The sequence below is a fragment of the Enterococcus sp. GC34 genome (assembly GCF_040886645.1).
In the GTDB taxonomy this organism is placed as follows: domain Bacteria; phylum Bacillota; class Bacilli; order Lactobacillales; family Enterococcaceae; genus Enterococcus; species Enterococcus faecalis.
The window spans coordinates 1-57,671 of sequence record NZ_JBFOEF010000003.1; the positions used below are offsets into that span (position 1 = coordinate 1).

52 protein-coding genes, 1 tRNA gene and 1 other annotated feature (1 of these 54 running past the window's edge) are annotated in these 57,671 nt (G+C 36.0%); of the genes, 10 read left to right on the forward strand and 43 right to left on the reverse strand.

Going from position 1 to position 57,671, the window contains the following annotated elements; genetic code table 11:
- Nucleotides 1-1,845 (reverse strand): collagen binding domain-containing protein (locus AB3I72_RS03720; protein ID WP_368023589.1); only part of this gene is annotated, 1,845 nt, incomplete at its 3' end.
- The gene (locus AB3I72_RS03725; protein ID WP_061101115.1) at nucleotides 1,829-2,188 is read right to left on the reverse strand and encodes a hypothetical protein; all 360 of its coding nucleotides are present in this window, start codon (nucleotides 2,186-2,188) and stop codon (nucleotides 1,829-1,831) included. The genes AB3I72_RS03725 and AB3I72_RS03720, both read right to left, overlap by 17 nt.
- 97 nt (nucleotides 2,189-2,285) lie before the next feature.
- Between AB3I72_RS03725 and AB3I72_RS03730 the strand changes: the two genes are divergently transcribed.
- Nucleotides 2,286-2,618: a helix-turn-helix domain-containing protein gene (locus tag AB3I72_RS03730; protein WP_368023590.1), complete on the forward strand. Its 333-nt coding sequence runs from the start codon at nucleotides 2,286-2,288 to the stop codon at nucleotides 2,616-2,618.
- Between the two features lie 80 nt (nucleotides 2,619-2,698).
- On the opposite strand, the gene AB3I72_RS03735 is transcribed toward AB3I72_RS03730, so the two are convergent.
- The 7 genes from AB3I72_RS03735 to AB3I72_RS03765 all read right to left on the reverse strand — a co-directional run bounded on the left by AB3I72_RS03735 (nucleotide 2,699) and on the right by AB3I72_RS03765 (nucleotide 10,285).
- Nucleotides 2,699-3,199 carry an HD domain-containing protein gene (locus tag AB3I72_RS03735; RefSeq protein WP_002356666.1) on the reverse strand — a complete coding sequence of 167 codons (501 nt, stop codon included), beginning with the start codon at nucleotides 3,197-3,199 and terminating at the stop codon, nucleotides 2,699-2,701.
- A 155-nt stretch (nucleotides 3,200-3,354) separates the two neighbouring features.
- Complete coding sequence (gene argS / locus AB3I72_RS03740; protein ID WP_002367081.1) at nucleotides 3,355-5,046, reverse strand: arginine--tRNA ligase; 1,692 nt, start codon at nucleotides 5,044-5,046, stop codon at nucleotides 3,355-3,357.
- A 320-nt stretch (nucleotides 5,047-5,366) separates the two neighbouring features.
- Complete coding sequence (gene tsaD / locus AB3I72_RS03745) at nucleotides 5,367-6,413, reverse strand: tRNA (adenosine(37)-N6)-threonylcarbamoyltransferase complex transferase subunit TsaD (protein WP_002370457.1); 1,047 nt, start codon at nucleotides 6,411-6,413, stop codon at nucleotides 5,367-5,369.
- Nucleotides 6,410-6,874 (reverse strand): ribosomal protein S18-alanine N-acetyltransferase, encoded by a 465-nt coding sequence (gene rimI / locus AB3I72_RS03750; RefSeq protein WP_002359702.1) that lies wholly within the window; start codon nucleotides 6,872-6,874, stop codon nucleotides 6,410-6,412. Before rimI (AB3I72_RS03750) ends, tsaD begins: the two co-directional genes overlap by 4 nt.
- Before the next feature lie 7 nt (nucleotides 6,875-6,881).
- Complete coding sequence (rimI, locus tag AB3I72_RS03755; protein WP_195906484.1) at nucleotides 6,882-7,436, reverse strand: ribosomal protein S18-alanine N-acetyltransferase; 555 nt, start codon at nucleotides 7,434-7,436, stop codon at nucleotides 6,882-6,884.
- Entirely contained in the window at nucleotides 7,408-8,127 is a 720-nt protein-coding gene (gene tsaB / locus AB3I72_RS03760; RefSeq protein ID WP_002362637.1) for a tRNA (adenosine(37)-N6)-threonylcarbamoyltransferase complex dimerization subunit type 1 TsaB, read from the reverse strand. The genes rimI (AB3I72_RS03755) and tsaB overlap by 29 nt, the downstream gene beginning before the upstream one ends.
- 115 nt (nucleotides 8,128-8,242) lie before the next feature.
- Nucleotides 8,243-10,285, reverse strand: coding sequence for a penicillin-binding transpeptidase domain-containing protein (locus AB3I72_RS03765; protein WP_368023591.1), 2,043 nt, complete (start codon nucleotides 10,283-10,285; stop codon nucleotides 8,243-8,245).
- Nucleotides 10,286-10,492: 207 nt separating this feature from the next.
- Between AB3I72_RS03765 and AB3I72_RS03770 the strand changes: the two genes are divergently transcribed.
- The 5 genes from AB3I72_RS03770 (at nucleotide 10,493) to AB3I72_RS03790 (ending at nucleotide 15,871) form a co-directional block, all read left to right on the forward strand.
- On the forward strand, nucleotides 10,493-11,725 hold the full coding sequence (locus AB3I72_RS03770) for an SPFH domain-containing protein (protein ID WP_002356656.1): 1,233 nt from the start codon (nucleotides 10,493-10,495) through the stop codon (nucleotides 11,723-11,725).
- A gap of 103 nt (nucleotides 11,726-11,828) precedes the next feature.
- A complete protein-coding gene (locus AB3I72_RS03775) occupies nucleotides 11,829-12,974 on the forward strand; it encodes a TFIIB-type zinc ribbon-containing protein (RefSeq protein WP_368023592.1) in 1,146 nt (381 codons plus the stop codon).
- Nucleotides 12,971-13,780: a TPM domain-containing protein gene (locus tag AB3I72_RS03780; RefSeq protein ID WP_104659150.1), complete on the forward strand. Its 810-nt coding sequence runs from the start codon at nucleotides 12,971-12,973 to the stop codon at nucleotides 13,778-13,780. Before AB3I72_RS03775 ends, AB3I72_RS03780 begins: the two co-directional genes overlap by 4 nt.
- Before the next feature lie 195 nt (nucleotides 13,781-13,975).
- Entirely contained in the window at nucleotides 13,976-14,638 is a 663-nt protein-coding gene (locus AB3I72_RS03785) for an Ltp family lipoprotein (protein WP_002382705.1), read from the forward strand.
- Between the two features lie 120 nt (nucleotides 14,639-14,758).
- Nucleotides 14,759-15,871: an SHOCT domain-containing protein gene (locus AB3I72_RS03790; protein ID WP_061101109.1), complete on the forward strand. Its 1,113-nt coding sequence runs from the start codon at nucleotides 14,759-14,761 to the stop codon at nucleotides 15,869-15,871.
- 22 nt (nucleotides 15,872-15,893) lie between these two features.
- Here the strand turns inward: AB3I72_RS03790 and AB3I72_RS03795 are convergent, their stop codons facing one another.
- The 25 genes from AB3I72_RS03795 to AB3I72_RS03915 form a co-directional block, all read right to left on the reverse strand.
- Complete coding sequence (locus AB3I72_RS03795) at nucleotides 15,894-16,625, reverse strand: HAD family hydrolase (RefSeq protein WP_061101108.1); 732 nt, start codon at nucleotides 16,623-16,625, stop codon at nucleotides 15,894-15,896.
- Between the two features lie 145 nt (nucleotides 16,626-16,770).
- Nucleotides 16,771-16,998, reverse strand: coding sequence for a hypothetical protein (locus tag AB3I72_RS03800; RefSeq protein WP_002362220.1), 228 nt, complete (start codon nucleotides 16,996-16,998; stop codon nucleotides 16,771-16,773).
- 87 nt (nucleotides 16,999-17,085) lie between these two features.
- The gene (locus AB3I72_RS03805) at nucleotides 17,086-17,736 is read right to left on the reverse strand and encodes a diphthine--ammonia ligase (RefSeq protein ID WP_086280047.1); all 651 of its coding nucleotides are present in this window, start codon (nucleotides 17,734-17,736) and stop codon (nucleotides 17,086-17,088) included.
- 662 nt (nucleotides 17,737-18,398) lie between these two features.
- Nucleotides 18,399-19,211 carry an ABC transporter permease gene (locus AB3I72_RS03810; RefSeq protein ID WP_002362627.1) on the reverse strand — a complete coding sequence of 271 codons (813 nt, stop codon included), beginning with the start codon at nucleotides 19,209-19,211 and terminating at the stop codon, nucleotides 18,399-18,401.
- Nucleotides 19,211-20,596, reverse strand: coding sequence for an ATP-binding cassette domain-containing protein (locus AB3I72_RS03815; protein WP_179189452.1), 1,386 nt, complete (start codon nucleotides 20,594-20,596; stop codon nucleotides 19,211-19,213). Before AB3I72_RS03815 ends, AB3I72_RS03810 begins: the two co-directional genes overlap by 1 nt.
- Entirely contained in the window at nucleotides 20,580-21,719 is a 1,140-nt protein-coding gene (glf, locus tag AB3I72_RS03820; RefSeq protein WP_368023593.1) for a UDP-galactopyranose mutase, read from the reverse strand. The genes AB3I72_RS03815 and glf overlap by 17 nt, the downstream gene beginning before the upstream one ends.
- Before the next feature lie 58 nt (nucleotides 21,720-21,777).
- Entirely contained in the window at nucleotides 21,778-22,176 is a 399-nt protein-coding gene (cpsH, locus tag AB3I72_RS03825) for a lipoprotein CpsH (protein ID WP_061101105.1), read from the reverse strand.
- Nucleotides 22,177-22,193: 17 nt separating this feature from the next.
- Nucleotides 22,194-24,647 (reverse strand): UDP-N-acetylmuramate dehydrogenase, encoded by a 2,454-nt coding sequence (gene murB / locus AB3I72_RS03830; protein ID WP_104806403.1) that lies wholly within the window; start codon nucleotides 24,645-24,647, stop codon nucleotides 22,194-22,196.
- Between the two features lie 67 nt (nucleotides 24,648-24,714).
- Nucleotides 24,715-27,225, reverse strand: coding sequence for a glycosyltransferase (locus AB3I72_RS03835; protein ID WP_086280040.1), 2,511 nt, complete (start codon nucleotides 27,223-27,225; stop codon nucleotides 24,715-24,717).
- Between the two features lie 68 nt (nucleotides 27,226-27,293).
- Entirely contained in the window at nucleotides 27,294-28,760 is a 1,467-nt protein-coding gene (locus AB3I72_RS03840) for a glycosyltransferase family A protein (RefSeq protein WP_061101102.1), read from the reverse strand.
- A gap of 18 nt (nucleotides 28,761-28,778) precedes the next feature.
- A complete protein-coding gene (locus AB3I72_RS03845) occupies nucleotides 28,779-29,948 on the reverse strand; it encodes a CDP-glycerol glycerophosphotransferase family protein (RefSeq protein ID WP_104806405.1) in 1,170 nt (389 codons plus the stop codon).
- Nucleotides 29,949-30,420: 472 nt separating this feature from the next.
- The gene (locus AB3I72_RS03850) at nucleotides 30,421-31,221 is read right to left on the reverse strand and encodes a phosphatidate cytidylyltransferase (protein WP_002359680.1); all 801 of its coding nucleotides are present in this window, start codon (nucleotides 31,219-31,221) and stop codon (nucleotides 30,421-30,423) included.
- Nucleotides 31,218-32,033 (reverse strand): isoprenyl transferase, encoded by an 816-nt coding sequence (locus tag AB3I72_RS03855; RefSeq protein WP_002362225.1) that lies wholly within the window; start codon nucleotides 32,031-32,033, stop codon nucleotides 31,218-31,220. The genes AB3I72_RS03850 and AB3I72_RS03855 overlap by 4 nt, the downstream gene beginning before the upstream one ends.
- Before the next feature lie 347 nt (nucleotides 32,034-32,380).
- A complete protein-coding gene (locus AB3I72_RS03860; protein ID WP_016616121.1) occupies nucleotides 32,381-33,199 on the reverse strand; it encodes a MetQ/NlpA family ABC transporter substrate-binding protein in 819 nt (272 codons plus the stop codon).
- Nucleotides 33,200-33,213: 14 nt separating this feature from the next.
- Entirely contained in the window at nucleotides 33,214-33,900 is a 687-nt protein-coding gene (locus AB3I72_RS03865) for a methionine ABC transporter permease (RefSeq protein ID WP_002356640.1), read from the reverse strand.
- The gene (locus tag AB3I72_RS03870; protein ID WP_002356639.1) at nucleotides 33,893-34,930 is read right to left on the reverse strand and encodes a methionine ABC transporter ATP-binding protein; all 1,038 of its coding nucleotides are present in this window, start codon (nucleotides 34,928-34,930) and stop codon (nucleotides 33,893-33,895) included. The genes AB3I72_RS03865 and AB3I72_RS03870 overlap by 8 nt, the downstream gene beginning before the upstream one ends.
- A gap of 113 nt (nucleotides 34,931-35,043) precedes the next feature.
- Nucleotides 35,044-35,291: a binding site (T-box leader), on the reverse strand.
- A 53-nt stretch (nucleotides 35,292-35,344) separates the two neighbouring features.
- Nucleotides 35,345-35,659 carry a glycine cleavage system protein H gene (locus AB3I72_RS03875; protein ID WP_011109554.1) on the reverse strand — a complete coding sequence of 105 codons (315 nt, stop codon included), beginning with the start codon at nucleotides 35,657-35,659 and terminating at the stop codon, nucleotides 35,345-35,347.
- A gap of 5 nt (nucleotides 35,660-35,664) precedes the next feature.
- The gene (locus AB3I72_RS03880; protein ID WP_048949445.1) at nucleotides 35,665-36,024 is read right to left on the reverse strand and encodes an arsenate reductase family protein; all 360 of its coding nucleotides are present in this window, start codon (nucleotides 36,022-36,024) and stop codon (nucleotides 35,665-35,667) included.
- A gap of 24 nt (nucleotides 36,025-36,048) precedes the next feature.
- Nucleotides 36,049-37,236 (reverse strand): FtsW/RodA/SpoVE family cell cycle protein, encoded by a 1,188-nt coding sequence (locus tag AB3I72_RS03885; RefSeq protein WP_002356636.1) that lies wholly within the window; start codon nucleotides 37,234-37,236, stop codon nucleotides 36,049-36,051.
- A gap of 208 nt (nucleotides 37,237-37,444) precedes the next feature.
- A complete protein-coding gene (locus tag AB3I72_RS03890) occupies nucleotides 37,445-37,888 on the reverse strand; it encodes a hypothetical protein (RefSeq protein WP_002381534.1) in 444 nt (147 codons plus the stop codon).
- Nucleotides 37,889-38,254: 366 nt separating this feature from the next.
- On the reverse strand, nucleotides 38,255-39,691 hold the full coding sequence (locus tag AB3I72_RS03895; RefSeq protein ID WP_061101098.1) for a helix-turn-helix domain-containing protein: 1,437 nt from the start codon (nucleotides 39,689-39,691) through the stop codon (nucleotides 38,255-38,257).
- Nucleotides 39,692-40,393, reverse strand: a complete 702-nt coding sequence (locus tag AB3I72_RS03900; RefSeq protein WP_061101097.1) for a bacterial Ig-like domain-containing protein — start codon at nucleotides 40,391-40,393, stop codon at nucleotides 39,692-39,694.
- A gap of 196 nt (nucleotides 40,394-40,589) precedes the next feature.
- Nucleotides 40,590-45,332, reverse strand: coding sequence for a bacterial Ig-like domain-containing protein (locus AB3I72_RS03905; RefSeq protein ID WP_368023595.1), 4,743 nt, complete (start codon nucleotides 45,330-45,332; stop codon nucleotides 40,590-40,592).
- A 175-nt stretch (nucleotides 45,333-45,507) separates the two neighbouring features.
- Nucleotides 45,508-46,839, reverse strand: coding sequence for a hypothetical protein (locus AB3I72_RS03910; protein ID WP_002380627.1), 1,332 nt, complete (start codon nucleotides 46,837-46,839; stop codon nucleotides 45,508-45,510).
- Nucleotides 46,840-46,951: 112 nt separating this feature from the next.
- Nucleotides 46,952-47,503 carry a helix-turn-helix domain-containing protein gene (locus tag AB3I72_RS03915; RefSeq protein WP_002362234.1) on the reverse strand — a complete coding sequence of 184 codons (552 nt, stop codon included), beginning with the start codon at nucleotides 47,501-47,503 and terminating at the stop codon, nucleotides 46,952-46,954.
- 213 nt (nucleotides 47,504-47,716) lie between these two features.
- Here AB3I72_RS03915 and AB3I72_RS03920 point away from each other — a divergent pair, with 213 nt between their 5' ends.
- A complete protein-coding gene (locus AB3I72_RS03920; protein WP_002356628.1) occupies nucleotides 47,717-48,424 on the forward strand; it encodes an AzlC family ABC transporter permease in 708 nt (235 codons plus the stop codon).
- Nucleotides 48,411-48,737, forward strand: a complete 327-nt coding sequence (locus AB3I72_RS03925) for an AzlD domain-containing protein (RefSeq protein ID WP_002359670.1) — start codon at nucleotides 48,411-48,413, stop codon at nucleotides 48,735-48,737. Before AB3I72_RS03920 ends, AB3I72_RS03925 begins: the two co-directional genes overlap by 14 nt.
- Before the next feature lie 49 nt (nucleotides 48,738-48,786).
- On the opposite strand, the gene AB3I72_RS03930 is transcribed toward AB3I72_RS03925, so the two are convergent.
- Nucleotides 48,787-48,859 (reverse strand) — tRNA-Thr (locus AB3I72_RS03930).
- 158 nt (nucleotides 48,860-49,017) lie between these two features.
- On the opposite strand from AB3I72_RS03930, the gene AB3I72_RS03935 reads away from it, so the two are divergent.
- Complete coding sequence (locus tag AB3I72_RS03935) at nucleotides 49,018-49,254, forward strand: hypothetical protein (RefSeq protein ID WP_002381528.1); 237 nt, start codon at nucleotides 49,018-49,020, stop codon at nucleotides 49,252-49,254.
- A 73-nt stretch (nucleotides 49,255-49,327) separates the two neighbouring features.
- On the opposite strand, the gene AB3I72_RS03940 is transcribed toward AB3I72_RS03935, so the two are convergent.
- From AB3I72_RS03940 to AB3I72_RS03975, 8 genes are all read right to left on the reverse strand, one after another.
- The gene (locus AB3I72_RS03940) at nucleotides 49,328-49,600 is read right to left on the reverse strand and encodes a membrane protein (RefSeq protein ID WP_002356625.1); all 273 of its coding nucleotides are present in this window, start codon (nucleotides 49,598-49,600) and stop codon (nucleotides 49,328-49,330) included.
- 105 nt (nucleotides 49,601-49,705) lie between these two features.
- Nucleotides 49,706-50,335 carry a uracil phosphoribosyltransferase gene (gene upp / locus AB3I72_RS03945; protein ID WP_002356624.1) on the reverse strand — a complete coding sequence of 210 codons (630 nt, stop codon included), beginning with the start codon at nucleotides 50,333-50,335 and terminating at the stop codon, nucleotides 49,706-49,708.
- Between the two features lie 131 nt (nucleotides 50,336-50,466).
- Complete coding sequence (gene glyA / locus AB3I72_RS03950; RefSeq protein ID WP_002356623.1) at nucleotides 50,467-51,705, reverse strand: serine hydroxymethyltransferase; 1,239 nt, start codon at nucleotides 51,703-51,705, stop codon at nucleotides 50,467-50,469.
- Between the two features lie 75 nt (nucleotides 51,706-51,780).
- A complete protein-coding gene (locus AB3I72_RS03955; protein ID WP_347495557.1) occupies nucleotides 51,781-52,803 on the reverse strand; it encodes an L-threonylcarbamoyladenylate synthase in 1,023 nt (340 codons plus the stop codon).
- A 43-nt stretch (nucleotides 52,804-52,846) separates the two neighbouring features.
- Nucleotides 52,847-53,680 (reverse strand): peptide chain release factor N(5)-glutamine methyltransferase, encoded by an 834-nt coding sequence (gene prmC, locus AB3I72_RS03960; protein ID WP_368023596.1) that lies wholly within the window; start codon nucleotides 53,678-53,680, stop codon nucleotides 52,847-52,849.
- Nucleotides 53,673-54,746 carry a peptide chain release factor 1 gene (gene prfA / locus AB3I72_RS03965; RefSeq protein WP_002356619.1) on the reverse strand — a complete coding sequence of 358 codons (1,074 nt, stop codon included), beginning with the start codon at nucleotides 54,744-54,746 and terminating at the stop codon, nucleotides 53,673-53,675. The genes prmC and prfA overlap by 8 nt, the downstream gene beginning before the upstream one ends.
- A gap of 11 nt (nucleotides 54,747-54,757) precedes the next feature.
- Complete coding sequence (locus AB3I72_RS03970) at nucleotides 54,758-55,342, reverse strand: thymidine kinase (protein ID WP_002356618.1); 585 nt, start codon at nucleotides 55,340-55,342, stop codon at nucleotides 54,758-54,760.
- A gap of 226 nt (nucleotides 55,343-55,568) precedes the next feature.
- Complete coding sequence (locus AB3I72_RS03975) at nucleotides 55,569-57,086, reverse strand: flavocytochrome c (RefSeq protein ID WP_061101095.1); 1,518 nt, start codon at nucleotides 57,084-57,086, stop codon at nucleotides 55,569-55,571.
- A 369-nt stretch (nucleotides 57,087-57,455) separates the two neighbouring features.
- Between AB3I72_RS03975 and AB3I72_RS03980 the strand changes: the two genes are divergently transcribed.
- Nucleotides 57,456-57,671 carry the start of a Ktr system potassium uptake protein D gene (locus AB3I72_RS03980; RefSeq protein WP_002385738.1) on the forward strand. Its footprint extends 1,200 nt past the window's final position, so only the first 216 of its 1,416 coding nucleotides appear in the window; it begins with the start codon at nucleotides 57,456-57,458; the stop codon falls past the right edge of the window.

A 57,671-nucleotide genomic window follows, 5' to 3' on the forward strand; every position in this document is an offset into this window, starting at 1 on the left:
TACTGTGACTACTTTATTGGCTTGTGCACTTGTTAAAGTGACTTTATGCACAGTTTTATCTAGTACATAGCCTGCGGGTGCTTTTGTTTCCGTAAGTTCATACGTACGATTGACGGATAAGTTGGGAATTGTGACCGTTCCATCGGTTCCAACTGTCACTGTTCCTGTTTTTCCTGTCACTGTATCCTTCCACTGGAATTCTGCGCCTGTTAAACGTTCTTTACTTTCTTTGTCTTGTTTAACAATTTTGATGGATCCGGTTTGTACTTGCTGCTTATTTTTCACCCGATACGTTAAGGTGAAATCGGCTTTCCCATCAAATGAAATAGGGTGTTTAGTAGCGTCTAATTCATAACCTGTAGGCGCTTTCGTTTCAACTAAATAATATTCCCCATCAGGCGATAAATTTGAAAATAGTAGCTCGCCATTTTCATTTGTTACACCTTTTTCTATTAAATTATCTTTTTGGTCGTACAACGAAAACTCAGCACCTGCTAAACGCTTCGCCTCATTATTTTCATCTACTTTTTCTACTTTTAATTGATTTTCTAAACGTGTATTTTCTTTTTTCAGACGAATCGTCTGAGTTTGGCCTGATTTAATTTCAAATGATACTGGCGTTGCATCTAATTTATAGCCGGGTGGTGCTTTAACCTCAATTAATTCATATTGATCAGGTTCTAAACCAGCTAAACGGATTTGTCCAGATTGATTGGTCCTTAAATTCTCTTGAATAACTTGTTGTGTTTTTTTATTCACAAGTTTGAAAATAGCGCCTTGCAGAACTTCAGCTGTCTCTGCGTCTATTTTTTCTAAAATAACACCACCTTGACCTGTTCCTCCACTATTTTCATCCGCAGTGATATAAGCGATGTCTTCATCTTCCCAAGCATCGAATCCCTCATTAGAAATACGCATATAGGTGTAATTTGATAGTAAAGCATCACTTGGAATATTTTCATTTGGAATTGTTTCTAAATAAATATAATAGGCGTTTTTATTAGAAAGATAACTGCCCGTAGCGGTTGGTATTCCTTCAAATTTCTCCGCTTCATAATTAAGTCCGCTTTTAGAAGCATGTTTTTGGAAAAATTGACTAGCATCGTAACTGTATTCATCATGCTCTAAATTCCGAATCATTTCACCATTTACTTCTAAAATAGGCTGCTTGGTGAGATACGCGGCAATACTGTCAACAGCTAATGTTTGGTTTGGACCTACATTATCTAAAAATTTAAAGGTTGTTTTTTCTGAACCTGAAAGTCCTGCTTGGTTATAATTAAAATAGATGACCCAAGCCACTCTTCCTTCTGGCGTAAAACCTAAAGGAACTTTCCGAACGAGCTCAGTTTCTGGAACTTTCTCAACATATTGCCCAATGTTAATCATTGCAACTTTTTGTGAATCTCCAAAAGTAAAAGTCACTTTATCTTCAAAATTTTCTGACAAATTTTGGTTATATCGTAATTTTAATTCTAAATCAGCTGAATAGTCTACAATATTTTGCAACGCTTTAATCGTCCAAGTTCCATCATCATTTGGAGTCACTCGAAGCCCATCACTGATTTCAAAAGGTGTCATTGAATAGGAATATTTTTCGCTATCCATTCTTAATGTAATCGTCTCTCCAATTGCTAATTCGGAAATTGATAACGCCAAGGAAACAGTTGCCCAATCTTTTGTCGCAACAATTTCCGTCTTATTTTCTGGATACTCCACAGATACAGACCGAATTTGCGGACCACTTTCATTATCTATCGCATAAGAAATAATACTTGTATTAGATCCTAAAATAATAAAAATAATTAAACAAAGCGAAAATAACTTATTAATAATTTTTTTCATTCATCACAATCCTTTCAATATCAATATGTGTCTTTTTAGACACCAATTCACTAAAAAAAATAGTCATAATTTCTTCATTCTTCAAATCCAACAACTGTGAAATCAATTTAATATCCGCTGCTTTGAAAACAACTTCTCCTTTTAATTTTTTGTAAATCGTTGAAGCGGATATTGGTTGTCCGTATGCAGTCATTTCATTTGCCAACCATTCAACATTTTTTCCTTTCATTCTCAATTTTGAGTGTATTAAATTTGATTTCATTTTACTCTCCCCCTTTTCTACTATTCGTGTCCAATAAGACACAGAAATTATATCATTTTGTGAAAAAAACGTCAATATCATTAAAATCAAATAACTTTTTTGTTATATTCGTTATATCTACTTTCAAAAAAACATGTTTCTTTTGCGACACTTTTTGTGCTAGAATGTTTTTACGGAGGTGATTTTTTTGAAAGAGAATTTTTTAAAGCAAAAACGGATGGAGAAAAATCTTACATTAGAACAAGTTGGAAATTTTGTTGGTGTTGGAAAAAGTACCGTCAGGAAATGGGAAACTGGAATGATTGGAAATATGGGGAGGGATAAAATTGTCGCCTTATCTAAAGTTTTAGATGTATCACCTCTTGAAATCTTAGGTATTCCTGAAACGGAAGAAACGCCATTTGTTGTCCCAACCAATATTATGAATGTTTACAAACAATTGACAACTGAAAATCAAGAAGCAGTCTATCGATATGCTCAAAAGAAATTAACAGAACAAAATTACTTTTAATATTTATTTTAAATAGATGAATGTTAGACTTTTTAGTCAACGTTAAACAAAAAAAGCTTATCCTTCCGGATAAGCTTTTTTTAGATTGACTGTTGGCCAAAATACTGACGCCATTTGGTTTTCATGGCTGTCGTCATCGGCAACGCTGCTTCTTTCACAGCACAATATTTGTCAACAAAGGTTACAATGTAACTTTCTTTGTATTTTGGTGGTGCAATAGTTGCGCCCCACATATGTTTAATAATAATGTCTCGTTCTAAATCAGACAACTCTGTAATTTTTTCAGCATTTTTGGCTGCAATTCGTGGATGAACATAGGCATGAGAGCCTTCGTCAAACTTTGTTGTACGCCAATCATAGTAAAACAAATCATGTAATAAACCAGCACGAGCTGTTGCACGAGCATTGCCGTTCCAACGCTTTGCTAATTTATAGCTATGATAGGAAACACTAATTGAATGTTCTAAACGAGTTGAATGCATATGTTGTGTGTATTCTGCTAATTTTTGGACTTCTTCGGTTGCTAATAAATCTTCTACATAAGAAAGATATTCTTCGTCTTCACGCCATTTTTCTGTCATATAATTGGGTGCCACCTTTTCTAATCCTTTTATAACTTGACTCGAGTATAGCACCCCAGCTATTTAATTACTATGAATTTCTCAATCTGTAACTTAACTTTAATATTTGCTTAATAAGTTTAGCGTTCAACGTAGTAAAATTTTCACAAAAACTTCTACATTTCTTCTGGTGCATGTAACCCTAGTAAACGTAAATCTTCTTTTAAAACAGTAGCAACTGCATAAACTAACGCTAAGCGTGCCTCTTTTTGAGCATCTTCATCCAAAATCCGAACATGGGCATAATATTTATTGAACGCTTGTGCTAAATGAATGCTATGTTTCGCAATAACAGATGGTTCATATTTTTCAGCAGCTTGCATCACAGTTTCAGGGAATTTTTGTAACAACTTCACGACTTCCCAGCTATCCTTGTCATTTAGTGCATAACGTTGTGTAGCGTCTGGTGTAAAGTTTGCTTTACGTAAAATACTCATCGCACGAGCATGTGTATATTGAACATATGGCCCAGTTTCGCCTTCAAAACGAACAACTTCATCTAATACAAAATCGAAATTATTTAGACGATCATTTTTAAGGTCATGGAAAATAACTGCACCTACACCTACTTGTTTCGCCACTTCTTCACGATTTGCTAAGTCTGGATTTTTCTCGTTAATTTGATTTCCTGCTAAAGTAACGGCTTCATTCAATACTTCTTCTAATAAAACGATTTTCCCCTTACGTGTGGATAATTTTTTACCGCCTTGAGTAATTAAACCAAACGGAATGTGTTCCATATCATCTGACCAGTCAAACCCTAGTTCTTTCAAGACTGCTTTTAGTTGTTTGAAGTGATTGCTTTGTTCGTTACCGACTACATAAAGTGATTTGGCAAAATCATACGTCCGTTTACGGTAAAGCGCAGCCGCTAAATCCCGTGTGATATATAAGGTCGCACCATCTGATTTACGAATAAGTGCTGGATTTAAATTATATTCTGTCAAATCAACAATTTCTGCACCTTGATTTTCTGTTAATAAATGTTTTTCTTCTAATAAAGTAACAATTTCATCCATTTTATCATTATAAAAGGCTTCGCCATTATAAGAATCAAATTCAACTTCTAACATGGAATAGATTTTATCAAATTCTTTTAGAGACTCGCTACGGAACCATTTCCATAATTCATTGGCTTCTTGGTCTCCTTCTTCTAATTTTTTAAACCAAGCACGTGCTTCGTCTTCTAATTCTGGTTTTTCTTCTGCTTCTTCATGAAATTGCACATATAAGCGCAATAATTCATTAATTGGTTGTTGGCGGACTGCTTCTTCAGAACCCCATTTTTTATAAGCTACAATTAACTTACCAAACTGTGTACCCCAGTCACCTAAGTGGTTAATCCGAATTGGCTGATACCCAATTTTTTCTAAAATAAAGGCAATTGAATTCCCGATTACAGTGGAACGTAAGTGCCCCATAGAAATTGGTTTAGCAATGTTTGGTGAAGACATATCAATAGGAACATTGCCATTATTGCCAAAGGTACTGTTTCCGTAGTTATTTTTTTCTTTGACTACTGCGCCAATGACAGCTTGACTGACTGCTTCTTTATTCATGAAAAAGTTTAAATAAGGTCCTACCACTTCAATTTTTTCAAAATTTGTGCCATCAATTTTTTCTGCTAATTCTGCTGCAATTTGTTGTGGTGCTTTACGATAGATTTTAGCTAATGAAAAGGCTGGAAAAGCCACATCTCCATGATCGACAGATTTAGGATTTTCCAATAATTGTTCGATTTGATCCATCGTTAATTCTTCATTTAAAACATCATGTAACGCTTTTGCTACGATTTCTTTGTTGTTCATAAGAACCCTCCTGATTAATTTGTAAGTATTAAAAAAAACAAAAACGTCTCTGACAAAACAAAATGATTTGTTTTGTCAGAGACGAGAATTTACCCGCGGTACCACTCTAATTGTCTATACTACTTGGATAGACCTGCTTCATCGATAACGGTGATTGCCGTCTGCTTTCAGCAGAATTCTAAAAGTGCGCTTCCTCATTCCGATCACTCTTGGCTCCCACCTTCCCAAGATCGCTAAGCTGACGTTGAAATAAGTACTCTCTTTATCATCGAATGTCATTGTTAAACTGGCTTCATTATAGCAAATTTTTGTCTAGCTGGCTAGCCTTCTTCACTAATTGTCATAAAACTAACGCCAGGTTCTGCATTTAAGTTATACGAAGCAAAATGATTCTTTTCAGCTTCGATAAAAGCGGCAGCGCCAATCATCGCCGCGTTATCCCCACAAAGTTTTAATGGCGGAATAAGTAATGTTACTGCTGGTAATTGTTCACTGATTGCATGTCTCATTGCTTCTCGTAATCCTTGATTCGCAGCAACGCCCCCAGCGATTAGCAATTGCTTAACAGGATATTCTTGACAAGCACGAATGGTTTTAGTCACTAATACTTCTACCACACTCGCCTGAAAACTTGCGGCTAAATCCTTTGTAGACAGTGCTTCACCACGTTGTTCTGCATTATGAACCGTGTTAATAAACGCACTTTTCAAACCACTAAAGCTAAAGTCATAGTTATCCTCTTTTAGCATCGCCCGTGGAAATTGATAGGTATCTGTGCCTTCATGGGCCAAAGCATCAATCTCTTTGCCACTAGGATAAGGCAACCCTAACACCCGTCCGACTTTATCATACGCTTCACCAGCTGCATCATCACGTGTTTCACCAACAATTTCGAAAGAGCCATCTTCTTTCATGTAGACCAATTCCGTATGTCCCCCACTAACAAGTAAGGCCATCAATGGAAATTCGAGCGGTGCCACAAAACGGGCAGCATAAATGTGCCCAGCCATATGATTGACTGGAATAAGTGGTAATTGGTGCGCCCAAGCAAATGCTTTTGCTGCAGAAAGTCCTATTAATAAAGCACCGACTAACCCAGGCCCATAGGTCACAGCAACGCCACTGAGTTCTTCTGGTGTGACTTTTGCTTCTGTTAATGCTTCTTCAATACAGATCGTCACTTGTTCAACATGATGACGACTCGCAACTTCCGGAACGACTCCACCAAAACGTTGATGGCTCTTAATTTGCGAAGCTACGATATTGGAAAGAATTTTGTCGCCATCTTCAATGACAGCCACACTTGTTTCATCACAGCTACTTTCCACAGCTAATAATAATTTACGTTCTTTTGTAAAAATTGTCATTGGGCTTCCTTCCTTAATTTCGCACACATTACAAAGGCATTTTCTTGCGGTTCTTTATAATAATTTTTTCGAACAGCTACTTTCCGAAATCCTGTTTTCTCATAAAGTTTTTGAGCTAATGTATTCGATTCTCTGACCTCTAAGAAAATTTGTGTAATGTCACGACTTTTAACATATTCTTTAAAAGCTTTCATTAATTGACAACCAATTCCTTGGTGTTGTTTCTGACCATTCACAACAACGTGACTAATTTCTGCTTCATCTAAAATAAAATGATAGGCAATATAGCCTAACCACTGGCCATTTTCAACTAAAAAAAGATATTCGCTATTTTCCTGAGCAAAATCTTCCGCGAATTGTGTTTCTGTCCAAGGGGAGCCAGTTGTATAAGAAGAATTACTAAAACGCCATAATTCTTCACCAATATTTGCTACAGATATTTCTTTTTTTGTTACTAACATTTTTTCTTCACTCTTCTTTTAAATCAATTATCATTTCTAGTGCGTCTTCATTATTTTCGTCATAATAGCCTTTTTTCACCGTTTGTGAGGCAAAGCCAATTTTTCGATATAAACGTTGGGCTTTAACATTACTCATTCGTACTTCTAGCGATAAGGTTTCACAACAATTTTTCTTGGCAAAAATTCGCGTTTCTTCTATTAAAGAACGACCTAAACCTAAGCCTTGGTATGCTGTGTGAACAGCGACATTCGTAATGTGTGCATCCGTTCCTTGAATCCGACAGCCAATAAAGCCAACTGTTTTCCCGTTAATTGCCGCTAACAAATAGAGATGCGGCGCTTTTGAGCCAAGTTCTGCCATGAAAGCAGACATCGTCCAAGGAAGTTCCCCAGCATAAACTTCACGTTCAATTGCTAGTAAATCCTTAATATCTTGGTAGGTGATTTCACGCAATTGAAATTCTTGCTGGTTCATTGCAATGGTTTTAGTTATATACCGTTGCCGTCTTTTTGTAAAGTATTTTGTCACAAAATTAAAGTTTTTCCACATAGCTTTCTCCATTAGGCGTGTGTGTCTTCAACCAATTTTCTTCCGCTTCTACTTTTTTCAAATACGCAGGTAAGAACCCATGAACATTTTCAACAGGTTCAGCCACACTGCCTAACGCAGCCAAAACTGCGGCATTAGGAATTTGCCATTGTGGGACATCACAAATTTCCCCATGAGGAATGATTTGAGCTATTTCTTCAGTGAATTTTTCAACATCTTCACCAACAAAAAAAAGATTTGGTTCATTTTTTAGTTGTTCTAATAACTCCCGCAGTGAAATATGTTGGTCCGGTAACTCATTTTGCCACACGCCATCGACAAACCGATAAGCACCAGCATAGACGTTTTTACGACGCGCATCAAAAAGAGGCACAACTAAACCGGTTTGCCCAACACAATTGGCAGCTAACGTTTGTAGACTGGAAATGCCTACTAGCTCTTTCTTCAAAGTATAGGCCAATGTTTTGGCAGTCGTCACGCCTAAACGTAAGCCAGTGTATGATCCAGGTCCTTCTGCTACGACAAAACGATCAATTGCCGTTGGCGCCAAGTTCAATTGACTCATCAAATAGTCAATTGCCGGCATTAATGTTAAGCTATGATTTCTTTTAACCGTTGCTGTATAACTTCCCAGAATTTTTTGATTTTCACACACAGCAATACTCAATGTTTGGTTAGATGTATCTATTGCTAAAATTCGCACACGAATCCCTTTCCTTCTACAATTTAGTCGCTTCATTGTAGCACACTTTCCTTTTTCTAAAAAGGGAAAACGAGGTTTCTTTTTACAGAAACCTCGTTTCGTTCATTTTCTCTTTCTATTTAATGGTTGCTTCTAAGTAATCAATTAATGGTTTACTGATATCTGTTGCAGAACCATTTTCTCCTGAATTTTCAACCATAATCATTGTTAAGAATTTATTGTTACTACGATCTAACGTTAGAAGGAAGCTGTTTTCTTTGCCATCTGTATCTTGTTTATCTTTTATTTCAGCTGTTCCTGTTTTGGCAGCCAACGAGAAGTTCGGATTGTACATATTATAAACATAACCTGAAGGATCTTCCACACTACCTAAAAGATCTGTGGCTATTGTATTCGCTGCGTTGGCGCTGATTACATTGTCTTTTTTCTTCGTTTCTTTGTCTAAAACTAGTTTTGGATAGACTAGTGTTCCATTATTTTGGAAAACACTATACATGGTAGCTTGCTGGATTGGCGAAATTAACAATTGGCCTTGACCATAGCCTGTATCTGCTAAAAGAATTTCAGAATTAAATTTATCTTCATTTGAAATTTGAGCAGGCGTCATGGCAATTGGTAAATCTAGTTCCTCACCGAAAATGAATTTATTAAGACCTGCTCTAAATTTGTCTTCCCCCATCCGTAATGTTTGTTGGGCAAAATAAATATTATCTGAATTAACTAAAGCGGTACGCAGATTGACTGGACTTGCTTCTTTTACACGTGTTGCAAAATAGCCGCCCCAAGATTTATCTTTTTGCCATTTCAAGCCATTAATTTCTAGCTCTTCATCTGGCTTCAATGTCCCTGCATCTAAACCAATGGCACCGGTAATTGTTTTAAAGGTAGAGCCTGGTGCATAGCCTGTCGCAAAACGTGCTGTGAATGGTAAATCTTTGTTGTTATTGTAAGCATCATATTCTTTTTGAGAAATACCATTGGCCATTTTATTAGGATCATACGAAGGTGAACTAACCGTTGCTAATAAATCGCCTTTTTGAGGATCGGTAATGACCGCACTACCAGGACGTTTGTCAAATATAGCAAAAGCTTGTTGTTGTACCCCGCTGTCAATCGTTAATTTAATCGTTTGACCATCTTTTTTCTCTTTGGTTTGTAAAGCTTTTTTGACATTCTCTTTGTCATCTAAAATAACTAGTGAGCCACCATCTTGCCCTCTTAATTCTTTATCAAACGCTCGTTCTAAGCCAGTTTTACCAATTACGCCCGTACTACTTAACTCTGGATTTTTTTTAATATCTTCTGCAGTAATGGTGCCCGTATACCCGATTAATTGCGCAGCTGCTTCCCCCAACGGATAATAACGTGACTCTGTGTCTTTTGTCGCAGCCCCTGTTGGTAATTCTGTCACTGGTTCAGAAGCAACTGTGATTGGTACAAAGGAGTCTGCTTGGACCCATCCTTGGCTTAACTTTTGATTGATTTCATCAACAGAAACGCCGAATTTATCACTAAAAACTTTGATATTGGCTGTTTTTTCTGCGCCAGAACCGAGTTTGCCAGGCACTACGCCCACTTCGTCAAACACTTTGTTAATTGCTAGCCCACTACCATTACGATCGACAATTTCTCCACGTTTGGCATTATCTACTTGAATCGAAATTTTATCATTTCCTGACATATCTGGAAAAATTAAAGACGGCTTCCAAGCGATTTGGTAGGTATCGCCTTTTTTGGCGATACTTGATTGATAAGACAAATCTTTCATTTCGCCTAAAGGGGTACTCATCGATAATTTATAGGTAAATGTGTATTGATTGTCTTTCGCCTTTTTGACTTGAACATCACTAGCTTTGACTCCTTCAGCTTGAATCCCTGAATAAATTGCTTGGTATTTTTCAACAACAGATTTAGTATCATAGCCATTTTTCTTTAAGCTAGCTTCTTGAACAACGGACGGTAACTTATCAAATTCCTGTTTTGACAATACGTTTAAAAATGTAGTAGCTGTTTTCTTCGCTTCGGCTAATTCTTGTTTGGCTTGCCATTGACTATAAGCATAATACCCGCCACCGGCAGCAGCGATTAGAACCAAGGCAGAAACACCAAGAATAAGTGGTTTTTTTGAAGATTTTTTATTACGATTGCTTCGTTCCATTCAATAATCCCCTAACTATATAATATGTCTTTTCTTCTATTATACGTAACTTTTTTTAAAATGCTTGTGTTTCACCTATACTTTTTTTAATTTCTTAATAAAGTTTGATCAATTTTTTCCATTTCATCAGGCTTTCGTTGGATTTCTCTGCATTCATTGTGTGGTATACTAGCTGTAACAATTAGTTTTTTATTAGGAGGAATGAACATGGGACTTATTAAAGCAGCAACAAGTTCAGTTGGCGGTGGCTTGGCCGATCAATGGCTAGAGGTTATTGAACCTGATAATATGGGAGACACAACCGTCATGACAAAAGGTGTTTTTGTGCGTAAAGATGATAAACGTGGTTCTAATCGTAAAGGAACGGACGATGTTTTAACAGATGGTTCTGTTGTACATGTCTATCCCAACATGATGATGCTTCTTGTCGATGGGGGCAAAATCATCGATTACACTGCTGAAGAAGGCTATTATACAGTCAAAAATGATTCTGCGCCTTCAATGTTTAACGGTTCTTTAAAAGATGCGATTGCAGAGACCTTCAGTCGTTTCAAATTTGGTGGCGTAACTCCACAAAAACAACAAGTTTTTTATATTAACTTGCAAGAAATTAAAGGCATTAAATTTGGAACACCTGCGCCATTAAACTATTTTGATAATTTTTATAATGCCGAACTTTTCTTACGTGCACACGGAAATTACTCAATTAAAATTACAGATCCTTTACTATTTTATACTAATGCGATTCCTAAAAATCAAACGCAAGTAGATATTAATGATATTAATGAACAATATTTGGCAGAGTTCATTACAGCATTGCAAGCAGCAATCAATCAAATGTCTGCTGATGGACAACGTATTTCTTATGTTCCCTCAAAAAGTGTTGAATTAAGTAAATATATGCAAACTGCGCTTGACGAGGATTGGCGCACCAATCGCGGCATGGAAATTGTTTCTGTAGCAGTTGCGAGCATTTCTTATACAGATGATTCAACAAAATTAATCAACATGCGAAATGAAGGAGCTATGCTCAGCGATCCAGGTGTTCGCGAAGGCTATGTTCAAGGTTCCTTGGCTCGTGGTATGGAGGCTGCTGGTAAAAATGAAGGTGGCGCTATGAGCGGCTTTATGGGCGTTGGTATGGGCATGAATGCGAATGGTAACTACTTTGCGCAAGCGTCTCAAACAAACCAACAACAAATGCAAGAAAAACAAAACCAGCAAAACGCACAAGGGGCTACAGACACTTGGACTTGCCCACAATGTGGGACTGAAAACACTGGGAAGTTTTGCTCAAACTGTGGTACACCAAAACCAACAAACGAGAAACCAAAATTAGAAATGAAATGTAGTGAATGTAGTGAAATTGTTGACTTAAGTAATGGTATTCCTAAGTTCTGTCCACATTGTGGTAAACCATTCCAAGGGGTTCCTTTATAAGCAAGTAGTGAACAATTAAAGAAAAGGGTCAGGCACAAGTCTACCCTTTTTCTTTGAATCAGATTCCTGTTATTTACTCACTCTATTAGAAAGGACGGTTGCAATGGAAACAACATTTACCCATAAATGCCCCAACTGTGGCGGCCCGCTCTTATTTAATCCTAAAGATCAAAAATTTCATTGTGAATATTGTTTAAATATTTACACGGAAGAAGAAGTGACTCGTTATGAGCAACAGCAACATGAGGCGCATTTAGAGAATCCCTCAACAACGACTGCCGAGGAAAATTTGACTTTCACAGCGGAAGAAGAATCCTCCGCCACGCAACAAACAGAGACCACTGAGAATGAAACAACTGCCGATGCAGGCACAATGGAAATTTTTAATTGTCCAAGCTGTGGCGCTCAAATTGTCACCGATGCAACAACAGCAGCCACATACTGTTATTATTGCCATAATCCAGTTGTCTTGGCTGGTCGATTAAGTGGCGAATTTTTACCAGAAAACGTCTTACCCTTTATAATTGAAAAAGACGAAGCGATTGAAAAATTTCTCGCTTGGACCAAGAAAAAATGGTTCATTCCCCGAGATTTTTTCAGCAAAAATCAAATCGATAAATTAACTGGGGTTTACTTCCCCTATTGGGTCGTTGATGCAGAAGTCGACGGACAACTGCAAGCTACTGGCACAAGTATTCGCATTTGGCGCGTAGGTGATATTGAATACACCGAAACAAAACGTTTCAATGTGGGACGTTCAGGAAAATTATCGTTTAAAGAATTAGTTAAAAATGCCTTGTCAAAAAACATCCAACAAAAAATGGTGGAAGGCGTTCAACCATTTTTAATTGATCAAGCAGTGCCTTTCAAAAGCCAATACCTAGCAGGTTTCCAAGCAGAAAAACGCGATATTGAATATGAAGCAATCAAAAAACACGTCCAACAAGAATTACAAGATTATTCGGAATCATTGTTACGGGACTCTGCTTCTGGTTATACTACGTTGACAAATGTTCGCACGGATATTTCTCTAAACCAAGAAAATAATCACTATATGCTTTTGCCAATTTGGTTAGTCACCTATCGCAGTCAGGAACAATCAAAAAAAGTTTATTATTATGCCATGAATGGACAAACAGGTAAAGTAAGCGGTGTGCTTCCAATTAGTTACACTCGTTTAGGACTAGCAACGTTAGGCATTTTCGCTGGACTCTTAGCACTCTTTTTATTAGGAGGTTATTTCCTATGAAAAAACGACTTTTACCTATTTTTTTCCTAATACTTCTTACCTTTGGCCTTGCCCTACCCGTTTCGGCGGCTGAAAATTCAATTGATGATGGTGCACAATTACTGACACCTGATCAAATCAACCAACTAAAACAAGAGATACAACCTTTAGAAGAAAAGACCAAAGCCTCTGTCTTTATTGTGACCACAAATAATAATACTTATGGTGATGAACAAGAATATGCAGATCATTATCTCTTAAATAAAGTTGGCAAAGATCAAAATGCGATTCTTTTTCTCATTGATATGGACTTACGGAAAGTCTACATCTCTACTTCTGGAAACATGATTGATTATATGACGGATGCACGAATTGATGATACCTTAGATAAAGTAATGGATGGGATGAGTCAAGGAAATTATTTTGCGGCTGCTCAAACCTTTGTTCAGGAAACTCAAGCATTTGTTGACAAAGGGGTTCCTGGGGGTCACTATCGTGTGGACAGCGAAACAGGGAAAATCACCCGTTATAAAGCCATTACCCCGTTGGAAATGGTAATTGCTTTTGCTGCTGCGCTGATACTCAGCTTGGTCTTCTTAGGCATCAATATTTCTAAATACCAATTAAAATTTTCAAGTTATCAATATCCTTTTAGGGAAAAAACAACGTTAAACTTAACCTCCCGCACAGATCAGTTAACCAATTCTTTTATCACTACGCGTCGTATTCCTAAAAACAATGGCGGCAGTGGCGGAATGGGCGGTGGTGGTAGCACCACCCACTCAACTGGCGGCGGCACATTCGGTGGCGGCGGTCGAAGTTTTTAGATTTTTTATCTTTTTTAATTATTTCATAAAAATAATGGTGTTATTTTTATCAAATAATGATAAAATAAGTATACTGTGGTGTGTTATTTTTACACATGGCGGTATACTTATTTTCATGAATAGACTTACTATCATTTTGGGGATTGTCTTTTTAGTAAGCGCTACAAAAAATAACAAGAAAGAGAGAGTTAGTGAATGAAAAAAAACATATCTGGTAATTCATCTATAAAAAAACCGTTTTATAAAAAAGTTTGGTTCTGGGTTGTTGTAGTTGTAGTTTTAGCCATTGGGGGCAGTGGCATGGGAAAAGAAGAGAAAAAAGCTACTTCTTCGCCTACAAAAGAAACGAGTCAATCTACTAAAAATAGCTCCTCTTCAAGTAGTAAAGAAGTGAAAACTTCAACCTCTACGAAAGAAATCAAAACATCACAAAGTAAAGAAAATTCTTTCGTCTCTAAAGTAAAAGAAAAAATGTCTGAAGCAGCATCCGAAGCAGATAAAAAGAAAGCAGAAACACCAGAAACAAAACCTTCTGAAGAAGCAGCTCCTGATGTACCAAGAGAATACAAATCAGCATTAAAAAAAGCGCAATCATATGCAAAAATTATGTCTATGTCAAAAGCAGGTATTTATGATCAGCTGACATCTGAATATGGTGAGAAATTCACTCCTGAAGCTGGACAATACGCAATCGATCATTTAGAAGCGGATTGGAATGCCAATGCTTTGAAAAAAGCGAAAGATTATCAAGAAAATATGGATATGTCACCAGATGCAATTCGTGATCAATTAACATCTGAATATGGTGAAAAGTTTACTCCTGAAGAAGCAGAATACGCTATTCAAAATTTAAACTAAATTTTGAAGGACATCCCCTTCCATTAAAGCCCAATTTGGGCTTTTTATTTATCGTGGATTCTTGTTACTATGTTTTCTGAATGGTAAAATTAATTTATCTTAACAAAAAGGAGTCATCCCATGAAAAGTATGTGCGAACTGTGTGATCTAAATCCTGGTAAAATCATCACCTTTGATAATCACGGTATCTGTAAACATTGTGCAGAACATTTAGAGTTAAAACCAAAAGAAATTAAAGATCGAACAATGGAAAGTATTATAAAACGTCAAGAAGAAATTATAAAAAAGGATCAAGCAATGCAAGCAAAGGGAAATTTATGTTATCTTTGCGAAGAAGAAACTGGCAAGTACTTTACAAGTGATTTTTATCGCGTAGGAAAAAGCTGTTTAAAAAAACTTAAAGTATCCACTTGGTCCGTTGATAAAAAAAGTTTAGCTGATTTACAACAAATGCAAGAGTTAATAAACAAGCAGTCTGAAATCGCAAAAGAAAATGAAAAAAATGCTGAAGTTTATGGAAATCTATGTGCTCTTTGTCAGGATAATAAAGGAAAATATTTAACTTCAGATAATTACCAAATCTGTAAGAAATGTGCAGGTCAACTCGGTGTCCAGGGACAAGGATATACCCAAACTTGGACATTGACGGATTTAAGAAATGTCCAAGAAGACAACCGGCTGTTCAACCCTACAACAACTATTGCTGGCTCGATTGAATTCGATGAACCTGAAAAAAAATTTCGACTGGTTGGTTCATCAAAAATTTTGCCCGTAAGCATTATCGCTGATTACAAAATTTTAGAGAAAAAAAATACCCATTTCACCGAAGAAAACGTACCTTATGATCGCGTTAGTAGTGTCTATATTTTGATTAATCTAGATGATTTGCAACGTCCAACCATCACTATTTCCTTTTTAAAGACACTTAGCGAGCAAACTACTGAATTTGATCGTCAATTAGCGATCGATAGAGCCCGTTTCAACGCCGAACGAGCCCTTTCATCATTAGACACTATTGTTCGTCGAATAAAAGAAAAAGAAATACCAACTCCTATAAAGAGTGATAAACACCAACCGATTGAACCAAAACTATCTGATTCACAAAAAAACTCATCTAGCACTATTGAAGACGTAATGGCTGAGTTAAGAAATTTAAAACTGTTAGTAGATGAAGGAATTCTAACAGAAGAAGAATTTCAACAAAAGAAACGGCAATTGCTTCAATTAGATTAATAAAAAGTCCTGAAAAGACTCATCATCTTTTCAGGACTTTTTTATTCTTGGTGTTTCCCCATAATTCTTGATAAGGTATTTCATGGATATCACGAAAATAAGCTACTTCAAACTTTTCAAAATCAGTTGACTGGCAGTTACCGGTTAAAACACCAATTCCCGCTTTACCATGACAAGTTCCCATGAAAACATCCACGAGCGAATCACCTACCATAATTACTTCTGTCGGCTTCAATTGACATGACTGACAAAAGGCTTGGAGCATGGCCGCATCTGGTTTCGGTAAGTAACGATCTCCTGTCGCAATAAAATCAAACATTTCTGTTAAACCAAGATATTCCATAATCAACATAGTCGCTGGCAAAGTATCTGAAGTTGCCAATCCAATTTTATAGTTCTTCCGTTTCAGCTCAAGAAATAACTGTTTTAAATCACCAATTGGTTCAATCTTTTTCAGATTTTTTCGTAAATAATCATAAAAGAATTGCTCCAGCCATCGACTGCTGATTCCCTGTTCGACTAATTCCTCAAATTGCGCCAATTCCTGATAAAGTTCCTGATAAAGGACTTCATCAAGTAAATGTTTTTGCAAAAAACGTTGCTCCTGAATAGCTAATATCTTTTTTATTTCTGCTGAATGATGAGGGGCTAACATACTTAGTGTTTCAAAACAAGCTTGCAAACCTGCTTGCCAAAGAGTGTCAAAACGAATACACGTACCATCTTTATCAAATAAAATTCCTCGATTTTCCATGAAAGAACACCTCAAAACGTTTGCTTTGCTTCCTATTTGTTTCTTCAAGTATACTAATCATTTATTTGATTTTGATATTCTTTTTGTATCATTTGTGTAAAAAAATAAAAAAAACAACGAATTTAGAAAGATTCGTTGCTTTTTTTTAATCAATCACTTTTTTTACTTTGAATTCTTTTGTTTCAGCAGACGGTTCTGTTTGATCAGCTAATTCAAATAAAATATGGGTACCATTTTCTTCATCTTCAACGATAATCAGTTTTCCTGGAATCTTTCGAGTATCTTTCGCAATTTGGGCTTCTTTAATTAATTCTTTTTGATCTCTTTTTGAAGCAAGGGCATTTCCTAAATTAAAAAAGACAGTTTCTTCCATAATTAACCACTCACTTTCTCTACTTTTCTTAAGTCAATTATAGCATATCGCTAGAAAAAGTGGCAGCTTGTGTCCTTTTACTTTCATTTAAGCATCAATAATCAAAGAATAAGCATAAGGACTTTCATAAATTCCTGAAGTATAATAATTGAGCCTCTTTTTAAATAGCGGGCCGTCAATTACCAACGTATGGTACTCCCCGTTTTCTCCGCAAATATCTAATTGATGCTCTTTAAGGTACGTGATAAATGTTTCATCTAACGGTTCTCCTAAAAATTTTATTGGAATACCAGCCTCTTTGCTGACCGTTTTGATAATTGCTGTGTACCCTTTTGCCAAGAATTCTTTGACAAGTGCTTCGCGATTCTCCTGCCAAAGAGGTAATTGTGGCTCAAGCCCAGCACTTAATGCAACTTGGCGATCCCAAGCACCATTTTGTTCAATATCTATATCGCCAAAACAAACCGTTTCTGCACCCAATTTTTTGGTTTCCTGCAGTGCCTCAACCACTTTTTCTGTGTAATTTGTTTCATTGTTATGTGATATAACAAGTGGTAAATCTAACGCTTCGGCTGCTGCTTCTAAGATGGAGATTGGTATGCCGTGAAACCAAGAACGATTAATTTCATCACTTACTGTTGTCACTAACGCAACTGGCTGATTTCCTGCTTGTACCAATCGATCCATCGCCAATAAACAATCTTTACCAGAGCTATAACTTAAACAAAATTTTTTCATAAACGTTCCCTCTTTTCTCTATGACTATACCTCAAAATAATACATCCGTATACATATTTATTATTTAAGTATAACTAATACTGAATAGTTATTTGAATCAAAACATGGTATAAAATAGAGGTAAAGCAAGCTTTATTCACTTCTTTATATCTCTTTTCAACGGATGATCAGCTGGCGGAAACCAGCTGATCTTTTTTTCAAAAAACACAGCTATCTTTTGCAGTTTTCTTTTCCTCATGTTATAAAGAGATAGTAGGAAGCATTTATTCACTTCTTTACAAATCTATCTTAATCTTAGACAGTCGGCGGAAAACGGCTGTCTATTTATCTGGAAAAATTATGAACTCGTCAGCTAGTGGTCAGTTGACGAGTTTTATGTTATAATAATTAGAACACGAAAAATATTTTTAAACGAACCATTCAATTGTTTTGATGATTTTATTCAAAACTGGCGTGTCTAGAGAGACACAAGGATGTATTAGAGGTAGGGAATACATCGCTTAAATGAAAAATACTTGAATACTAGAAATAGTCTGATCCAACTTTAAAATAATAATATTGATTCGTTAGATAGCCTTCTCTTTAAAGAGAAGGCTATTGTCAATTAAAGAGTAAAACCACCGTATTCTTGTCAGTATACGGTGGTTTTACTTCTTCATATATTACATATAATCAACAAATTTGCTTCTGAACTTAACATGTAAATGAGCTCCTACGATAAATATTACTAATGTTGTTAGCCAAAAAACAACAAGCTGGGGCTTATCTTCAAAAAACCATCTTTTATAGAAAAATGTATCTCGAAATCCATTAATAATATATGCGTAAGGATTCAACATAAGAATTTTTGATAACCAAGACGGTAAGTTCTTTGTACTCAAATCCCAAAAGACCCCTGACATATACATTAATACTTGGATAATAGAATTCAAGAAAATTTGATAATCCCTAATTAATGCAGCAATCGTTGAATTAATTAGACTAAAACTATATAAAAAGATAATCATCGCTACAATATAGTAAGGTAGCTGAATCCAATAAATAGAAATTTTTTCGCCTGTCGAGATTGACACAATTGCTGCTAACGTAGTGAATGCAAAATAACTTGGTAACTCAGAAAATATTTTAACCATTGGCAAAATACTTATTGGAAACTTCATTCTAGAGACCATGCCAACTTGCATATAAACAGAACTAGAAGCTTGTTTTGTTACTGTACTTAAAAAAATCCATGTACTCAATCCTACCATTAACCAAGCAATATAGGATACTCCTCCTTTTACGGTTCGAGCACCGCCAAGAGCAATCCCAAAAGCAAAATAATAGACACCTAACTGAATTAAAGGACTTAAAATTTGCCATAAATTTCCTAAGATGTGGCTTTGGTATAATGCTTTATTACTGTATTTAGCAATTCGTTGTGCAACGCCTAAGTATGAAAACTGTTCCGCTAAAATTAATTTTACCTCGCGCATTATTCAGTCACCTCTTTCAATTTCAACACTTGTCCAGGATAAATAGGTACCTCAGTGATTTCTGGATTCAAAGTTTGAAGTTGTTCTATAGTGAGTCCGTGATTTTCAGCAATCAAACTGACTGAATCTCCAACTTCCACAGTATACGTTGACACAGCTTGTTCACCATTATTATTTTCTGATGCGTTCGTTGAGCTAGACTGAACTTCTTCCTGCTGGCTAGATTCTTTTTTTGAAGCTGGTTTAGCTTTAGTTGTTTTCACAGCGTTTGTATCCTTCCCTGCTACTTTCTCAGGAACAAATATACGTTGAATTGTTTCCGCTGGATGAATGAAAGCTGTTGTTAATGAAATACCCTTTACAAAGGTAAGACTTACATAAAAAATCATACAAAGTAGCAAAATTAACAAGCTCTTCGTACCAAGAGTCATTTTATCTCCAATTTTATTTTTAGTAGTAAATTTTATGACTTCTTTAGTCGTCCGGCGACTGCCTACTTGTTGATTGGCTTTTTCAAGAATTGTTTCTTGAAGTTGTTCCAAAGAAAAGTTTCTCTGTTTGGCCTTGCCATCTCTCTGATACGATTCTTTTTGCGGTTCAGTGAAATGATTATAACGGTGCAAGAAAGCACGATATTCTTTTAAAATATGCTTAGTTTCACCAAATGCACGTAAGTCCCCATAATGCATCCAAGCGACACGATCACAAATTTGCTCTACTTGTTGAATAGAATGAGAGACAAAAAAGATAGTTTTGCCTTGCTCTTTAAATGCAAGCATTTTTTTTAAGCCTTTATTATAGAAGGTTTGATCTCCTACAGATAACGCTTCATCGATCACTAAAATATCTGGATTTTGATGAACCGCAATTGAAAAACCAAGCTTAGCACGCATACCGCTAGAATAAGTTTTAACAGGCTGATCGATAAAAACACCCAATTCTGAGAATTCAATAATATCATCGATTTTGGCATCAATTTCTTTATTTTTTTCTCCCAACATTAAACATTTCATTCGAATGTTTTCTCGTCCTGTCAAATTATTATTTAGTCCTGCACCAATCGAAATAATTGACACTTCACCATTTATTTCAAGTTCTCCTGATGTTTGAGGGGTGATGCCTGAAATAATGTTTGATAAAGTGGATTTGCCTGAACCATTTAAACCAATAATACCAATTGTTTCTCCAGAATATACGTCGAGGCTAACACCTTTTAACGCCCAAAATGTGGGAACTTTGTTTTGAAAAATACTAAAAAGTGTCTTCAATTTGTCAATACGTGTTTGCGCTAAACTGTATTCTTTGGTAAGTAATTTTGTTCTAACTTTCAGTTCTTTTTCCATTTGTTCCTCCGAGTCTAACCGTTCACTAGTTGGCCATTTCACCAAATTCTTTAGCGACTGCCTTCAAAGCTGCTCCGAAAACTTGGTCCATATCATAGTATTGGTAATTGGCTAAACGTCCACCAAAAATAACTTTTTCTTGAGCGTTTGCTTTTTCTTTGTATTTTCTAAACAAAAGCGAATTTTTCTCATCATTAACAGGATAATACGCTTCTTTTGAACGATCCCAATCTTGTGGGTATTCTTTCGTCAAAATTGTTTTGTTTTCATCGGCCTTTTGATCAAAATGTCGCCATTCCATTATCCGTGTATAGGGAGTTTCCGCATCTGTATAATTAATTACGGCATTACCTTGTGCATTGTTTGAATCTACTGTTTCATTTTCAAAACGTACTGAACGATATTCTAGTTCGCCATAAGAATAATCAAAGAATGCATCAATCATCCCTGTATAAACAATTTTTGGAAACTCTGATAAGTAAGTTTCTTTCTCTGCCAAAAAGTCTTTATTCAATTGAATATCAATTAATTCACTATCTAACAATTTATCAAACATAGCTGTATAACCGTCGACAGGTACGCCTTGATAGCGATGGTTAAAGTAATTATTATCAAAAGTAAAACGAGTTGGCAAACGACGAATAATAAAACTTGGTAATTCCGTAGCCTTACGTCCCCACTGTTTTTCTGTATAGCCTTTAATTAATTTTTCATAGATGTCCGTTCCTATCAAACGAATCGCTTGTTCTTCTAAATTTTTTGGAGCTCCTTTAATCCCAGCTGCCTCCCGTTGCTCTGAAATTTTTGCTTGTGCTTCAGCTGGCGTTTTTACCCCCCACATTTGGTAGAACGTGTTCATATTGAATGGTAGGTTGTAGAGCTCTCCTTTGTAATTAGCAACTACTTGATTGATGTAGCCATTGAATTCCGTCAATTGATTGACATAAGACCATACTTCTTTATTGTCAGTATGAAAAATATGAGCACCATAGTCATGGACATTAATGCCATTTTCTTTATGTGTATACATATTGCCACCAATATGAGCACGTTTCTCAATAACTAATACTTTTTTCCCTCGTTTAGCTGCTTCACATGCAAACGTTGCCCCAAAAGGTCCTGAACCAACAATTAAATAGTCATAATTTTTCGTATTGTATTTCATTAACTAACTTCTCCTAACAAAGTTACTTTCAATTTATTTCAAACACTAAATGCATTATTTATTTTTTCACTAAAGTAGCCAGTACCTTTTTACCAACGCCTTCTTTTGTGTAAGAATATAAGTTGATTTTTTCGTTATTTTTTTCTATTTTATAAACTACAAGTGATTTCAAATTTTTTCCCTTTAAAATCACAATATTATCATTTGTAGTGGAAACATCATAAATACGTTTGCCATCCAGTGTCCACACATTATCTTTAACAATTAATGTTTTCCAATCCCAATTAGCTGTTACTTGATACTCTCCATTTGCAATCAAAGGTTGTTCTGAGTTAGTACTTTTGGAAATAGTTGTCTCTTGGTTTTCTGAATATTTTTTACTGATGTAATATCCTGACCAAAAACCACAACCGATACCAATTGCTAAAGACACAATTATCGTGATTATTTTCTTCATATCACACACTCCTCCGTTTATTTAAAAGTTAAACTTGCTTCCCACATATTTGCACCTAAAATTCTCACTTCTGGTTTTAATAAAAATCCAGAAAATTCATAAACTTTTGCAATAATTAAATAAATTAATGCTTCATAGTCTTGAGCAGAGGCTTGTTCAACATTGATAAAGAAACCTGGATGTTTTTCAGATACTTTTACTCCGCCAATTCTAGTACCAACTAAGCCAGCTTGTTGAATTAATCGAGGCGCCCGTCCCCAAGTAAAAGTTGACCCATGATTTGGATGTGTTAGTGGGTGCATCCTTTCTCTAATTTCGACAGTTCCTACCATGTCATTTACCATGTTTTCTAAATTACCTTCTGAAATCTGTAATTTAGTTTCTAGAATAATCCACTCAGGATGATCCATAAATGAACTATAGCGATGACTAAATTGAACATCTTCTTTATTTAAAACTTTAATTTCTCCATTTTCATCTACGATCGTAGCTTCAAGAAACATACTATTAATATCCTTAACTGTCCCAGCATTCATATAAACTGCGCCACCAATGGTTCCTGGAATATTATCTGCCCATTCTAAACCGCATTTCAAGTGTTCTAGTAGATAATAAGATGTTTCAATTAAACTTGCACCTGCCGAAACTGTTAAAACATTCCCCGTAATTTTACGATAATTCAAGGCAGTCATATTTAAAGTAATCCCGCGGATACCACCATCACGGACTAAAATATTTGAACCTTTACCGATAACAGTTAAAGGAATTTGATTATTTTTAGCATATTTTACAATTAAAGCAACTTCTTCTATCGTTTTTGGAAAAATTAAAAGGTCTGCTGGACCACCAACAAAATTCGAAGCATATTCTTTTAATTCACGACCTACAAATAACTCTAAATCTGGTAATTCTTCTAAAAGATCCTGTTTCCACGAACGAATTCTCTCATTTTGTACAATTTTCATAATTAATTGTTTTCTTGTTAAAAGATTCTCTGGAATTGCTAATGCTTTCTTTTCTGTACCTTGTTTCGGTTTAGGCTTAGGTTTTTGTATCGGATGCAAATACATAACATGTTCGATTTTTTCATCTTTCACATATTTGCCGACGATTCTAAAAGGACTGAACGTTTCCTTTCCCTTAAACTTTTCACGATTAAATCTTGTAGTGACTTCACGATGATTATTCATAAAAATTAATTCTTTATCTGTTAGCTTCCAAAAGCTTTCATTAGGGTTGGAATTTTTTATCGTACCATTTGGCGATAAAACAATTGCTGCGGAAATCGGAACAGTTGTTTTAGCTCGATAAAAATCCAAAGGTTTATTGATAATATATCGTCTAAATTCATCATATACTTCGTCTTCATCTGGGCTAAATTTACTTGTCAACGCATCAGTTAACCACTTATCTGAAATCTCTTTTTCTCTAGCAATCTTTCCAGCGGTCTTTTGATAGTCAAGTGCTAAACTAATATTTTTATTTTCTTCAATTTCTTGTTTTGTGTTTTGCTCATAGACACGTCTAGTTTCGCCAAGCTCAAACAGGTTCATCAAGCTATTAAAGCGGTCAATTCCACGTTGTTCATTATAAAAAATTGAAAACGGTTTTTGGAAAATAGTCGCAAAAACAGTGCCATGAAACGAATCAGTAATAATATATTTTGCTTCTCGATAAACAGCTAAGAAATTTTCTGGTGTATCTTCAGAAACATATTCTACTGTATTAGGAAACGTTTTTTTCGCTAGTTCACGTCCTTTTAAAGGATTAGGCAAGACCACTAATTTCAGTCCCAATTTTTCTGCGATCGCTAGTGCTACACGAACTTTTTCCTTGTTAATATCCAAGAAAAAGACAGCCATATAATCTCCTGATTCTTGTCGTTTAAACGTAGCTTGATCAGCTAAAGAATCATATTCACTTCTTTCAACAAGATAGGTTGGATCCAAAGCCTGAATAACTTCTTCTTGAAAAATATCCTTCATAATTTGTACAGAAAAATCTTCTCTCATAGAAACATGATTAAACTGTGTAATATCTTTTTTGCGGTTTGCAACCCATTTTGGATCATATTTACTTGTATCTGCTTTTCCTAATGAAACAGAATAAGCAATTGTTTTATTACGAGGATAAACAAAATCTAAGAAATCATCGTCGTCTACCCAACCATTCCACGGATTCCACATTTGATCAGAGCCTAAAATAAAGGTATCTAGATTTTCTAAATCATTCAATGTCGGTAACGTTTCTTTTGTTAATTGCTCGGTATAGGACATATTATTTTTCTTAAAAAAATTATATGCTAAAGGCATCCATGCTCGAAAGTTACTTCTGTTTTTATAACCTAGTGGTCCATCAATCATAACCGTCTCGTACCCTTTATTCTGTACATACTTGTTTAGAGCATAGTATGTTAAGATTGATCCATAATTTTGGTTATACCACCAGCCCATAATTGCTGCTTTTTTCATCTTTCCGCTCCTACTTTCTCTGTTAATTACTTATTATTCGTTCATGTTTAAGAATCTTTTTTACATGTTATTTCAACAACCCTTTTGCTTTTTTAAGACTTTTTGATACAGCTTTTTTAATTGTTGTAGGTTCATTTCCTTCAATTTTATTGATAGGTGTTAATTCGTTACCAATACTTGTCATTGTATCTTGGATATAGCCTTGGTTTTGTCGAACGACACTAAAATGTGTTTCCCCTTCTCGAGAAGTCAAAATTCGAACATTGTAATCAAATGCTGCATATTTTTGAGTATAGCCCGCCCAAATTGTAAAAACATTGTCTACGAAAGTATAATACATATTTTCTTGTAGTAAGGTATAGCCTTTTTCCCACTCGGCTTGTAAAACAATCGATTTTAAAGTAGTACCTTCTTTTTTAATTAATAAAGATACTAATAAACTATCATGAATTATTTTTGTATTGTCACCCATATAAACGAAATCAATCACTCCGCTGGCATTGCTTGTATCGTTATCTGCGATAATAATTGAAAACATTTCAATTGCCGTCCCATTTCCCTGGGCTTTCTCTTGTCCAAAAATTACTTTACCTCCACGCTCTTGAATATGAACATTCGGAATAATGAAGGTTTTTTTCATCCCAAAATCTTTATAAATATTTTGATATATTTCTAGATTGTATTGTAAAATATTTTGGATTCGTGTGATACGCTCTACTTGTTCTGGATCATTAGAATATTTTTCTTTTTTCACTAAGTCTAGCCCTAATTGTTGGATGTATTTCTCTTTTAATTCTTGATAGAAACGTTCTTTAAATGCTTGATCAACACGATTCATGTCAAAAATAAACCAGTTTAATGTATTAATAATTTTTAAACGATATGCTTCAATCCGATTTGGAGCATGTTGTTTTAAGTACTCCAACATTTTATCATGTAAATTGAACTCATCACGATAATTCATTCCATACGTAGACATCAAGCCATCTTGTCTAACAATTCGAGTCAGCAAATATTTGTTTAGTGCAACAATTTTTTCAGTACCTAATAATGCGGTATAAGTGAAATAAGCGTCTTCGCCAACAAATTGTTCTAAGTTTACCAAGTTATTTTCTTTGATGTATTCTAATAAAAATAATTTGTCATATAAATAAGGAGTTACTTCATCCAATGAAATTTCTTCACCAGACATACGTCCGCCATTAGTTAGTAATGGATTGTGAACCACGTGCACTTCTCCATTTGGCAATTTTTCTTTCATACCAAATAACAGAATATCTGTTGCACTATCATATGCACGATAATAAGCGTCTTGTAATAAATTCACTTCAAAATGATCATCTGCATCTAAAAATTGTAAATACCGGCCTCGTGCCATCGAAATGCCCACATTTCTTGCGTGTCCAGGATTACTTTTACCAATAGAAATCCCCATAATTCTCGGATCTTTTACTTCAAATTCGTTAATAATATCCATTGTATTATCCGTAGAGCCATTCTCTACTAAAATGATTTCAATCTCACGTAAAGACTGCTCACAAACATTTTCTAATGTTTGTCTTAAATATTTGGACGCATTGTGAATCGGCATGACTACACTAACTTTATACAGATTTTTCAAGTAGTCCTCATAATAAGCTACTGGATCATTCGCAATTTGATAAAATTGTTTGATGTATTCAAAATCGATATCATTCAGCTGGTCTATTTCTATAGCTTGTTTAAAATCTACAGCCACCTTTTGAATCACTTCATAAACCGACTCGTCACGTAAATGTGTTAGTTTTTCAATCGCCCAAAAGTATTTTTCGAACATTTGTTTATAAAAATAACCTTTGTAGCGTTCAAATTTATTTTGTTCAATTAAGTTTGAACGAATTAGTTTAAATTGTTGAAACAAGAAAGGAACCTTTGTTGCCACATTATTTACTGTCGAATTTGGGTTGTCTTGTCTATAAAAATACAAACAATCTTTAATAAAAATAACATTCTGAGATGCTGAATTGATTTTCCAAAATAGACCAGTGTCCCCATAACTTTTAATTTCCTCATCCCAAGTTACGTTTTCTTTCTCAATCATACTTTTTTTATAAATGGCATTCCATGGATAAACTTGTACAATTAAATCCGTTGTTTTTAAGTCAATCAATTGATTGTATTTATCGGGATGTTGCCATAATATATCTCGCTCAACCTCTTCTTCCGAAGAAAATTCAACCCAGTTACAACGGACAACATCTGCATGATGACTTTTAGCCGTATTGTATAAACGCTCATAGGCATGCAACGCTACATAATCGTCACTTTCAAATTCAGCAATATACTCACCTTTTGCTTCTGAAACACCCAAGTTAAAGGCTTTTCCAATTCCCCCATTTTTAACATTGAAAACGCGAAAACGTGGATCATCTTGTGCAATTTCTTCAATAATTTTTTGACTATTATCAGTAGAGCCATCATTAATAATTAAGAATTCAATTTCTTTCAATGTTTGATTTTTCAAACTCATTAATGCTTCTTCTAAATAGGTTTCTACGTTATAGACGGGTACAATAACTGACACTTTCACATTTTCCATAAAACAAATTTCCCTCACTTATCATTTATAGTTGTATACTCAAAATATCCTGATTTGAACGAATAAAATTAAGCAAAAAACTTACTAAAATCTTTAACCCCAATTTCTAAATAATTATCAAAAACTATCGTAAATCTACTTTCTTTATTTGAAAATTTTTCTGGCAACTCTACCTGATAACTAGTTTCACTAATTTTTTTAAACGCCAGTCTTTGTCTTGTTTCAAAAGGATTTTTCAGCTCTTTTATTTCAAATCCTGTAATTTTTTGGTGTGTATACACATTTAAAGAAAGCGTATTGCCTTCACGTTGCGTTGCTTCTGCATAAGCATTCATGCGAACTGCTGGGAATCGTTTCAATAATCTTGGATAATAATAACTTTTCTCTGTTTTTGAAACATAACCAAAGCGATTGACTAACACCCAACGAATGGACTGACATTGAATAAACCAATACAAACCATCAATATCGTTAGTTTGTAAAAATGTCCAAATGATTTGGCGCACATCACTTCTAAAATACGGACTAGGATCAAAACTCAATTCACCTAAATACTGATCCATCTGTACTTTAAATTCTTGTAATCGTTTTTTACTGAATGGATACCCAGTATCCCTCCGAATACAAAAGTCATAAATTAGCCATTCTAAACGGCGTGCTAACATCCGTTCTTTAGACAAATCATCTGGAAACTGTTGATTTATATAACTTAACGCACGCAACCAAGAAAGCATAAATGTCCGATTAATTGATTTGCTTAAACTTTCATTATCTGCATCTCGATTTAAATAAGTCGTTAACCTTTCCCCTTGTGTAATGGTTTTTGAAAATCGCATGGCTTCATAAAAGAACAGCACATCATCAGCCACCCGTTGATTAACAAAGTGTAAATTATTATTGTGTATCAGTGAAGTTCTTAACATGATAGCTTGCGGTCCTAACCAACCATAAAATTCAGCTGGCAATTCTTGGATAGACCGATTTTTGAATGACCCATCCACATAATATGGCTTACTTTTTAACATTAAGTGGCCATCTGTACTCTGTATTAGACCAGAAACAGCAAAATCATCGTGAGAGTCATCTAGTAGGTCTGATAAATATTTCAATGCATTTAAATCATACCAATCATCTGCATCCAAGAAGACACTATACTCACCACGTGCATTTACAATCCCTACATTTCTTGGGCCGTGAGCGCCTCCAGTGTTTTCAAGTAGCTGATAAATTTCAATATTTGGATATCTTTCAAGATATGGTTCTATTACTTTTAACGAATGGTCTGTGGAGCAATCATCAATAAACATCACTTGCAATTGCTCAATCCCAATAGTTTGTTGAACAAGAGAATCCATCATCTTTTTAAGATATGGTGCATTATTGTAATTAGCAATAATGATTGAGACTTTAGGATTTTTTGATATTTTTTCTGAAGAAAACAGCTTAAATTGACTTAACTCCTTTTTCCACGTTTCATTATCTAACATATATTGATACTCTTCATATTCTTTTTGGACTTCTTTTTGATTTTCCAACCTACACCCTCCGGCTTTTTATCTCTTTAAAATTTCTGAAATCAGCTGTCTAGTGGCATCCTGATTTTCAAGGCAAAATTCACGAAAAAACTGCATATATAAACGTTGTTCCTGTTCCGTTTTAGAAAACAATACGTTTTTTACAGACGTTACTAGGCTATCCATGTCTGTCACAATTTTTCCAGGCAAAATTGCTGTTGGATCAAAATAGAATCCCCTTGTACTATTTTGATACTTTTCCTTATCATACATAAAAAATAGCATCGGTTTTTTTGTTAATGCAAAATCAAACATAACCGATGAATAATCTGTAATTAATAAGTCAGCGATTAAATAAAGTTGATTGATATCTGGATAAGAAGAAACATCGATTACACGTGAACCAAATGCACTTATATCAAAACTTTCTGCAATTAAATAATGTAGTCGTGTAAGTACAACAATAGAAGGATCAATTTCTAAAAGTTGTTCAACTGGCAAATGATTGGTGAAACGATAGGCTCCTTTTCGGATAGACTCATCATCACGCCACGTGGGAGCATAAAGAATAATTTTTTGATTGGCTGAAAGGCCTAACTGATTGCGAACAGAAAAAGCTATTTTGTCCTTATTTTCACAAACTAACAAATCATTTCTCGGATATCCTACTTCTAATATTTTCCCTTCATAATGAAAGGCCTGTCGAAACACTCTAGTACTGTATGCATTAGGTGAGATGAGATAATCCCAACGCTTTGCTTCTTGAATAACTTCTAGTTTATAGCTCTCTGTTTCATGCTCTGGCATTTTGACTGTTTCAATATCTAAGCCCAGTTTCTTTAGAGGGGTTCCATGCCACGTCTGTATATAGATTGTTGTTTGATTCTTATACATCCAAGCTGGCATCCGTGTGTTAAAAACCCAATACTGAGCTCTTGGCATCAACCATAGCCATCTCCAACTTAATCGTTTGACGAAAGGAACATTCTCTTCTACAAAAGGCATCTCATATCCTTTTTTGACTGCCCAAATACATTGATATTCAGGACAGTTATCTCTTATGTACTCAAAAATTGCACGTGGATTATCACTATACTGTCTTCCATGAAAACTTTCAAAAATAAATAACTTCTTTTTAGGTAGTTTACCCAAAATGAAAAAACAAGCTTTTATGGCTTGATGTATACTCTTCTCTAAAAATTTTTTCATTGAATTAATCCTTTACATTAGATTATCAAAAATATAATCCTAATCTATAACCTTGTATGAAGAACGCGTTCACAAATCTCTAAATTATCTTCTCTTTACTTGTTTAAATTTATGAATAACTCTCACCACGATTGAACAAGCTTATAAAATACATTATTTTGCTTTTCTTCTTTTAAGTATAAATTTATCTATGCTAAACGTCAATGGCTTTATTGAAATAAACATTCCAGTGTTATTCGATTGTTATAATTTAATTTTTTACAATCGAATTTCCCTCTAAATGTTCAGATATTTAACATCCGATCACCTATTTAATTTTTAGAAACTTTAGCCGTCTTTATACAATTACTCTTAGAAATTAAATAACTCACAAGTTACCTAGACTAACCCTATAAACAGCAAAAATCCAGAAGAGTCTATCTTCTGGATTTTTGCTTATTTGATTATACTTTTTTAAATTTTGTTAATCAATTTAAAATAATCCACATAAGTGCATAATTGGGAAAACAAATAATAAACTATCAAAACGATCTAAAATACCACCATGTCCTGGCAAGATGTTACCAGAGTCTTTCACGCCATAATGACGTTTGATAGAAGATTCAACCAAATCACCGAATTGCCCTACTATAGAAAATAGAACCGTCAATACAAGCATCACCGGCATTGGATAAGGAAATAGCCCTTTATTAGCTGTGAAAACTAAAAACAACGCTGCTACAACCACGGCTGATAAAATACCACCAAGTGCCCCTTCTATTGTCTTGTTGGGTGAAACATCTGGCATCAATTTATGACGACCAAATCGTCGTCCAAATAGATATGCACCAATATCCGTTGCCCAGACAATGAATAAAGCAAATAACAAGACTTCAAAACCTGCGGAACGGGCACTAATAAAGTTCTGGAACCCCATCCCTACATATAAACTGACAATAACTGGAAAGCCAGCTTCTTCAATCGTATATGTATTTTTAGAAATCACCGAAGCACCTAACAACAACATTACAGTGACATAAAATAAAATGAAATTTGTTTGCATTTCCGGCAAAAAGTTTAACCACTTAATTGTTGGAATAACTAAAAAAACGGCCCCTAATGCTGATAAAACACCTTCAAAACTTAATAACGTTAATCCTTTCATACGGAATAACTCGTACACGCCGACTACTGCCAAAGCAACAGCGGCAATCTCAATTGCAAAACCACCATACCAGATAATTGGAATAAAGATGATTAATGCGACGATAGCTGTGATGACACGTTGTCTCACTGCGGATCGCTCCCTTCTGTTTCTGTAGTTTCTTTTAGACCTCCAAAACGACGATTACGATTTTGGAAAGAAGCAATCGCGGTTTCTAAAGTGTCCCCTGAAAAATCAGGCCATAATGCTTTTGTAAAAAACAACTCGCTATAAGCAATTTGCCATAGCAAGAAATTACTAATTCTCTCTTCCCCACTTGTTCGAATCAACAATTCTGGATCGCGAAGTTCCGTGGGTAAAAAGCCAGTCATTAAGTGATCTGCGATCGTTTCTTCTGTAATCTCATCTGCCGTATATGCTTTTTCTGAAACCTCTGCAGCAATCTGTTTCATGGCAGTTAGTAGCTCCGCACGCGCCCCATAGTTTAAAGCAAAGTTCAAAACCATGCCCGTATTGTCTTTGGTTTGCTCAATGGCCCGCTTAACGGCATCTTGCGTATGACTTGGTAGAAACTCTTGGTAGCCCATTACATTGACTTTAACATTTTCCTTAATTAATTCAGGCACGAATGTATCAAAAAAATCAACAGGCAATTGCATTAAGAAATTGACTTCATCTGTTGGTCTCTTCCAATTTTCCGTTGAAAATGCATAAAGTGTTAAAACTTTAACGCCTAAATGACTAGCATGCTTCGTTATTTTTTTGACCGTATCCATGCCTTCTTTATGTCCAGCAATTCTCGGCAGTCTTCGATTCTGTGCCCACCGGCCATTTCCGTCCATAATAATGGCAATGTGCTGCGGAATTTGGCCTTCTTTATCAAAGGCGTACTGGCTTGCTTCTTCTACATATTTATTTTTTTGCGGAAAAAAACGTAACATCTTTTTCCCTCCATTCCAAAAAATCTATCTTAATTATTATAACAATAACTAATGCAAATGCCTATGCATAGTCCCTGAATTTTCCTGATAATTAAGAAATTCCTTGTAACTTTATCATTTATGGTCCTTTTTTAAAAGAAAAAAACTTAGGCTTGGTAGGTAAATCAACATGATGTATCTGTCTAGCCCTAAAATTTTAAATAAACAACGGGACAGGAGCAGCTTCTTCGGAAATAAGCTGAACGTCCTTGAGAGACAAAAAGCATCTTTCAGAACTTTCTTCTTATTTCTTGAAGCTTAACACGCCTGTCCCGACCTCAAGTTTTTATTCTATTGTCTTTTTCTCTTTATTCATTGACTGGAACAATGGCACCGTTCCATTTTTTCGTAATCCAATCTTGGACTTCTTTGCTACGTAACACTTTGACTAATTTTTTTACATTTTCGTTGTTTTCGTCTTCTTTACGAACCGCAATAATGTTGGCATAAGGTGAACTTTCTTTTTCTAAGGCAATCGCATCTTTTTTCGGATTTAATCCTTGATCCACGGCAAAGTTTGAGTTAATTAAAACCGCAGCCCCTTCTTCATTGTCATAAAGAGTGGTCATGATTGCTGGATCACTTTCATGATTGAATTTCAACTTTTTAGTGTTTTTATCAATATCATCGAAAGTAGCAGTTGTCCGGTCTACCCCTTCTTTCAGCGTGATTAAACCAGCATCTTCTAAAATCGTTAAAACACGTGGCCAATCTGAAACGGAAGAGCTAACGTAAATCGTTGAACCATCAGGAATTTCTTGTAACGATTTGTATTTTTTCGAGTAAAGCCCAACTGGTTCTAAATGAATCGCACCTGCATTCACAAAGTCATAATCATTTTCTTTAACCGCTTCATTAAAGAACGGCACATGTTGGAAATAGTTGGCATCGATATCGCCACTTTCCAACGCCTTGTTAGGTAGCACGTAATCTGTATAAGTCGTCACTTCTAGTTTTACGCCTTCTTTTTCTAATAAAGGTTTTACATGTTCTAAAATCTCTGCATGTGGAACTGGTGAAGCTCCAACTTTCAAGACCGAGTCATCACTCTTTTTATTGCCGCAAGCCCCTAAAATTAAGACAGCTACTGCTACAGTAATTACTGACCATAATGTACGTTTTTTCATCTTATTCCCTCCATTTATCGTTTATCTATTTTTTTAGCGACTGTATCCCCAAGCCATTGAATCGCAAAGACAATAATTAAGATACAAATCGTTGCTACTAAGGTAACTGTATTTTGACCACGTTGGAAGCCATCTTGATACGCCAAACTTCCTAAACCGCCCGCTCCAATAGCAGCTGCCATTGCAGTGTAGCCCACTAAAGAAATGGTTGTAACGGTTAAGCCAGAAACAAGCGCTGGCAGACTTTCTGGTAATAGAACTTTCCAAATTATTTGGAAACGATTGGCCCCCATTGCTTTGGCTGCTTCAATCACGCCTTTATCAACTTCACGAAAAGCGATTTCGACCATGCGAGCATAAAAAGGTGCTGCGGAAATAATCAATGCTGGTAAGGAGCCTTTGACACCAGACATACTCCCTAAAATAATTTTTGTAAAAGGAATTAACAGAACGATTAAGATAATAAACGGAATCGAACGGAAAATATTTACAAAAATGGCCACTAGCCAATACAGTAATCGGCTCAAAATCCCTTTTCTGCCTGACGTTTCAAAAAGTAGTAGTCCTAAAATCAGCCCTAAAATGGCGACCACTATGATTGAAATCCCTGTCATATAGAGTGTTTCAATCGTTTTTTCTTGTAGTTTACTTATATCAATTTGCGAAAAATCAAAGAAACTTGCTAAGCCACGATTATTCATTTCCAATCACCTCTGTTTCTACACGAAGTTTACGTAATCCTTCAATGGCTGCTAGAATATTTTGCTCTTCGCCTAATAATTGAATATAAAGAGAACCCACTGCGCCTTGTTTCGTTTGCTGAATGTTCCCTTGAATAATGCTGACTTCTACTTGATATTCTTGGACAATATGCGAGATAATTGGCAATTTCGCTTGTTCGCCGTGGAAAAGTAGGCGAACAATTTTTCCATTCGGATATTGTTCCAACATTTCTTCGACAACCAGTTCCGTTTCTTCAATGTTTTTATCCGCTTCTTGTTGGATAAAGCGTTTCGCAATTTCTGTTTGAGGCTTTTTGAAAATATCGATTACTTTACCTTCTTCAACAATTTCACCATATTCCATCACGGCTACGCGATTACAGATTTTACGAATCACGTGCATTTCGTGGGTAATTAATACAACCGTTAAATTTAATTCTTGGTTGATTTTTAGTAGTAATTCTAGCACTTCATCGGTTGTCTGCGGATCCAAAGCACTTGTTGCTTCATCACAAAGCAAAATGTCAGGATTGTTAGCTAAGGCACGGGCAATCCCCACTCGTTGCTTTTGCCCACCAGAGAGTTGACTTGGGTATGCGGTTTCCCGTCCTTCTAAACCAACCAACTTGATTAACTCTTCTGCGCGGCTTTTCCGATTTTGTTTTGGAACGCCCGCAATTTCCAATGGGAGCATGATATTTTCTAGAACTGTCCGTGACCATAATAAATTAAAATGTTGAAAGATCATCCCAATTTTTTTACGGAAGTTTCGTAGCTCTTTATTTGGCAACAATGCAATATCTTGTCCTTGAATTTCTACTTCACCTTCTGTAGGTGTTTCAAGCCCATTTAATAGGCGAACCAACGTACTTTTTCCTGCACCTGAATAGCCAATAATGCCATAAATATCACCTGATTCAACCGTTAAATCAATATCTTTTAAAGCCGTGACTTTACCCGCTTTACCGGAAAACTCTTTTTTTACATGACGTAATTCAATTAATGCCATTTTGTTCTCCTCTTCTTTCTGTTCTACTTTCTTATTTTGAAGGTTTCGCACTTTTTATGAAACGAATTTGCTTAATAAAAACAAAAAAACTTCCATCCTTTTGCTATTACAGCAAAAAGGACGAAAGTTTGTCATTTCGTGATACCACCTTAATTCGCTATTATTTCTCAATAATAACCTCATACGGTACTTGATTCTTCGCATACCGTTGGCTGTAACGGGCGCCCCGTAGTAAGTTCACTGCTTCGCTCACTTACTCTGCTCAAAGACCATCTTCCATCTTAAATCTGTTACCCATTCTCAGCAAACAGGGCTCTCTTCAAACGTCCTTAACATGTACTCTTCTTTTCAAAGCTTTCTTTTGATTAGATTGAGAAAATTATAGCAATAAACATTGGCCTTGTCAACGTAAGACTAAAGATTTTCAAATTCTGTTGGTTCAACATCTGCTAAAACAGCAATCCAAGCATTTTCTTCATCTAACGCACTTGGCTCTTGATCAGCCGCTTCATTAATCGCGACTACCTTACCAGATAATGGACTACTGAATTCACTGACTGCTTTTTCTGCTTCTAATTCAATTAAAGAGTCACCTTTAGCTAATGTTTGTCCGACTTTTGGAAATGTTGCAAAAGTAATCTTCCCTAAATCCTCTTGGGCTTCGGCGGTTAAACCAATTTTATAACCTGCTTCTGTTGGTAAGATCCATAATTGATCGATTTGTTTCATTTCACTCATTTTCCAAGCACTCCTTCGTAATCTGTTTCTTTAAAACCATTCGTTAGAAATGTATTGTCTTTTAAGAGAATTGGACGCTTAATCAACATGCCATCCGCAGCTAAACGCTGACTTGCTTCTTCAATAGAAAAACTGTCAACCAGATCTTTTAAGCCTTGTTCTCTATATAAAACCCCACTTGTGTTAAAAAAACGACGAACAGGCAAGCCGGTTTCTTTCATCCATTTTGCTAGTTGTTCACTACTAGGCGGTGTTGCTTTAATATCAATCGCTTGGTATTTAACGCCTTGTTGATCTAGCCACGCTTTCGCTTTTTTACAAGTTGAGCATTTAGGATATTCATAAAGTGTGTACATTTCTACCCCTTCTTTCTTCTTTCTTTAACGACCACTTCTGGTACGAACCGTTTCTTGTTGGTAACGCATGGACATAATTAAGCCCACCCCAATCATGTTACCTAAAATGGAAGAACCACCTTGACTAATAAACGGTAATGGAATCCCAGTTAATGGTAGTAAACCAATATTCGCTCCAATGTTTTCAAAAACATGGAACAAAATCATCATGATAATTCCTGTGGCAATGTAGGCATAGAATTCATTATTTGTATCAAAACAAACGCGAATCATGCGGTAGATTAAAATAAAATACAACAAAATAATGAAACAGCCACCAATAAAGCCAAAGTTTTCACCAACAACTGTAAAAATCATATCTGACTCACGAACAGGGACATACACATCACTCACGTTAAAGCCTTTTCCGAAAAGCCCCCCAGAACCAATTGCTGTTAATGCTAGCGCTGGTTGGAATGAGCGATCTGGATCTGTATGGAAAGGATTTAGCCATAAATCAATCCGATCAAATTTATAGGCTTCGACCCCTAACTTAGACAATAAATCTCTACCTGTTTCTGTTGTAATCAAGTAAATAGTTCCTGCCCCCACTAGAGCAGCTAAAATAAAAACTGGCACAATAATTTTCCAAGTAATGCCAGACATTAAGAAAACTCCCCCAAAAATGGCTAAGAAAACTAACATCGTCCCGAAGTCTTTTTGTAAAAGTACTAAAACAATTACCGGAATCGCCACTAATAGCATTTTAGCGATTAGCCAAAAGTCGCTTTTGAGTGTTCGGTCCACATATTTAACATTATGCATGGTCACTATATAGGCCAACATCAAAATAAACGCAATCTTCATCAATTCCGATGGTTGGAATGTGGTGCCACCAAAGCGAATCCAGTTTTTAGAACCTGTTTGCTCTGCTAGCACGGGATCATAGAATTTCAGTAGTAATCCCATTAATACTAATCCAAGTGCATAAAAAACGGGCGTTAACCGCCAGAGTAATTTTGAGCTAAAATGCATAATAATGACAATACTTAATCCTCCGACTAAATACCACAGTCCTTGTTTCATTAACAAGCTACCAATTTTAGGTTTGCTTGGATCATTGTAAAGCGCTACGTAAAGCGATAGCATACCAATTAGTGATAAAAGAAAAACTGGTAATATCACGCCGTAATCAATTCGACTATCTAAATTTGTTTTCTCTTTTCTATTCATTCGTCATCCCTTTTCCTTTGTTCATACGTTTTTTATTATATCTTTCTCACAGAAGAAAAGAAAGGAATTCTACTATATTTGAGAAAAACTTTAGAGAATTCAATAAAAATTTTTCTTTTCGATCGCCATTTATTCATGCTTAATTTTTCTACAAAAATTACGTTTCTTCCACTTCAGATAGGTATAGATTGCTTTCTTTCCAAAATAGCTATTGATTGGCTTTCGTATTTGCTTCTGAAAATTGAATGGACCAACTTCCTTCTGCTTTAATTTCTAAAATATACGTATCTGCGTCTTTAGGAATTTGCGCCATTGTTTTTCCAATGTAATTTCCTTGCGTATCAATTAACTTTGCAATTTCTTGTCCATCACTGTCCACGATCCGAACAACTATTTTTTCCGTTCCTTTGAAAGTAATGTTTGCTATAACTGGCCCCTTTTTAAAAGCTAAGTTTGTAAATACATCATCACCGCTTCCTTTTTTTGAAAACATTGTTCCAGCTAGCTTATCATCTACTTCATTAATACTAGTACTTGCCTGGGTTGTCTCACCGTAATTATCATCTCTGGCAGATTGTGGACTATTAATGTTAATTTTACAACCAGTCAAAATTAATAATGCCAGTACAGATAACCAGATATTTTTTTTCATTTTCTCACATCCTCACAATGACACAACTAGTTAGAATCAACAATAATATGGCTGAGACGAGACTAATTTTTAAAAATTTTTTCATAAAAATACACTCCTTTTTCTTTTTTAAATGAGAATTATCAAAAATAAAACTCATCTATTTTTAATTATATCTATATTTTTTTTGATTCTCAATTCTTACTCGTAAAAAACGAGTGTGGAACAAAAATCCCTTTGGATTTTTGTTCCACACTCAAAACCTGATAAACGGCGGGAATAGCATCAACACTACACGCTTCGATATTTCTCTGTAAAATACGAACAGATAAAATCAGCGTACAACTTGGTCCTCGAAGCTAAACAATTCTGTCCCGCCCTCGTCTGTTATTCGCTTTTTCTTTGTTTTGTTTGTTGTAGCTCTTTATTAATTCGGACAATCTCGTTGCCAAAATTTTGCCAGTCGCTGGCTCGCGGGGGCGCTAGCCAAATTAAACATTTTACTGAAAATAACGTTTTTGGTAAATAATCTGAAACTACTAAATCAGTATCTGGTCGAATCGCTGAATGAAAGTGAATGCTGAAAGATTCGAATATTTTGATTTGTTCTTTGATAAACTGAGTATATTTTTCTCCTTGAGTAAAATTAACATAAAGATTGATTGTGCTTTTTTCATTCCTTTGGTCATAAAGACGGGATAACACTAATAGCAAATCAAAAAATAAAGAAAGCTTACTAAACTCAAACGCCGAGCAGTCCAACGCAAATAAAAACTGACGACAGCTATCAAAAACAATTGGGTAGCGTTCCTGAAAAAATTCTAAATCCATAATTCGTAAGGTGATATCGATAAACGGCGTAATAAAACGATGTTGATAAATAATCGGAACAATTTCTTGATAAAATTCTTCTTCCGAAATTGTAAACGGCATATAAGAAAAGAATAATGTTTTCGTAGCCGTAATTGCCTCATTGTGAGAACTCAGCAAATGTTCCGAAATAAGTTCACTTTGATAGACCGATAAATTACCGATAATTCCTTGAATTTCTGCGTTTTTCTCTGCATGAGTCGCCTTCATTACTTCGTTGATCCAACATTGAATTTCTTGATAAATCGAACTTCCTTCGTCAAAAACGAATGGATTTTCTTCTTGGGATAAAAAATAATTAGCTTTTCTCTGCGTTCGTTCTAATGCCACCAATACATAATGTTTAAATAAATAAAAATTAGTGATATTTTCATAAGAGCCTTTCAATTGAGCCAATAATTGGTTCACTGCGCGAAGATCTGTTTGATTATATACTTCTTCAGAATCTTTGTAAATTCGGTAATAGAGCATAGTAAAATATTGTCTAATCGCCATTTCATTGCCGCTAAGTTGTAAATTTTTGGATAACTTAATACCGTATTGCCCCAATTCTTTCCGGATATGGTCAACAATTTTGTATACAACCGTTCGACTCATCCCATGCTTTTCACCATATTTTTTGATTGAGGTAAACTGATGAAAGAAAATCGTTTTTAATAGATTAAATTCTAACGAGTCTTTTAAATAATATTCTTCAATAATACTTGAAGAAATACGAAGGCTTTGAGATAACAAAATTTCATTATTTTTTTCACTGATTTCCATCTCATTAATCAGACCAAAGCGTTGCAAATCTGCATTGATTTCTGTTATGTTCCGTTCTAGCAAATAAGGAGAAATAGCTAATTGCTTACATAAACGATCTTTTCGTTCAGAAAATGAATATTGTTGCTCTAACTTTCTAATAATCGCTAATTTTAAATTTTCCCGATCATCTAATAACAAGAATTCCATTTAAACTCTCCTTGTTCCATACAAAAGTGAGCCTGACAGGAAGCTTAAAGTGGTGCCAAATTGAGAGGACCCACTTGCCGCTCCTCCAGTAATTTCCACTGGGGCTATCGTATCTATTTTTTTCAACAACTCATCATTTAACAGCACCTTTTTATTTACTCGTTCCTGTTCAATTTTATTTTTCTTTTTCTCCTGTTTTGTTTGTTGCTCCTTTTCTTGTCTCGAAGCAATAATTGGTCTTTCAGGTCCAATCATTGCTTGACTATAAGGAAGCTCTGCAAGCACATTCCCCTCTGCAGCAAAATTAGTAGGGTTGACATACACCTTCGCAATAGAAAGGTATGACTCGTAACGGAAGGTTACAAAATAAAGGCCTACTTTTTGAGTATTTACATTATTTTCTATAATTACATTTTCTAAATTTAGAGGGCGTCCCTCTTTATCTTTTAGAAAAACAACATTGTCTAATGGTGACCATGCTTGATTAACTCCTACAAACGTGTCTTTTAATTTAAGTTCCGTTTGATTTTCTTTGACCGTAATGGTTGCTGTTTCAATTTTGCCATCCACTTCATAAGTCACGGTGTATTTGCCTGGTGTTGTCACTTCATTTGCATAGCTATTCACTGAAGCAATTAACATTCCTGAAGAAAGAAATAAGGCTGTGCCGATACTACCATAATAAATAGTTCGCTGGTTCATCTCGTTTATTATTCCTCCAAACTATTTCATAAAAACAACTATCTTAACAGAAAAACCTGCTAATAGGTGTTCTTAAACTAAGTCACTTGTAAAACTTCCTATTTTCCAAGGAAACAGCTACCCTCATTCATGCACTTATTCATCTTTTAAGCGTGGAACAAAAGTCACTTTAAACTTTTGCCCCACGCTCATTTAATTATTTTCGTTTCTTCTTGATGACTATACCACTAATAATCACAATAAGTAATACAACAAGTCCTAGCACACGATATAAACCATTAGTTTGTTCTCCCGTTTTTGGATAACGTCCTTGCTTGTCAGGTTTCACAATGTGTGTGACATACTGACTACTTTTTATCGTGGTTTGATTCGTTGAAGAACTAGTCTGGTTGTTCTCATTTTTATCTGGTAGCGGTGTAGGATTACGATCAATCACATGAACAGTTGCTACTGTCGTTAATTGACGAGGTGTTTCGTTTGAAAACATTGAGAAAAGTCGTGACTGCACAGCTGGTTTGGTTTCATTAACTGGCTCAGTGGTATAGGAAATCTGGTACTCTCCTGTTTTCTTTGTATCAACTTTCCCTTTTACTTGAACCTTATCAAAGGATATAGCATGACCGTCACGATCTGTTGCTGAAACGAAATTATCTTCTGGTTTCCACGAATCACCAACATAAATCGTTGTATCTTTAACCTCTAACTTAGATTGGTCGGGTTTGACGGTCACATGGGCTGTTTCTTCTTTACCTTCGTAACTGTATACGATTGGATAAACGCCTGCTTTGCTAGTATCAACTTGACCTGAAACAGTGATTTTTTCGAAGGGAACGTCTTGACCTGTTTTATCTGTCGCTGAAACAAAGTTCTCTTCTGGTTCCCATGAATCGCCGACATAAATCGTTGAATCTTTGACCTGTATGCGACTGTCATCACGAACATGAACGATTGCTTTCGCTTCTTTTGTGCCATTTTTATAGACAATTTCATAATCGCCTATTTTATCAACATTCACTGTTCCCTGAACATCAATTTTTTCAAACGGAACGTCTTGACCTGTTTTGTCTGTCGCGGAAACGAAGTTATCTTCTGCTTCCCATTTATCACCCACATAAATTGTTGTATCTTTGACCTCTAACTTAGACTGGTCGGCTTTGACGGTCACATGGGCTGTTTCTTCTTTACCTTCGTAACTGTAAATGATTGGGTAAATGCCCGCTTTGGTGTTATCAACTTGACCTGAAACAGTGATTTTTTCGAAGGGAACGTCTTGACCTGTTTTATCTGTCGCTGAAACAAAGTTCTCTTCTGCTTCCCATGAATCTCCCACATAAATCGTTGTATCTTTGACTTGTAAGCGACTGTCATCACGAACATGAACGATTGCTTTCGCTTCTTTTGTGCCATTTTTATAGACAATTTCATAATCGCCTATTTTATCGACATTCACTGTTCCCTGAACGTCAATTTTTTCAAACGGGACATCTTGACCTGTTTTGTCTGTTGCTGAAACGAAATTATCTTCAGGTTTCCATTTATCGCCGACATAAATCGTTGTATCTTTGACCTCTAACTTAGACTGGTCGGCTTTGACGGTCACATTAGCTGTTTCTTCTTTACCTTCGTAACTGTATACGATTGGATAAACGCCTGCTTTGCTAGTATCAACTTGACCTGAAACAGTGATTTTTTCGAAGGGAACGTCTTGACCTGTTTTATCTGTCGCTGAAACAAAGTTCTCTTCTGGTTTCCATGAATCACCGACATAAATCGTTGTATCTTTGACTTGTAAACGACTGTGATCAATTGTTTTAGTTAATGGAATTTTTAGTTGGTTGTCTCCTTTGACCAGCTTAATGGCTTTGCCTGTCAAATACTCTTCATCCACGGAATATTCCTGCGGTACATTCGTTACTCGCAAAGTATAATCACCTGTCATGATGGCATCAAAGGAGTATTGACCTTTTTCATCTGTTGTAAATTCGGTTGCTGTATGCGTGACATTATCAATTAGTTCAAAAGAAACCTTCGCAATTGCTTGGTTTTCATCCTCTATGTTATGCGTATAGAATGTGGCAGTTGCTAAATAAACAATACCTTCCGCATCACCTTCTGAGAATTTCAATGTGATTGGCGCAGTGGTGACTTTTTTATTGCTAGCAGACATCTGGTCCAATGTTTCAGAGTCGATTGTTGTTTCTGTATAGATTTGGCCAGCGTTTGCAGAGACAGTATTGTATTCAATCGTAATGTTTTCTGTCAATGTATAGTCTTTAAAAATAATTTTCGCACCGTTTGTAGTCTTCTCTAATGAATAAGCATCTTCTGGCACGCCTTTCACGGTAATAGAATTCAAATCGATTTGAGCATTGGTTGTGCCTTTTGGTGTTAATTCAATCGTTGGATTTTTCACACGATGTGTTTTATTATCAACATTTTTTGTTGTTACTGTCGTTTTTGTTACATTTTTTAATGTTGGATTCGCAGCTTGTGTTGCACTCAAAATGTCTAACGCTTCATTTTGAACAGAAACCGAAGCAGACCCTTCATTATTATTCGATTGTGGTTCTTTAGCTGTCCCTGTTATAGAAAGAGTTGGCACGTCGATCCAGCCATTGGCGTTTTTATACTCAATAATGTAACGTTTGTTGGTTTTTCCAAAATCAAACGTGTAACTATTGGTATTTTCGTCAAAAGTAATCGTTGGATATCCAGGGCTGTTTGGCGTCATTGGTTTATCAAAGTATTGACCGCGGTCCCAGTATTGTGGATAAATTGAATCTACCTGATCGTTTGAAACATCATAAATGTCAAAAAGAACATCGGCGCCAGCTGGAATTTTTGTACGGACGCTTAGTGAGTCAAAAGAATCATTTCGTGCATTGACAAGGAATTGATTTTTACTACTTTGAAGTGTTCGTTCAGAACCAATGTGTCGATTGGTATTTACTTCTGTTTCGATAGGGGAAATGCCATCAGCACTCATTGTCACAGGAATTTTATCAAAAGGAATACTTTTATCTTTTGGTAAACTATCTGGCACGTAATTAAAGCCAATTGGAATTTCAAGCTCATTTGTAATTGGCGTAGTGAACTTAATGATCGAACCATCTGAGGTTGGTGTGACTGTATAATCTTTCCCTAAAACATAATATGAAAAATAAATATCTTTTGTGGCTCTAACAGATAGATATTGCGGATGTTTTATTTTAATCTCTAAATTTTCAATGGGGTTGGCCTTACTACCTGCTACAGCAATTTCGGTATCACTCATATAAGCACCGTTTCGATCATAATTTCCCCATGTCGCTTCCGCATTCGTAGGATTTAACATAGCGATTGGCTCCACGTATTGATCGGATAGTAACTGAATGGCTTTATCGGGACCAATTACAGGTGTACTTAATGATAGATTAATGTCCTTCTTGTCAAAATCCATTGTTAAATCAGAAATATTTATTCTTAAATAGCTATCTTTTGTGGCCGTTAAGGTAAGCTTGCCACCTTCAGTTTTAATATCAAAATAGTCTTCCAATTTTACATTTTCATATAAAGGACCATACGCCGTAAATTTAGGATTCTTAATTTCTTGACCGTTTGTACTCTCTAATACGATTTGTTGACCCACTTTTGTTTCTGTTAATGTGCCATAAATTGTTACATAATATTTCCCTTTGCTTTGAAAACTGATATAGGACATACTACGCATTTCACGATCAGCAATTATTTTACTTGTTTGACTCGTCTTAGCAGTAAAATCGGTTGTTTTATTCGTTCCTGTCGTATTTTTTAACGAAAGAGAACCTAACTTGGTTGTTGGATATTGCTGATAAAATGAATAACTGTAGTCCGAAACACTCTCTAAATAAATTGTCCGATTAATCGATAAGGAATAGGCTTTTTGTTGATTCATGTTTGGAACAGTTACAGCAATCCGCCCGAGTGAATTATCGCTTAATGTATAATCTTTGCCAGGTGTTAACAAGGTTTGCGTTTCTGGTAAAATTTGACCATTAATGTCGACATCGTAACTGAAAACTTGAGGTTCCAAGTTATCTTGTTTTCCAAAGACAGCGCCTGGCGTCTCTGTTGTTAATAATTCTAATGTTTGATTGCCAGTTAACGTCCGGTCTAAATTATAAAAAATTTCGCCATCTAACCCTGTCGTTCTGGTTCGTTCGTTATATTGAATTGGTTCTACTTGTTCATATAAATCAAACGAGTAGGTTTTTTTATTTTTTCCTGGAGTTTCAATTTTGATTAATGGTTCCGCCTCTGTTGTTAGATAACTTTTTAGTTCTACTTTAAAGGAAGTATCTGAAACTCGTTGATTAAACGTAATACTTAATGTTTTGGTTGCCGCATCGACTGCCCAAGTTGCGCCAATGCCTGTCACTTCTCCGCTAACAGTTGAATAACCTAAATGTTCTGGTAATTGAACTGTATAAACTGATCCAGGTGCATAACCTGTGTTTCCAACAGCAAATTGGAACGTAGCGGTTACCGGTGTTGTATTTAATTCGCGGTGAACCTCTGTTTGGCTGTATTCTGTTCCACCAATCGGCGCAAGACTCATACTGTCAAGTAGTTCATCTGTAATTGGCGCTTGAACATCTGGTAGGGCTTTTTCATTAAGTGAGGTGTCCTTGTCCTCCGTTGTTTGTTGTTCAGATGGTGTAGCAGCATCACTGGAAGCTGTTGTGCTCGCCTCTGTGGTTTGCGATTCAGTTGTTGCAGTTGGTTGATTCATTTCTGAAGTATTCGTTGTTGCTAAAGGTAAAGATGGTGTTGAGTTCGATAACTCTGCCTCTTTTTTTGCTGTATCAGTGGTCTCTGTTTGTGCTTCTGTCGTTGTTACAGCATAGGCATTTGCGGCAAACCCGAAATTTTGTGCGAGAAGTATACTCAACATCACAAAAGAAAAAGTTTTTTTCTTCATACTAATCCCCTTTCAATAAAATTCATATAACCTAATAATAGCTTGTTAAAAATGAAACAATTGATTAATTTTTTTTGAATCTTCGAAAAAAAAAAACAGCTTTTCATAAAAAAATACTTGGAAAATCAGCCACAATCACTGTTTTTCCAAGTATTTTTTTATTAATATTTGTAAATTATCGTTTCTTTTGACGAAAAACGACCACGAAATAAACTGCAATAAACAATAACACTAAGAGCGAGTTACTATTTTTAATGAAAGTTAAAAATTGACTTGTTTGCGTTGAAATACCTTTGCCGCCAGTCAATTCTAATAAAAATTGTGTCGTGCCACCTTTGCCTACTACAGTGACTAACATAAGCGCCATCAAAATAAATTGATGGAATAAACTCCCTTTTGTTTGTGTTGTATATTTGATAAGGATGCGGCTATCTTTTGGCAAATCTGTCTCTTGATAATATCGCCTAGCTAAAAAGCTATTCAATGTGCTTTTGAAAAAACTCAAGAGAAACAGGCCTAAAATAGTCCACGAGGTAAGAAGTAATATTCCCAAACTTCCCGCCAGACCAACCATTGGTATGTTGTTTGACCATTGTTTCGTTTTACTAGCTGCAATCATTGCAAAAATCATCCCTAAAACATAAGGTAAATAGAGATAGATGCCCATATGAGCTCTGCCATAAACCCCTGCAACATAAATGGAACCAAATAAAAATAAATAGTTCCCGACAATCCCGTTAATCAAGGTCGCAAGATTCATTTCTAGCGATACTTTATACGCGCCGCGTTTGCCATAATGACTAACGAAAAGGACAGCCACCACAAAGAAACAGCAGGCGCCAACAATCGCATAATCAAATTCCACCGCATTCGTTAATAAGCGACCACTTCTTAATAAAAGTAATAACACAAAAAAGATAACAAACAGAATTAATTCTTTTCGTGAAACTTCTGCTGATTCTTCTTCTAGCTCGTTTAATGAAACAGGATAGCTCTTGATTGCTACTAAAGCAAGCAGAAAATAGAGCGCGTACACCAATAACGCCAGTCCAATCTCAGTCGCTTTAAAAAATAAAGCGCCAAATAAAACAGCGGTCAATAAGACTGTCGTTAAAAGATTGCTGTGACTGATTTTTTGACCTTCTTCTTTCAAGAAAAAGCGAATTGATTGATTACTTGGTGGCAACAACGCCCCACTAAGTCCTAACAACATTCCTGAAATACTATAAAGCGGGAAAGAAAAAGCGCCGGCGATCCCAATTAAGGATCCTGCCAAGCCTAACAATAGAGAAATCTTTAGTAGACCTAGACTAGTCAAAGACAAATTAATTCCTCGAACTAGAAAAATGCCTGTCATACGCAATGTATAAAATAAGACAAATGGTAAAATTGTTAGAAGGTTGTGTCCATCACTCAATTGAATGTAAAGTAAATAAGGCACAACAATAATCGTATTACTTAGTAAACTTAATGCTGTATTACCAAGACTTTCAATTTTTTTATTCATTTTGACCTCTTCTTTTATCTTTCATTTTCTATTATTTTTAGGGTAGCATTGTTTACTTTTTTTGTCCATAAAATAACAGATGTAGCAATTTCCTAATGTCTATTTTCCACTGTTACGTATAATAGTTAATGACGACTGCTTGGACTTTCTCTGTTCCGTCATTTATATACGTGTGTACTTGATTAGCATCAAAATACATAGCGGCGTCTTTTGGAAGAAGGTATCTCTGACCGCCCACTTCAAGAGCTAATGCTCCTTGAATAACCATGACATATTCTGTCGAACGTTTTGAATGCCCAACAGCTTGATACTTTTTCCCTGGATCTAATTCAAACTGAAAGAGTTCAAAGTTTCTTTCCTGGTTGTCTGAGTAGTAATTAAAGACTCGATAGGAGTGATCTTCAGAATGTTGTGTTACCGTCTCAGTTTTTTTAACCACGGGATTTTCTTTAACATAGTCATCTTCTAATAAATACGTATATGGAACATTGAGTCCATTACTTATTTTCCAAATTGTATTTATGGTAGGATTGGTGGTTCCTTTTTCAATCTGCGAAAGCATCCCTTTACTCACTCCGGTTATCCCAGCTAGTTCATCTAACGTAAGTTTTTTTTCTTGTCTAATTTTTTTTAAATTATTGCCAATAATTGTATTAATCTCCAAAATAGTTGCTCCTTCTGTTTCTTTTTATCATCCAAAAGTTTAATATATTGAACAAAAGTATTCTTTATTGTATTATACAATATATATCTTAGTTGTTCAAAAGGAGTGGTTAATAATGAAAACGCTCATTCGCTCGTTGTGTCTCATTATCGAAGGTCTAGATTTTCATACACACGTGTTTAAATTTTATACAGAAAGAAGGAAAAAAAGAGAATGAACCACCAATTAGATGCACGCACTGGCATTCGTGAAGCCTTGCCAACGGTTTTTGGCTATATTGGTATTGGCATTGCTTTTGGTATCGTAGGACAAGCAGCAGGTTTTTCCCCTCTTATTGTTAGTGCGATGTCGTTTTTTATTTTTGCAGGATCTGCTCAGTTTGTAACAGTTAGTATGTTGACTGGCGGCAGCCCTATCTTATCTATTGTGTTAGCGACTTTCTTAGTAAATGCGCGTATGATTCTTATGGGAATGACCATTGCGCCTTACTTTAAAGCCGAATCTCTCGGTAAAAATCTCTGGTTGGGAACCTTACTGACGGATGAAAGTTTTGCACTAGGAATGAATAAATTAAACCACACCAAAGGACGTTTAAGTTTTGAGTGGTTTAATGCTGCCAATTTGATTTCCTATGCGACTTGGGTTTTTTCGACGATCATCGGTGCCTATCTAGGGCGCTTTATTGCAAACCCTCAAGCATTAGGTCTTGAGTTTGCGGTTGTGGCTATGTTCATTGGTTTACTCTATCTGCAGATAATTAGTGATCGTTCCATGAAAATCGCTTTACAACTCATCATGGTCCTGATTACTTTTGGGTTGATGTCTATTGGTCTAATTTTTATTCCCAGTAATTTAATTGTCTTAGTTGTCACGTTAATCGGTTGTGGAATAGGAGTGATGATAAAACATGCCTTCTTCTGAGTATCTCTTTTTAACAATTTTAGGCTGTACCGTTGCAACCTGGCTTTCAAGAATACTGCCATTTTTACTTTTAAAAAAAATCAGTCTGCCACAGAAATTATTAGAATATCTAAGTTTTGTTCCCATTGTGATTATGTCAGCCTTATGGTTTAGTAGCTTATTTGAACAAAGAATTGGGCATTTACCAAGCCTCAATCTTCCTTATTTATTCGCTTCATTTCCTACCATTTTAGCCGCAATACTTACTAAAAACTTATTGCTTATTGTACTGGTAGGCATTGCTTCATTTGCACTAATCCAATATTTTATCTAAAAAAACAGACAGGCACTACCAGATGGTAGTGCCTGTCTGTTTTTTTAGATGCCAGCTGCAGGGATCGAACCTGTGACCTACGCGTTACGAGTGCGTTGCTCTACCAACTGAGCTAAGCTGGCCTGAAACAAATCTATTATAGGACTTTCTACTTTATTTGTAAAGTCTGTTTGTTATTTATTTATGCAAAATCTCTTTAAAATAAGCCAAATAGCGACTTTACAAACTTTTTTCTGAAAATGTGGTATAATAGAGATATCAAGAAAGGATGGTTTTTTGTATGTCAAATTTTAATGGTATGGTTACTCCTGTTGTTCCATCGGATGCTGGTAAGGATTTCGCCGTTGACACCCATGTTACTTTTCTTGTTCACGGACAGCCACAAACAGGCGTTGTTACGAAACAATTAAAAAATGCCGCTGTCGTCGAAATTGACGAAACGCAAAAAAACAATCACTTAATGGTGCACAGCAATGGTGTGATTGTTATTAATTACAAACAATTGAAAAAGATTTAATTCTTCAAGCGTGGGAAATTTCCCCCGCTCTTTTTTATGTACAGAATTGGAATACTTTCCAATTCGTCGGAAACTATAATGCTGTAATAAACGCAAAAAAACCAAAAATAATTCCGGGCACATTAGCAAAAATAATGGACTTATCTCGTGTTTCTCCATCGTCTCCATATAACCCATGAATCGTCCAAAAAATACAATTAATCATTGCCACTAATGGTTGCGTCGGATTGCCTTTTTCCCCATGTAAATTTCCATAAATTTGTGGAATATATGAAACATACATCAAAACTGACATCACACTAGCAATCACAGCGATAGCGTGTAAGACTTTTTTATTCTTTTTCATAGCTACTCCTTTGTTTTTTTATTTTTTATTATACACCTAGAAAAGTTCTTTAAGCAAAAGAAAACCGTTAGTAACCATAATCGGTTACCTAACGGTTTTTTGTTATTATTTTGTTCCGAATAAACGGTCACCAGCATCCCCTAAACCAGGAACGATATAGCCGTCTTCGTTTAAGCGCTCATCTAAAGCTGCTGTATAAATATCTACATCTGGGTGCGCTTCTTGTAAAGCTTTCACACCTTCTGGAACGGCCACTAGACATACAAATTTAATGTTGCTAGCACCACGTTCTTTTAAGGAATCGATGGCCATAATTGCGGAACCACCTGTTGCTAGCATTGGGTCAACAACAAATAATTGACGACTTGCAATGTCTTCAGGTAATTTCACGAAGTATTCATGTGGTTGCAATGTTTCTTCATCACGGTAAAGTCCAACGTGTCCAACTTTCGCTGCTGGAATTAATTCTAAAATCCCATCAACCATGCCAATGCCGGCACGTAAAATAGGAATGATTGCTACTTTTTTCCCTGAAAGTGTTTTTTGTGTTGATTTACCCATCGGTGTTTCGATGACAACATCCTCTAAAGGCATATCCCGTGATACTTCATAAGCCATTAACATAGCAATTTCGTTGACAACTTCGCGGAAAACCTTTGTCCCACAGTTCTTTTCGCGAATCATTGTTAGTTTGTGTTGAATTAGCGGATGATCAATTACTTGAAATTTTCCCATATCTATTCTCCTTCATTATTTTATTCTTTCTTATTGTAAAACAAAAGAGCCTAGGACACAAGTTGAATTCCTTAAATCCTAAGCTCCGACTCTTATTTGTACAGAGAATCGCGCTTCAGCTATCCCTGATGTTAGTTATATAATGGATATTTTTTAGTTAGCGCTGCTACAGCTGCTTTGACTTCATCATGAACTGCTGTATTTTCTGGATCTTTTAAGACTTGAACGATTAATTTGGCAACTTCTACCGCATCTTCTTCTTTAAAACCACGTGAAGTAATCGCAGGCGTTCCAATACGGATACCACTTGTTTTAAATGGACTTAATTGTTCAAACGGAATTGAATTTTTATTGACAGTAATATTTACACTATCTAAAATAGCTTCTGCTTCTTTTCCATTTAAACCAAAACCTGTCACTTCGATCAGTAATAAGTGGTTGTCTGTTGCCCCACTAATTAAACGAGCTTCTGGCGCTTGATTGAAAACTTTCGTCATCGCTTGTGCATTTGCAATCACTTGCTGACTATATTCAGCAAAACTTGGATCCAAAGCTTCTTTAAAAGCTGCGGCTTTTCCGGCAATCACATGTTCCAACGGGCCACCTTGAATGCCTGGGAAAATACTACTATTTACTTTTTTCGCCAATTCTTCGCTATTTGTCAAAATTAAACCGCCACGAGGACCACGCAATGTTTTATGGGTCGTACTTGTTACGATATCGGCATACGGAACTGGATTTGGGTGCAACCCTGAAGCTACCAAGCCTGCAATATGCGCCATATCAACCATTAACTTGGCATCTACTTCATCAGCGATTTCACGGAAACGTTTGAAGTCAATCGTTCGTGAATACGCACTTGCGCCTGCAACGATTAGTTTTGGACGATGTTCCCTTGCTAAAATTCGCACGACATCGTAATCGATTACTTCTGTTGAAGGATCCACTCCATAACTAACAAAATTATAGGTTTTTCCACTAAAGTTAACGGGCGAACCATGTGTTAAGTGACCACCAGCTGATAAATCCATCCCCAAAATGGTATCACCTGGTTCAACCAATGAAAGGTATGCCGCTGTATTGGCTTGAGAACCTGAATGGGCTTGTACATTCGCGAATTTTGCACCAAATAATTCTTTGGCACGATCAATAGCTAAATTTTCTACGATATCGATAAATTCACAACCACCATAGTACCGTTTGCCAGGGTAACCTTCTGCGTATTTATTCGTTAAAATACTTCCTTGGGCAGCCATAACCGCTTTTGACACGACATTCTCAGATGCGATTAGTTCCAAGTTATTTTCTTGGCGCTCTTCTTCTCTTGCAATTGCATTCCATAAATCTGGGTCATACGTTTTGTAATCCATTCAAACAACACTCCATTTTGTTTTCTTTTGTCTGATTGTATCATACTTCTGTGTCAGCTTCGTTACAAATACCTCTTATTTTTCAAAAAATTTTTGATTGGCTGATTTTTTCAAGCGATTCATGTAAGCAGTGCCTAAACCAGTTTCTGCAAATCCTTGTGCAAAAATCGTGGTAGCTCCTTGCTCATCTAACGCTCTTAACCCTGCAAATAGTTCTTTTGTGGCATTTTCAACCGTTTCTGCACCATAAGAATAAACAAACGCATTTTCTGTATCTAGTTGTGCTGCCTGTTCATCACTTAAAAATAAGCCGATTTTTTCCTGTTGTTCTTTTGCTTGCTGAATCGCCGCTTGCCATTCTGCTGTTTGACCGCTTATAATCCAAACTTCCGCATCAGGAGAATAGTGTTTGTATTTCATCCCTGGCGCTTTGGGTGCTGCAGTTTCACTAATCAAATGTGTATCGATTTTCACTTGAGGAATAATGCTTTCCAACTGCTCTTTGGTAATTGCTCCTGGTCGTAAAATAACTGGCACACCATCTTCCGCCGTTAAATCTAAGACCGTTGATTCCACCCCAATCTGCGTTGGGCCATCATCTAATATGGCAGCAATTTTCCCCTGCAAATCATGATAAACATGCTCTGCAGATGTTGGACTAGGCTTGCCAGAAGTGTTCGCACTTGGTCCGACCAATGGAACATTGGCTTGTTCAATCAAAGCTAAGGTCGCTTGGTTATCTGGCATACGAAAAGCGACTGTCTCTAAACCACCTGTTACTGTTTTAGAAAATGTATCCCTAGGCACATTAAAAATTAAAGTTAATGGTCCCGGCCAAAAGGCAGACACCAATTTTGTAGCGACTTTTGGTAAGGTCGCTACGTATTTTTTGACCATTTCAACGTTGTTCACATGAACAATCAATGGATTATCACTGGGGCGGCCTTTTACTTGGTAAACTTTTTTTACTGCCGCTTCATTTAAGGCATCGGCACCTAAGCCATAAACAGTTTCTGTTGGAAAAGCCACTAGCTCGCCTGCTTGAATGGCTGCTGCTGCTTGGGCTATTTCTTGTTTGGTTAATTTTTTTGTTTCCATTGCAAATCGCTCCTTCTAGAAAAGTGGCGACGAAGAACCTTAGTTACTCGGCTATCGCGAGGCGATCGTTGCCAGATAAATCTTTTTCAATTTTAATTGTTTTTTGTGGATAGGCGGCGCTCAATAATTTTTGGAGGGCCGCGCCTTGTTGAAACCCTATTTCAAAATAAATTTTACCGTCTGCTTTAAGCATCGTTTGACTTTCATGAATTAATTGTTGGTATAAAGCCAAACCGTTATTTTCAGCGAATAAAGCGGTTTTAGGTTCATACGTTCGGACACTTGCATCCATTAAATACCATTCTTGTTCACTAATATAGGGCGGATTAGAAATAAGCAGATCAATTTTTTCAGAAGCAACTGGCTGTAAGCCATTCCCGTGATAAAATTCGATGTCAGCACCTAATACTTGCGCGTTTTGTTTAGCGACAGTCAACGCTTCCTCTGAAAGATCAATGGCAATAACTCGCCAGTTGGGCCGTGCCAGTTTCAAGCTAATCGCAATGGCACCTGTCCCTGTTCCGACATCCACGACCGTCAAAGGAGTATCTGGATTGGCTTTTAAGCAACGCTCGACTAATTCTTCTGTTTCTGGCCTAGGAATCAAAGTATGTTCATTAACAATAAAGGAATGTCCATAAAATTCAGCTTGTCCTAGTAAATATTGTGCTGGGTAATCTGTCAATAATTGGGCTAAATCCGTTTTTAATTGTTCCTCTTCTTCTTTGTGCATTTCCTCTTGCATGTGCAGGAGCCACTGCGTTTTATCCCAACCTTTACGTTCTAAAAAAACATAGTGAATAGCATAGCCTTCTTTGCCTTGCGCCTCTAAAAAAGAAGAAGCCCAGTTAAGGACTTCAAAGTAACGTTTAGCCATTTTGCATCTCTTCTAATTTCGATGTTTGATCATATAAGACTAATGCATCAATGATTTCATCTAATTTGCCAGCAAGAATCTGGTCTAGTTTTTGGATGGTTAAACCGATACGATGATCCGTTACTCGATTTTGCGGGAAGTTATACGTTCTGATTCGTTCTGAACGATCTCCGGTCCCCACCGCCGATTTACGGTTAGCATCATATTCACTTTGTGCTTCTTGTTGAATTTGGTCATACACACGAGCACGCAAAACTTTCATTGCTTTTTCACGGTTTTTTAGCTGTGAACGTTCATCTTGCATTGCGACTACGATTCCTGTTGGTAAATGGGTTAATCGAACAGCCGAAGCGGTTTTATTGACGTGCTGTCCACCAGCGCCACTTGCATGATAAATATCGACACGGATATCTTTATCAGCTAATTCGATTTCGACTTCTTCCGCTTCCGGCATAACTACAACGGTTGCTGTCGATGTATGAATCCGTCCTTGTGATTCTGTTGAAGGAACTCGTTGCACGCGGTGAGCGCCACTTTCATATTTTAATTTTGAAAAGACGTTATCTCCTGAAATCATCATAATTACTTCTTTATATCCACCGATTCCAGTGACGTTCGCTTCTAAAACTTCCGCTTTCCACCCTTGTGCTTCTGCATATTTTTGGTACATATTAAATAAGTCGCCAGCAAAAAGTGCGGCTTCATCGCCACCGGCTGCACCACGGATTTCCATGATGATATTTTTATCATCATTTGGGTCTTTTGGTAATAATAAAATTTTAATGCGGTCTTCTAACACTTCTTTTTCTTTTTTCAAATCAGAAAGTTCTTCTTTCGCCATTTCGGCCATTTCCGCATCTAAGTTTTCACTTAAAAGTTCTTCGGCATCGCTAATCCCTTCAACAACTTGTTTATATCGGCGATAAACCTCAACCGTCTCACGTGTATTAGCTTCTTCTTTCGATAATTCCATGAAACGTTTTGTATCGCTAATGACTGCTGGGTCACTTAATAATTCGCCCAATTCCTCATAGCGATCTTCAATAGATTGTAATTGATCGTACATAGTGTCTCTCCTTACTGTTCTTCATTCACTGTTTTTGGATGAAAATAATGTTTGCGACAAACAGGATAGTAGGCTTCATTCCCACCAATTTGGACTTGATCCCCTTCATAAACGGGTTTGCCATCAATATAGTGCAAGTTCATAGTTGCTTTTTTATGACAGAACCAGCAAATCGTTTTTAATTCTTCTAATTTGTCTGCATATAAAAGTAAATACTTTGAGCCTTCAAATAATTCATTTCTAAAATCATTCTTTAGCCCAAATGCCATTACTGGAATATCTAATTCGTCAACAATTCGTGCAAATTCAATGACATGATGCTTGTTTAAAAATTGACATTCATCGACTAATACGCAAAAAGGTTTGTAAGACAAATCATTAATCAAGTCAAAGACATTGGTTTCTTCAAAAATTGGAATAGCATCTCTGCGTAATCCGATGCGACTGGATACTTTCCCAACACCATCACGTGTATCTAGTCCACTGGTCATCAAAACAACTGGTTTGTCTTGTTCTTCGTAATTGTGTGCTACTTTTAAGATTTCAATGGTTTTACCACTGTTCATTGCGCCATACTTGAAAAATAATTGAGCCATGTTCACTACACCTTTCCGTTAGTTCCTTACGTATTTTACTATATTTTCAGCAAAAAAGCAGTATTTTTAGCTAAAATGGTCGTGCATTTTTCTGAAAAAAACAGAATCTACGCCAAAGTCATTTTAGCAGGGCTGTTTATACTCCAACTAATGATCCTGCTAGTATGCAATAAAAAAGCCCGAAATTGTAGTTATTTGACTACAATTTCAGACTTTTTAATGCTAGTTATTTTTGAGCAGAGGCAAATTCTGCTGATTGCGTACCTGCTTGACGACCATAAATGATAATATCGGCGATGGCATTGCCTCCGATACGGTTTTGACCATGTAAGCCACCTGTTAATTCACCAGCAGCATATAGACCTTTAATTGGTGTGCCATCTTCACGTAAAACTTCTGTTTTCGTGTTGATTTTCACGCCACCCATTGTGTGGTGAATCCCTGGTGCAATTTTAATTGCGTAGTAAGGCGCTGTGCTTAAGTCAGCTTCCATTCCAGTTGTCCGGCCAAATTGTTTGTCATCTTTGGCATTAACATCTTGGTTCCAAGTATCAATCGTTGCTTTCAATGTATCGGCAGGCATGCCAATTTTTTCAGCTAATTCTTCAATCGTTTCACCTTTTTCCACGAAGCCTTTTTGATCATAGAAATCAATGGCTTTTGCACGGTCGCGTACGCCTTGGTCAAAGACTAAATAAGCTGATTTTTCTGGTAAGGCATTGATTGCTGCGGAAACTTTGTCGCGTGTATCTAACTCATTAACAAAACGTTTTCCTTTTTGAGAAGCCAAGATTGCGCCTTCTCCACGAACTGCTTCACCAATTAAGAAAGCATCGCTTTGTTGAACAGTTGGGTGAATTTGAATTTCTTTCATATCCACTAACGCACCACCAACTTTTTGAATCATTTGGATACCGTCACCTGTTGTTCCTTCTTGGTTCGTTGTAACATAGTTTTTCAATTCTGGTTTGTATTGTGTAATTAATTTTTCGTTGGCACCGAAACCACCTGTTGTGACAACGACTGCTTTTGCTTTAACTGTTTTTTCTTTATCATCTTTCATTTTCACTTTTACGCCATCGATTTGACCGTTTTCTTCAACTAAGTCTGTCACGTCAGCATCAACAAACAATGGAATTTTTTCTTCGCGAACGTTACGTACTAACCCGTCAACTAGATAGCCCCCAATTGCTGATCCGTCAGCAGGTCGGTGTGTGCGTTTTTCGCTCATTCCACCTGTAATAGTTAAATTGCTCAATGTAATTCCTTTTGTATCTAACCAATCAATTGCTTCAGCTGAATGATCAACAAAATAACGTAGTAATTCTTGATCGTTGGTTCCTTTACCGCCTTTTAGTGTTTCTTCAAAGAATTTATCGTTGCTATCTTTAATGCCTTCTTTTTCTTGGAATTTTGTTTGTGAAGCATTCATTCCTGAAGACGATTTAATTGTATTCCCACCTGCAACAGGCATTTTTTCTAAAATAACTGGATTCATGCCAGCTTCTTTGGCTTGTAATGCAGCGGTCATCCCCGCACCACCTGAACCAACAATAACAACATCATAACTGTCTTTTAGTTCACTTGGATCTGTATAACCATTAGCAGAGGCACCAGATGTTGCTTCTGTTTTTTCAGAAGACGCTTTTGTTTTACCAGCGGCTTTTTCTTGATCGCTTGTACAACCTGTTGCTGCACCTAATAATAACCCTAGGGAAAGAACTCCCATTAACACTTTTTTCATTGTTTTCCCACCTTATAAACTATTGATTTCTACCAACACAATTTCTTATTTTTCATTTGAATAAAAATAACAGTTTGTTACATAAAGTGAACACATTCACATATCAACCGAAATAAAAAAGCTACCACTACTTTTTAAAGTTGTATCGTTAGACAAACTGACCAATTAGCAATAAGTTGTTTGGGGAACAACCTATTTTTCTATTCTTTCATAAAATATCATGTTCTCGCTTGTTTGTGGATGTTTTCCAATTATTTCTAACGAATTTCTTATTTTTATTTGTCATTTCAAGGATTTTCTGGCAGAATTATTCGTTTGAGGCGAAAAGTTTTGGTATACTTAGTTTAATTAGAATTGGGAGGTTATCTAGTGAACCATACACGTTTGCTGTGGCTGGCACAGCGAAAAAGCGATCGATTTATTCGCAAAAATTTTTCATCTATTCAAATCATCGTCGCTTACTACATATTAATGACGGTTATTTCTTATTTATTGTTTTGCCTCCCTATTTTCAGAGAACCTGACTCGCATGTTCCTTTTATTGATTTATTTTTCTTAGCAATCAGTACAGTCAGTGTTACTGGA

What these genes read in the sequence shown, in the direction of transcription:
- AB3I72_RS03725 (WP_061101115.1), bottom strand. Translation starts at nt 2,188, where the DNA reads ATGATATTGACGTTTTTTTCACAAAATGATATAATTTCTGTGTCTTAT.
- AB3I72_RS03735 (WP_002356666.1), bottom strand. Translation starts at nt 3,199, where the DNA reads ATGACAGAAAAATGGCGTGAAGACGAAGAATATCTTTCTTATGTAGAA.
- argS (WP_002367081.1), bottom strand. Translation starts at nt 5,046, where the DNA reads ATGAACAACAAAGAAATCGTAGCAAAAGCGTTACATGATGTTTTAAAT.
- tsaD (WP_002370457.1), bottom strand. Translation starts at nt 6,413, where the DNA reads ATGACAATTTTTACAAAAGAACGTAAATTATTATTAGCTGTGGAAAGT.
- rimI (WP_002359702.1), bottom strand. Translation starts at nt 6,874, where the DNA reads ATGTTAGTAACAAAAAAAGAAATATCTGTAGCAAATATTGGTGAAGAA.
- rimI (WP_195906484.1), bottom strand. Translation starts at nt 7,436, where the DNA reads ATGGAGAAAGCTATGTGGAAAAACTTTAATTTTGTGACAAAATACTTT.
- AB3I72_RS03765 (WP_368023591.1), bottom strand. Translation starts at nt 10,285, where the DNA reads ATGGAACGAAGCAATCGTAATAAAAAATCTTCAAAAAAACCACTTATT.
- AB3I72_RS03770 (WP_002356656.1), top strand. Translation starts at nt 10,493, where the DNA reads ATGGGACTTATTAAAGCAGCAACAAGTTCAGTTGGCGGTGGCTTGGCC.
- AB3I72_RS03775 (WP_368023592.1), top strand. Translation starts at nt 11,829, where the DNA reads ATGGAAACAACATTTACCCATAAATGCCCCAACTGTGGCGGCCCGCTC.
- AB3I72_RS03780 (WP_104659150.1), top strand. Translation starts at nt 12,971, where the DNA reads ATGAAAAAACGACTTTTACCTATTTTTTTCCTAATACTTCTTACCTTT.
- AB3I72_RS03785 (WP_002382705.1), top strand. Translation starts at nt 13,976, where the DNA reads ATGAAAAAAAACATATCTGGTAATTCATCTATAAAAAAACCGTTTTAT.
- AB3I72_RS03790 (WP_061101109.1), top strand. Translation starts at nt 14,759, where the DNA reads ATGAAAAGTATGTGCGAACTGTGTGATCTAAATCCTGGTAAAATCATC.
- AB3I72_RS03795 (WP_061101108.1), bottom strand. Translation starts at nt 16,625, where the DNA reads ATGGAAAATCGAGGAATTTTATTTGATAAAGATGGTACGTGTATTCGT.
- AB3I72_RS03800 (WP_002362220.1), bottom strand. Translation starts at nt 16,998, where the DNA reads ATGGAAGAAACTGTCTTTTTTAATTTAGGAAATGCCCTTGCTTCAAAA.
- AB3I72_RS03805 (WP_086280047.1), bottom strand. Translation starts at nt 17,736, where the DNA reads ATGAAAAAATTTTGTTTAAGTTATAGCTCTGGTAAAGATTGTTTATTG.
- AB3I72_RS03810 (WP_002362627.1), bottom strand. Translation starts at nt 19,211, where the DNA reads ATGCGCGAGGTAAAATTAATTTTAGCGGAACAGTTTTCATACTTAGGC.
- glf (WP_368023593.1), bottom strand. Translation starts at nt 21,719, where the DNA reads ATGAAATACAATACGAAAAATTATGACTATTTAATTGTTGGTTCAGGA.
- cpsH (WP_061101105.1), bottom strand. Translation starts at nt 22,176, where the DNA reads ATGAAGAAAATAATCACGATAATTGTGTCTTTAGCAATTGGTATCGGT.
- murB (WP_104806403.1), bottom strand. Translation starts at nt 24,647, where the DNA reads ATGAAAAAAGCAGCAATTATGGGCTGGTGGTATAACCAAAATTATGGA.
- AB3I72_RS03835 (WP_086280040.1), bottom strand. Translation starts at nt 27,225, where the DNA reads ATGGAAAATGTGAAAGTGTCAGTTATTGTACCCGTCTATAACGTAGAA.
- AB3I72_RS03845 (WP_104806405.1), bottom strand. Translation starts at nt 29,948, where the DNA reads ATGAAAAAATTTTTAGAGAAGAGTATACATCAAGCCATAAAAGCTTGT.
- AB3I72_RS03855 (WP_002362225.1), bottom strand. Translation starts at nt 32,033, where the DNA reads ATGTTACGTTTTTTTCCGCAAAAAAATAAATATGTAGAAGAAGCAAGC.
- AB3I72_RS03860 (WP_016616121.1), bottom strand. Translation starts at nt 33,199, where the DNA reads ATGAAAAAACGTACATTATGGTCAGTAATTACTGTAGCAGTAGCTGTC.
- AB3I72_RS03865 (WP_002356640.1), bottom strand. Translation starts at nt 33,900, where the DNA reads ATGAATAATCGTGGCTTAGCAAGTTTCTTTGATTTTTCGCAAATTGAT.
- AB3I72_RS03870 (WP_002356639.1), bottom strand. Translation starts at nt 34,930, where the DNA reads ATGGCATTAATTGAATTACGTCATGTAAAAAAAGAGTTTTCCGGTAAA.
- AB3I72_RS03875 (WP_011109554.1), bottom strand. Translation starts at nt 35,659, where the DNA reads ATGAAACAAATCGATCAATTATGGATCTTACCAACAGAAGCAGGTTAT.
- AB3I72_RS03880 (WP_048949445.1), bottom strand. Translation starts at nt 36,024, where the DNA reads ATGTACACACTTTATGAATATCCTAAATGCTCAACTTGTAAAAAAGCG.
- AB3I72_RS03885 (WP_002356636.1), bottom strand. Translation starts at nt 37,236, where the DNA reads ATGAATAGAAAAGAGAAAACAAATTTAGATAGTCGAATTGATTACGGC.
- AB3I72_RS03890 (WP_002381534.1), bottom strand. Translation starts at nt 37,888, where the DNA reads ATGAAAAAAAATATCTGGTTATCTGTACTGGCATTATTAATTTTGACT.
- AB3I72_RS03895 (WP_061101098.1), bottom strand. Translation starts at nt 39,691, where the DNA reads ATGGAATTCTTGTTATTAGATGATCGGGAAAATTTAAAATTAGCGATT.
- AB3I72_RS03900 (WP_061101097.1), bottom strand. Translation starts at nt 40,393, where the DNA reads ATGAACCAGCGAACTATTTATTATGGTAGTATCGGCACAGCCTTATTT.
- AB3I72_RS03905 (WP_368023595.1), bottom strand. Translation starts at nt 45,332, where the DNA reads ATGAAGAAAAAAACTTTTTCTTTTGTGATGTTGAGTATACTTCTCGCA.
- AB3I72_RS03910 (WP_002380627.1), bottom strand. Translation starts at nt 46,839, where the DNA reads ATGAATAAAAAAATTGAAAGTCTTGGTAATACAGCATTAAGTTTACTA.
- AB3I72_RS03920 (WP_002356628.1), top strand. Translation starts at nt 47,717, where the DNA reads ATGAACCACCAATTAGATGCACGCACTGGCATTCGTGAAGCCTTGCCA.
- AB3I72_RS03925 (WP_002359670.1), top strand. Translation starts at nt 48,411, where the DNA reads ATGCCTTCTTCTGAGTATCTCTTTTTAACAATTTTAGGCTGTACCGTT.
- AB3I72_RS03935 (WP_002381528.1), top strand. Translation starts at nt 49,018, where the DNA reads ATGTCAAATTTTAATGGTATGGTTACTCCTGTTGTTCCATCGGATGCT.
- AB3I72_RS03940 (WP_002356625.1), bottom strand. Translation starts at nt 49,600, where the DNA reads ATGAAAAAGAATAAAAAAGTCTTACACGCTATCGCTGTGATTGCTAGT.
- upp (WP_002356624.1), bottom strand. Translation starts at nt 50,335, where the DNA reads ATGGGAAAATTTCAAGTAATTGATCATCCGCTAATTCAACACAAACTA.
- glyA (WP_002356623.1), bottom strand. Translation starts at nt 51,705, where the DNA reads ATGGATTACAAAACGTATGACCCAGATTTATGGAATGCAATTGCAAGA.
- AB3I72_RS03955 (WP_347495557.1), bottom strand. Translation starts at nt 52,803, where the DNA reads ATGGAAACAAAAAAATTAACCAAACAAGAAATAGCCCAAGCAGCAGCA.
- prmC (WP_368023596.1), bottom strand. Translation starts at nt 53,680, where the DNA reads ATGGCTAAACGTTACTTTGAAGTCCTTAACTGGGCTTCTTCTTTTTTA.
- prfA (WP_002356619.1), bottom strand. Translation starts at nt 54,746, where the DNA reads ATGTACGATCAATTACAATCTATTGAAGATCGCTATGAGGAATTGGGC.
- AB3I72_RS03970 (WP_002356618.1), bottom strand. Translation starts at nt 55,342, where the DNA reads ATGGCTCAATTATTTTTCAAGTATGGCGCAATGAACAGTGGTAAAACC.
- AB3I72_RS03975 (WP_061101095.1), bottom strand. Translation starts at nt 57,086, where the DNA reads ATGAAAAAAGTGTTAATGGGAGTTCTTTCCCTAGGGTTATTATTAGGT.